We start from the raw sequence: 55,052 nt of genomic DNA, 5'->3' as shown, positions 1-55,052 counted from the left end.
GACATCCTAGGAACAAGCCCGTGCCGGTGATAGCCTCTCCACCTCGGCAAAGGACCGGACCTTTCATGCGACTGCTTCTCGTCGAGGACGACCACAGGACGGCCGACTATATCGTCAGGGGACTGACCGAGGCCGGCCATATCTGCGACCTCCTGCGCAATGGACATGACGCGCTGTTCGCGGCGACCCGGGGCAATTACGACGTGATCGTCGCCGACCGGATGATCCCCGGCCTCGACGGTCTGTCGATGATCAAGGCGGTGCGCGCCGCGGGCGTACGAACGCCCGCGATCTTTCTCACCTCCGTCGGCGGCATCGACGATCGCGTCGAGGGGCTGGAGGCCGGCGGCGACGACTATCTGGTCAAGCCCTTCGCCTTTTCCGAACTTCTCGCCCGCATCAACGCGCTTGGCCGGAGGCCGGCGGCGCAGGAGCAGAAAACCGTCCTGCGGGTCGCCGACCTCGAAATGGACCTGATCATGCGGCGGGTCACGAGGCAGGGCCAGCCGATCGACCTGCAGCCCAGGGAATTCAGCCTGCTGGAAGTGCTGATGCGCGGCGAAGGCCGCGTCATCACCCGCACCATGCTTCTGGAGCGCGTCTGGGATTTTCATTTCGATCCCAGGACCAGCGTCGTCGAGACCCATATCAGCCGGCTGCGGGCCAAGGTCGACAAGCCCTTCGAAACCCAGCTCATCCACACCGTCCGCAACACCGGCTACAGCCTGCACGCGGCGTCATGACCGGAACATGGTCCCGCCTGCTGCGCAGCACGCCGTTCCGGCTGGCCCTGACATTCGCCTTCCTGTTCGTGCTCGCCTTCGTCCTGTCAGGCGCCATCGTCTACCAGATGATGAGCGCCGATCTTGCCGAGCGGCTCGACGACACCATCAAGGAGACCTACGCGGTCGTCGCCGCGACCTATGCCGAGAACGATCTCAAGGAGCTCGTCGAGACCGTCGGCAGCCACTCCCTGCGCAGCCCTAGGAAGGAGCAACTGTTTTCGCTGACCGACGCGACGGGCAATCGCCTGGCCGGCAACTTCACCGCGGCAGGGCTTCCCGACGGCTTCTCGATGTTCGACGCCGAAATGCCCGGCGTACCGCCCGGCGCCGAGTACCGCGCCTATTCCGGCCCCGTCGGCGGCAACACCCTGACCGTAGCCTTCAGCCTTTCCGAGACGGAGGAGCTGGAGAGGATCGTGCTGATGAGCTTTGGCTGGGGAACCCTGATCATCACCGGGCTGGCGGTCGCCGGCGGCGCCCTGCTGGCCTCGCGGGTCCAGCGCCGTCTCGACGGCATCGCCGCCACCATGGTGGATGTCTCGCACGGACGGCTGGACACCCGCATTCCCCTGACCGGCAAGGGCGACGACATCGACATCGTCTCCAGCCAGGTCAATGCCGCGCTCGACCGCCTGTCGGCACTGGTCGAAGGCATGAAACAGGTCAGCGCCAACATCGCCCACGACCTGAAGACGCCGCTCAACCGGCTGCAGATGATCCTCGACACCGCATCGGAAAAGAACCTGTCGGGCCAGAAGATCGCGGCTGAACTGGCCGAGGCGCATGCCGAGAGCCTGCAGATCAACGAGACCTTCGATGCGCTGCTGCGCATCGCGCAGATCGAAGCCGGCGCCCGCCGGGCGCGGTTCACCGATGTCGATCTGGGCGAGGTGCTGCAGACCATCGCCGAGATCTATGCCGATGTTGCCGAGGACGACGGAAAGTCGCTGTCGTTGGCGCAACCACCGGAAACGACGGACCGGATCCATGGCGATCGCGAGCTGTTGACGCAGATGTTCGCCAATCTGGTCGAGAACGCGCTGCGCCATTGTCCATCGGGCACGACGATAAAGCTGTCGGCGGCGCGCCAGGACGAACGCGTCGTTGCCGGCGTCGCCGACAACGGTCCCGGCATTCCGGCCGACGAACATGAAAAAGTGTTTCAGCGGCTTTATCGGCTGGACCATAGCCGGTCGACATCGGGCAGCGGGCTGGGTCTCAGCCTTGTGCGAGCGATTGCCGATCTGCATGGCGCATCGATCACGCTGGGCGATGGGCAGCCCGGGCTTGCGGTGGCGGTGAGTTTTCCGCTGGCGACGGGTTAGAGGCCGATCTCCCCCCTTGAGGGGGAGATGTCGCCGAAGGCGACAGAGGGGGTCGCCTCGCGTGAAGCGCCAGCCTCCATCTGTCGCAAGGAGGTCGCATCCGGTCGGACCGACCCCCTCTGGCCTGCCGGCCATCTCCCCCTCGAGGGGGGAGACCAGCAGCTTCACCGATCAATCCGCGTCGACAGGATGATTGACGACAGGGTCCGCTCGACCCCATCCATGGCGCCGATCTGGTCGAGCAGCATGTCGAGGTCGCGGATCGATGGTGCGTCGACGATGACGATCATGTCGAAATTGCCGCTGACCGAATGCAGCGTCCGGACCGTCGTCAGGGCGCGCAGGCCGCGCACCACCTTGTCGGCGAGCTTGGGCGTCACGGTGAGCAGTACATGCGCCCGCACCAGCCCCTGCTCGTAGTCCGGCGCCAGCCGCACGCCGTAGCCTGATATGATGCCGCGCTGCTCCAGCCGTTCGATCCGGCTCTGCACGGTTGTCCGCGAGACGCCAAGCCGCCGCGCCAGCTCGGCGGTCGAGGCGCGCGCATTCTCGCGCAGCAGCGAAAGCAGGGTCTGTTCGGCATCGCTGAGCATTTCGACGATTCTTCTCGGCGGACTGACCAATCAATGGGTTCGTTTCGTACAAAACCACGCTTCCTTTCGACGGGCAAGCTGCGAATCTGTGCTCACAACCAGTGAGGGATTTGTCATGAAGAAAATTGTCGTTGTCGGCGCCGGCAAGATCGGCTCGACCATTGCCGAGATGCTCGCCGCCACGGGAGATTATCAGGTCACGCTCGTCGACCGCTCGGCAGCACAGCTCACTGCTGCCGAAGTGCCGACCACGGTTGCGACGCTTGAGCTCGACATCGAAGCATCCGGCACGCTTGAAGCCGCACTCGCCGGCAAATTCGCGGTGCTCAGCGCCGCTCCCTTCCATCTGACCACCCGCATCGCCGAAGCGGCGGCCAGTGCCGGCGTGCACTATCTCGACCTGACCGAGGACGTCGTCTCGACCCGCCGCGTCAAGGAACTGGCGGTTTCGGCCAGAAACGCCTTCATTCCGCAATGCGGCCTGGCGCCGGGCTTCATCTCGATCGTGGCCAACGATCTCGCCAGCCGTTTCGATTCGCTGGAGAGCGTGCGCATGCGCGTCGGCGCCCTGCCGCAATATCCCTCCAATGCGCTGAACTACAATCTGACCTGGAGCACCGACGGCGTCATCAACGAATATTGCGAGCCCTGCGAGGCGATCGTCGAAGGCGAGCTGGTCGAGGTGCCGCCACTGGAAGAGCGCGAGGAGTTCTCGCTCGACGGCGTCACCTACGAAGCGTTCAACACCTCCGGCGGCCTTGGCACGCTGGCCGAGACGCTGAAGGGCAGAGTGCGCACGCTGAACTACCGCACCATCCGCTATCCCGGCCACGCCGCGATCATGAAGGCGCTGCTCAACGATCTCGGCCTGCGCCACCGCCGTGACGTGCTGAAAGACATTTTCGAGAGCGCCCTGCCGGCGACGCTGCAGGACGTGGTCATCGTCTTCGTCACCGTCTCCGGCCGCAAGAACGGCCGCCTGCTGCAGGAGACCTACGCCAACAAGATCTACTCCAGGCGCATCGGCGACCAGGTGCGAAGCGCCATCCAGATCACCACGGCGTCCGGCATCTGCGCCGTGCTCGACATGCTGGCCGACGGCAGCCTGCCGGCGACGGGTTTCATCAAGCAGGAAGACATCGCGCTTGACGCGTTTCTGGCCAACCGTTTCGGGCGCGCCTATGCGCAGCACGAGATGGTGAGCCGGCTGGCGGGGTGATCAGCGTCTCTCTCTTGTGAGAGGCTGGCGGGACAGTGCCCCCCTCTGCCCTGCCGGGCATCTCCCCCTCAAGGGGGGAGATCGGCTGTCATCTTAGATTTCGCCAATTTTCAAAGTCTTGGAAGAGGCGGGTTGCCCGAAACTGCTGATCTCCCCCCTTGAGGGGGAGATGTCCGGCAGGACAGAGGGGGGCGAGTGTCCCGCCAGCATCACCGCCTTTGCACTATCACGAATCAAACGTGCAGCGCGTGCCCCAGCGCCTTGAGCGCCGCTTCCTGGAATCCCTCGCCTTGCGTCGGATGGGCATGGATGGTGCCGGCAATGTCCTCCAGCCTGGCGCCCATCTCCAGCGCCAGTCCAAAAGCCGCCGCCAGTTCCGAGACGCCCTGCCCGACCGCCTGGATGCCGAGCACCAGATGGTTGTCCGCGCGCGCGACGACCCGAACAAAACCGTCCTCGCCGAGCTTGGTCATCGCCCGGCCGTTGGCGGCGAACGGGAACGTGCCGATCTTGATCTCGCCGCCGAGCGCCTTGGCCTCTTCCGGCGACAAGCCTGCCGTCACCAGCTCGGGATCGGTGAAGCAGACGGCGGGAATCGAGCGCTTGTCCCAGCTGCGTTTGTGACCGGCGACGATCTCGGCGACCATCTCGCCCTGGGCCATCGCCCGGTGCGCCAGCATCGGCTCGCCGGTGACGTCGCCGATGGCGAAGATGCCGCGCATCGAGGTGCGGCACTGGTCGTCGATGCGGATGAATTTTCCTGCCCTGTCGAGGTCGATCTGCTCGAGCCCCCAGCCTTCGGTCACCGGCTTGCGGCCGACCGTGACCAGGATTTTTTCGGCGGCGACCTTGGCGCTTTTGCCATCCGAGGTCTCGACCAGCAGCGCGTCACCCTTGGTTGAAAGCCCCTTGGCCTTGGCGCCCAGCATCACCTCGACGCCGAGCGTGGCGAGCCGCTTGACCACCGGCCGGGTCAGCTCCGCGTCATACTGCGCCAGCACGCGCGGCAAGGCCTCGACCACGGTCACTTTGGCGCCCATTTTGGCGAAGGCCATGCCGAGTTCCAGCCCGATATAGCCGCCACCGACGACCGCGAGTTTTTGTGGAACCGCGCCGAGTGCCAGTGCCTCGGTTGACGAAATCACCGGACCGCCAAAGGGCAGGAACGGCAGTTCGACCGGCGCCGAGCCGGTGGCGATGACGATCGCCTCGGCGCGGATGACTTGGCTTCCTGTCTCGGTTTCGACCTCCACAGTCTTGCCGTCGCGAAAGCTCGCCCAGCCATGCACGGTCTTGACTCCTGCCTTCTTGAGCAGGCCGGCGACGCCGCTGTTGAGCCGGCTCACGATGCCGTCCTTCCAGGCGATCGTCTTCGCCAGGTCGAGCGTCGGTGCGGTGAGCGAGATGCCGAGCGGGCTCTTGCCGCCTTCCATGTGCGACACCTTCTCGAACTCCTCCGCCGCGTGGATCAGCGCCTTGGACGGGATGCAGCCCACATTGAGACAAGTGCCGCCCGGTTTGCCGGCTTCGACGATCACCGTGTCGACGCCGAGCTGTCCGGCACGGATAGCGCAGACGTAACCACCGGGACCGGCGCCGATGACCAGCAGCTTGCAGGAGATTTCTTTCATGTTGGCATCCTGGTTCACAATGGTGCTGGAAGGCAGATAATGTTGGGTCCTTCGCGCCGCCCTCGAAGCGCGTAATCTCCCCCCTCGAGGGGGAGATGTCGCCGAAGGCGACAGAGGGGGTCGCCGCGCGTAGAGCGCCGGCCTGCATCTGTCGCGCAAGGCGGTCGCGTCCAGTCGTACCAACCCCCTCTGGCCTGCCGGCCATCTCCCCCTCGAGGGGGGAGATTACGCCCTCCACTGCTTTCGCTGATTTTCAACATTGTAAGAAGAAAACCAGTCCTCCAAGGCAGAGGGGGCGCTGTCCCGCCGACATCTCGATTGTCCCGCCCCTCAATCCACAAAGATCAGCGCCGGCGTTTCCAGCAGCGTCTTGATCCGCTGGATGAACACCGCCGCATCCCACCCATCGATCACCCGATGGTCGAAGCTCGACGACAGGTTCATCATCTTACGCGGGATGAACTGGGTGCCGTCCCACACCGGCCGCACCATCATCTTGTTGACGCCGATGATCGCCACTTCGGGATGATTGATGACCGGTGTCGTCGCCACGCCACCCATGGCGCCGAGCGAGGTAATGGTGATGGTAGAACCGGACAGCTCGTCGCGTGTCGCGGTGCCGGACTTGGCCGCCTCGGCCAGCCTGATGATTTCTGCGCCGCACTCCCAGATATCGCGCGCCTCGGCATGTTTGACGACAGGCACCACCAGCCCCGACGGCGTCTGCGCGGCAATGCCGATATGGATGCCGCCATGCTGGTGGATGATGCCGGCCTCGTCGTCGAACAGCGAATTGAGATTGGGCTGGTCCGCGATCGCCTTGACCATGGCCCGCATCAGGAACGGCAGCAGCGTCAGCTTCGGCCGCTCCACGCCACCCCTACCCGGGCGCTTCTCCTTGTTGAGCGCGGCGCGCAATTCCTCCAGCGCGGTGACGTCGATCTCCTCGACATAAGTGATGTGCGGGATGCGCGATTTCGACAGCGACATCTTCTCGGCGATCTTGCGCCGCAAGCCGACCACCTTGATATCCTGGATCGCATCGTTGCGGGCGAGGCCGGATGTCCTGGCAACCTGCGGCCCGCGCGCCAGGAACGCTTCGATGTCCTCATGGCCGATGCGGCCGGCAGGGCCGGATCCCGCAACCTGCCTGAGATCGATGCCGGCTTCTTTTGCCCGCAGACGAACAGCCGGCGAAGCCAGCGGTCTTTCGCCCTCGGGACGCGGTGCACCGGAGATGGAAGGCTGCGCCGTGCTTTTCGGTGACGCTGCCGGTTTCGCCTTAGGCTCGTCGCTCTTTGGCGATGTCTTCACGACCGGCGCAGCAGCCTCGGGCTTGGGGGTCGGAAGTTTTGCCGGAGGCTCAGCGGACACCGCTTGCATTTCGCCGCCTTGCGGCTTGGCGTTGCCCTCGCCCGCCACCTTCAGCCGCACGATGGGCGAACCGATCGCCACCGTGTCGCCGATCTCGGCGCCCAGCCACAGGATCTCGCCGTCGACCGGCGACGGGATTTCGACTGTCGCCTTGTCGGTCATGACGGCGGCGAGCACCGTGTCCTCGCGCACCATGTCGCCGATCTTGACGTGCCACTCGACCAGCTCGGCCTCGGCGACACCTTCGCCGACATCGGGCAGCTTGATGATGTGTTCGCCCATCTCAGGCCCCCATGGTTTCAAGCAAGGCACGGCCGACACGGGCGGGGCCGGGGAAATAATCCCACTCCTGCGCATGCGGATAGGGTGTGTCCCAGCCGGCGACCCGCGCCACCGGCGCCTCCAGGTTGTAGAAGCAGTTTTCCTGCACCAGCGCCGACAGTTCGGCGCCGAAGCCGGACGTCAGCGTCGCCTCATGCACGATGACGCAGCGCCCGGTCTTTTTCACCGAAGCGACGATCGTGTCGAGGTCGAGCGGCAGCAGCGTCCTGAGATCGATGATCTCGGCATCGATGCCGGTTTCCTCGGCCGCGGCCTGCGCGACATAGACCATGGTGCCGTAGGCGAGCACCGTGATGGCGGAACCCGGCCGGCGGATCGCCGCCTTGCCGAGCGGCACAGTGTAGTGGCCGTCGGCGACCTCGCCGAGCTCATGTTTCGACCACGGCGTCACCGGCCGGTCGTGATGGCCGTCGAACGGACCATTGTAGAGCCGCTTCGGTTCGAGGAAGATCACCGGATCGGGGTCTTCGATCGCCGCGATCAAGAGCCCCTTGGCGTCGTGCGGGTTGGACGGCACCACGGTCTTCAGCCCCGACACATGGGTGAACAGCGCTTCCGGGCTCTGGCTGTGCGTCTGGCCGCCGAAGATGCCGCCGCCGGTCGGCATGCGCACCACGATCGGGCAGGTGAAATCGCCGTTCGAGCGATAGCGCAGCCGCGCCGCTTCCTGGGTCAGCTGGTCGTAGGCCGGATACATGTAGTCGGCAAACTGAATCTCCACGCACGGCTTCAGCCCATAGGCGGCCATGCCGATGGCCGAGCCGACAATGCCGGATTCGTTGATCGGCGCGTCGAAGCAGCGGCTCTTGCCGTATTTGGCCTGCAGGCCCTGCGTGCAGCGGAAGACGCCGCCGAAGAAGCCGACATCTTCGCCGAACACGACGACTTTGTCGTCGCGCCCCATCGATACATCCATGGCATCGCGAATGGCCTCGATCATGGTCCGTCTCGGCATGGCTCAGACTCCCGCCTGCTGGCGCTGGCGTCTGAGATGCGGCGGCATCTCGGCGTAGAGGCCCTCGAACATGTCGCGCGTCGACGGCTTGCCGCCGGCATGCAGCGTGCCGTGGCTTTCGGCTTCCTTCTGCGCCGCGATGACCGTGTCGAGGATTTCTGCCTCGGCCTGCGCGTGCCGCTCGTCCGACCAGACGCCAAGCTGAATGAGATGGTTCTTCAGCCGCACGATCGGGTCGCCGAGCGGCCAGGCGTCGGACTCGGTCTTTGGCCGGTAGGCCGAGGGATCGTCCGAGCTCGAATGCGCCCCGGCGCGGTAGGTGACATATTCGACGAGCGTCGGCCCGAGATTGCTGCGCGCACGCTCCGCCGCCCATTTGGCCACCGCATGGACGGCGAGATAGTCGTTGCCGTCGACGCGCAGCGACGGGATGCCGAAGCCGAGCCCCCTTGCCGCGAACGTGCCCGAGCCGCCGCGCGCAATGCCCTGAAAGGTCGAGATCGCCCACTGGTTGTTGACCACATTGAGCACGACCGGCGCCTTGTAGGTCGAGGCGAACACCAGCGCCGAGTGGAAATCGGATTCGGCCGTCGAGCCGTCGCCGATCCAGGCGGCTGCGATGCGCGAATCGTTCGATATCGCCGAGGCCATCGCCCAGCCGACCGCCTGGATGTACTGCGTCGCCAGATTGCCGGAGATCGAGAAGAAGCCGTGCTCCTTCGACGAATACATGACCGGCAATTGCCGGCCCTTCAGCGGATCCGCCTCGTTGGAATAGATCTGGTTCATCATCGTGACCATCGGATAGCCGTCGGCGATGAGCAGCCCTGCCTGGCGATAGGTCGGGAAATTCATGTCGCCCGGCGCCAGTGCCTTGCGGAAGGCGCAAGCCACCGCCTCTTCGCCCAGATGCTGCATGTAGAACGAGGTCTTGCCCTGCCGCTGCGCCATCTGCATGCGCGCATCGAAAGTCCGCAGCGTCATCATGTGGCGTAGGCCGGCCAGCAGCTCGTCGCTTGAAAGCAGTCCGGCCCAGGGACCGACGGCCTCGCCAGTGCGGTTCAGCACGCGGATGATCGAGAAGGCATGATCGCGGATGGTGCGCGGATCGACATCGATGTCAGGGCGCGGCACCGAGCCGGCCTTCGGAATTGGCACATTGGAAAAATCAGGCGTTCCGCCCGGCCGCACTTCCGGTTCCGGAACGTGGAAACGCAACATCCCAGCATCGGCCATGACCTTTGTCCTCCAATGTTGCCTGGTGCCGATATTTGCATATCTGCACCGCCAGGCCAGTGCGAATTCGTCGGGTAGCCTTCGGACGTCGGTTCCGGCCGCGCCGGCCGATCAAGCCTCCCGCGCACCAAGATGAAGATATGTCCGCGAAATTTCTTGTCGATGTTGGGCGAGGATGCGCAATTAGAGAGAAGGTTGAGCCGGGTTCGCTGGCAGATAAGGTGATTGGGGAAGCGCGAAGCGTAATCTCCCCCTTGAGGGGGAGATGTCGCCGAAGGCGACAGAGGGGGTCGCCGCGCATGGAGCGCCAACTTCTTCTTTCGGCGCATGAAATGTCGCATCCAGTCGAACCGACCCCCTTTGGCCTGCCGGCCATCTCCCCCTCGAGGGGGGAGATCACGCACACCCCGGTTCACCCCACGCCCGCATCATGCTAACCAACCCGGCATGGCACAGAAGAAAGCTTACGAGGTCGACAGCTGGCTCGCGAAGCCGGACCAGCGCATTTCGATCGTCCTGCTTTACGGCCCCGATCGCGGCCTCGTCTCCGAGCGGGCGAAGGCGTTTGCCGGCAAGACCGGCCTGCCGCTCGACGATCCCTTCTCGGTGGTCAGGCTCGAGGGTTCGGAGGTCGACCGTGACGAGGGCCGGCTGCTCGACGAGGCCCGCACCGTGCCGATGTTTTCCGACCGGCGGCTGCTGTGGGTGCGCAATGCCAGCGGCCAGAAGGCGCTGGCCGACGACATCAAGGCGCTGACGGCGGAGCCGGCGCGGGATGCGATCATTCTCATCGAGGCCGGTGATCTCAAGAAAGGCGTCGGCTTGCGCGCCATCGTCGAGGCGGCCGACAGTGCCATGGCGCTGCCTTGCTATGCCGATGAAGCGGGCGACATCGACGGCGTCATTGACGCCGAACTGAGCAAGGCCGGCATGTCGATGACCATGGAGGCGAGACAGGCGCTGCGCCGCAATCTCGGCGGCGACCGGCTGGCCTCCCGCGGCGAGATCGAGAAGCTCGTGCTCTATGCCCATGGCCAGAACGAGATCGGGCTGGAGGAGGTCAAAGCGATGTCGGGCGACGTCTCCGGCGCCTCTTTCGACGACGCGGTCGACGCGCTTCTCGAAGGCAAGATCGGCGACTTCGACACTGCCTTTACCCGCCATTGCCAGTCCGGCGGCCAGCCTTTCCTAGTGCTGTCCTCGGCAATGCGACAGCTGCAGCAGATCCAGATCATGCGCGGCCAGATGGAGTCCGGCAACCGCAACGCCGCCTCGGTCGTCGCCGCCGCCCGCCCGCCGGTGTTTTTCTCCAGGCGCAAGCTGGTCGAGAAAGCGCTGGAGCGCTGGAGCACCGACGCGCTCGGCCGCGCCCTGACCCGGCTGCAGACGGCGGTGCTGCAGACACGACGGCGGCCGGACCTTTCCGTGGCGCTGGCACGGCAGGCGCTGCTGGGGATTGCGGTGGAGAGTAGCCGGTTGGCGCAGCGCGCCTAATCTCCCCCCTCGAGGGGGAGATGTCGCCGAAGGCGACAGAGGGGGTCGTTGCGCGTGGAGCGCTGGCCTCCTCTTCGTTTTCACAAGGGCGCCGGCGCTTGGTGTGAGGCGACCCCCTCTGGCCTGCCGGCCATCTCCCCCTCAAGGAGGGAGATTAGCGGCGTCGCCGATTTCGCCAAAAACCCGGCCTGAAGATAATTCGCCGGCTAATTACCGTTCCTGCTTCAGCCGCCTGCACAACTCATCGAGCTGTTCCAGCGAGCGATAGGCTACCCGAAGCGTGCCGCCTCTGCCCTTGTGATCCACCGACACGATCATGCCGATCGTATCGGTCAACAGCTTTTCCAGCGCCAGCGTGTCGGCGTCCTTTTCGTCAGGACTTGGCGCCGGCTTGGCTTCCCTGGCGCTGCTGGTGCCGGCCGGCATCTGCGCCAGCGCTTCGGCCTGGCGCACCGAAAGTCCTTCTTCGACGATGCGCTTGGCAAGGCCCGCCGGATCTTCCGCTGTCACCAGCGTGCGGGCATGACCCGCCGACAGCGCGCCGTCGACCAGCATGTCGCGGATCACATCCGGCAGCTTCAGCAGCCTGAGCGTGTTGGCGACATGGCTGCGGCTCTTGCCGATCACCTGGCCGAGATCGGCCTGGGTGTAGCCGTGCTCGTCGATCAGCTGCTGATAACCAAGCGCCTCCTCGACCGCATTGAGATCGGTGCGCTGGACGTTCTCGATGATCGCCAGTTCGAGCGCGGTGCGATCGTTGACCTCGCGGATGATGACCGGGATCTCCGACAGCCCGGCGCGCTGCGCCGCTCGCCAGCGCCGCTCGCCGGCGATGATCTCGTAGCGGCCGGCTTGTGTCGACGAAGGCCTCGCCACCACCGGCTGGACGACGCCATGCTCGCGGATCGACTGGGCGAGATCGGTCAGTTCGGCGTCGCCGAAATGCCGGCGCGGATTCTTCGGATTGGGGGTCAGGAACTCGATCGGCACCTTGCCGTCGGCGCTCATGCCAGGTTTTTCCGGCGCTACTGGGCGATCGATCTCGCCGATCAGCGCCGCTAGCCCACGCCCCAGTCTTTTTCTCGAAAGGTCTTCGCTCATCTTTATTCCAGTTGGCTATTCCAGGTCGTTTCGGTATCGAATCGGCTCTTAACTATGCATCCGGCCTAATCAAGCGGCGCGTAACTTGCGCTCGCGGCGGATCACTTCCGACGCCAGTTGCAGATAGGCCTGGCTGCCCGAGCATTTCAAATCGTAGAGGATCGCCGGCTTGCCGTAGGACGGCGCCTCGGACACCCGCACATTGCGCGGGATGATGGTCTCGTAGACCTTGTCGCCCATATGCGCCCGCACATCCTGCACGACCTGGTTGGCGAGATTGTTGCGGCCGTCATACATGGTCAGCACGATGCCCTGGATGGTGAGATCCGGATTGATCGAGCGCCGCACCTGCTCGACCGTCTCCAGCAACTGGCTGAGGCCTTCGAGCGCGAAAAACTCGCATTGCAGCGGCACAAGAACGGAATCGGCCGCAGCCATTGAATTCAACGTCAAAAGGTTGAGCGATGGCGGGCAGTCGATCAGCACATAGCCAAAGGGTGCGCCGCGCTCGGTCGCAGCGCGCAGCGCGTTGCGCAGCTTGAGCACTCGGTCGGGCGCGGAGGCGATCTCCATTTCGATGCCGAGCAGATCGAGCGTCGACGGCACGATCGACAGGCCCGGCACGGCTGTGGGGATGGCCGCGGCCTCCAGCTCCAACTCGCCGGTCAACACGTCATAGGACGACACCGTCCGGTCCTTGCGGTCGATGCCCAGACCGGTGCTGGCATTTCCCTGCGGATCGAGATCGACGATCAGCACCTTTTCGCCGATCGCAGCCAGCGCGGTCGCCAGATTGATGGCGGTCGTCGTCTTGCCAACACCGCCCTTCTGGTTGGCTACGGTGATGATTCGGGGGCCATTCTTCATCATGGGTTTATGCCAGAAATTCATTTTGGGCGCCAAATCGCCTGTCAGTGACGGATCAGACAGGTCGCAGGTTGGACAATTCCAGGATGACGCCGCCAACGTCGGTTATACTTGGATGTTCTACCAGATCGAAGGACCATCGGTGAACGCTTTCTTGCACTTCGGTGCGGTAATCCCGGCCTTTGTGGAACAGGCCGCGCGCGCCCGAAATCAGCCAGGGCGCCGACAGCTCCAGCAAGGTCGAAAGCGGAGCCAGCGCCCGCGCCGTGACGATTTGCGGCGTCGAAACAAGCGCGTGGCTGTCATCTATGCGGCGCGCCACGACCCGCGCCGGCAGGCTGAACTGGCCGACGACGGTCTGCAGGAAGGACGCCTTTTTGCGATTGCTTTCAACCAGGTCGATGCTGGCGCCGTCGCGTTCGGCCAGCAGGAACGCCATCACAAGGCCTGGAAATCCACCGCCCGAGCCGAGATCCACCCAGCGTGTGGCAACGGGTTCTATGCGCCCGAGTTGGGCGCTATCCAGGATATGGCGCTGCCAGACATCGCCCGACGTCGATTGCGCCACCAGATTGATGCTGCGATTCCATTTCTGGAACATCTGCTCGAACGCCACCAGCCGATCGAATGTTTCACGTGAAACCGGGCCTGCCGCGTCCTGCAGGCTCCCTAGGGAAATACTACTCACGCAACATCCTTTTGTAGGCGCTGGGCGCTCTCTGCATGGCGGACATGCGCGACAATGATCGCCAGCGCCGCCGGCGTCATGCCTTCCATGCGCTGAGCATCGGCGATGGAGCGCGGCCGCCGCGCCTGCATTTTCTGCTTCAGCTCGTTCGACAGACCCGGCACTCCGGCGAAATCGACCGTCTCGGGGATCAGCCGGCTCTCCTCATGCCGGATCTGCGCCACGTCGGTCTTCTGGCGGTCGAGATAGACAGAATACTTCGCTTCCGTCTCGAGGCGCTCCGCGGTCTTGCCTTCGATCGCCGCAAAGCGCGGATCGACGCCAGCCAGCCAAGCGACATCGACGTCGGGATAGGACAGCAATTCATAGCCGGACCGGCGCACGCCATCCCGGTTGATGTCCAGCCCGTGCCGCGCCGCCTCATTCGGCGTCATGGCGAGCGACTTCGCCAAATCCCGCGCCTCATCCAGGCTTTGCATGACCTGCCCGTAGCGCTGCATGCGCTGTGCCGAGGCGATGCCCAGTTTCGCCGCCAGAGGCGTCAGCCGCTCATCCGCATTGTCGGCGCGTAGCGACAGCCGGAACTCGGCCCGTGACGTGAACATCCGGTAGGGCTCTGCGATGCCGCGGCTGGTCAAATCGTCGACCATCACGCCGATATACGCCTCGGTGCGGCTGAGCACGATTTGCTCGCTCCCCGCCGCCCGCCGCGCCGCATTGAGGCCTGCGAGCAGGCCTTGCCCGGCTGCTTCCTCATAGCCGGTCGTGCCGTTGATCTGCCCGGCGAGGAAGAGACCACCGATGCGCTTCGTCTCCAGCGTCTGATGCAGTTCGCGCGGATCGACATGATCATACTCGATGGCATAGCCGGGCTGCAGCATGATTGCGCGCTCCAGCCCCGGGATAGTTTTCAATATATCGAGCTGCACATCTTCGGGCAATGAGGTGGAAATCCCATTGGGATAGACGGTATCGTCATCCAGCCCTTCCGGCTCCAGAAAGATCTGGTGCCCGTCCCTATCTCCGAACTTGACGATCTTGTCCTCGATCGAGGGGCAATAACGCGGCCCAACGCCCTCGATCGAGCCGGAATACATGGCCGAGCGGCCGAGATTGGCGCGAATCAGCTCATGCGTGGCCGTCGTCGTGCGGGTGATGCCGCACTCGATCTGCGGCGTTTCGATGCGGTCGGTCATCAGCGAGAACGGCACCGGATCCGCATCCGCGGCCTGGCTTTCCAGCGTCGTCCAGTCGATGGTCCGGCCGTCGAGCCGTGGCGGCGTCCCGGTCTTCAGCCGTCCAAGCTTGAAGCCCGCGCGGTCCATCGTCGCCGAGAGCCCAAGGCTGGCCTGCTCGTTCATGCGGCCGGCGACAATCTTCTTCTCGCCAATATGAATGAGCCCGCGCAGAAAAGTCCCGGTCGTCAGCACGACCGCGCCACAGCCAAGCCGCCTGCCGTCGGCCAAGAGAACAGCCGTGATCCGCCCATCGGCGATCTCAAAATCCAGAACCTCGCCTTCAACCACGTCGAGATCGTTCTGCTGCCGAATCGCTTCCTGCATGGCAAGGCGATAAAGCTTCCGGTCGGCCTGCGTACGAGGGCCGCGCACGGCGGGACCTTTGCGGCGGTTGAGCAGGCGGAACTGAATGCCGGCCGCATCCGCCACGCGCCCCATCAGGCCATCCATGGCATCGATCTCGCGCACCAAATGGCCCTTGCCGAGCCCGCCGATCGCCGGATTGCAGGACATGACCCCGATCGTATCAAAGCGCAGCGTCACCAGCGCGGTCTTGGCACCAGCGCGCGCGGCAGCGCTGGCCGCCTCACAACCTGCGTGGCCGCCGCCCACCACAACCACATCATAGTGATTGGTCATCACAAACTTCCCAGACTCGAATGATTGAGGGACACATGTCCCCGCGAGGCTTGGCTGTCAAGAAAACTCCGCGAGTCGTTTCACGTGAAACAGCCTTGCACCGCCATCGCGTGTGTTTCACGTGAGTCATCGGGGCACCGATGTTTCACGTGAGTCGCACCTTGCCGCTGCTCGAAGGTCTTACCCAAGCGTTCGCAACGTTCGTCATCCTAGGGCAAAGCAGGAGCGAAGCGACGTCGCGGAGACCCTAGGATCCATGCCGTGATCTTGGCCAAAGAGTACAGCGGATCAGAATTCTGCACCGTGGCGCGCGCTCAGAAGTCGCGGCATGGATCCTCGGGTCTGCGCCCGCGTCGCTACGCTCCTTGCTCCGCCCGTGGATGACGAAGCAATGGGGCGTTCCGCAAACGGTCCATCAAAATCTCTGCATCGACAAACTGATTCATTTTACGAGAGCACATCGTTTCACGTGAGTCATTTCCCAATGCAGAACTGTGAGAAAATCACGTCCAGCATGTCCTCGACGTCGATGGCGCCGACAATACGGCCCAGGCGATCTGCTGCAAGCCGCAACTCCTCGGCGCGCAATTCCTGCCCGACAGTCCGGCCGTCCGTTGCTCGACGCAGGTGGCTATTCGCTGCGCCGAGCAATTCGACGTGGCGCAGTCGCGACGGCAGGACATCGCCGACGCTGCCGGCTGCATCCGCTGCCCGCCGGCCGATTTCCCCCAGCAGTTCCTCGACGCCCGTCCCGTTCTTCACCGAAATGACAAGGTCATAATCCTCCGTCGCGTCACTCGCCGCGCGGTCTTCCAGCAGATCGAGCTTGGTGCCGACGCGCAAGGTCGGCGCCACACTCGGCAGCTCGCCGACATCTCTTGGGTTCGCGATGTCCTGCAGCAAGAGCAAGAGATCGGCGCCATGCGCCTTGGCCCTAGCCTTCTCGATGCCGATAGCCTCGACCTTTCCCGGCGCATCGCGCAGCCCGGCCGTATCTGTAAGCCGGACCCGCAGCCCCTGGAGATCAAGTGTCACTTCAAGCAGATCCCGCGTTGTGCCGGGTTCATCCGTTACTATAGCGGCATCCCGCCGGGCCAGGGCATTGAACAGACTCGACTTACCGGCGTTGGGCGCACCAAGGATAACGACCTCGAAGCCGTCGCGAATGATCTCGGCAGCACGAAATCCGGCAACGTGCCGGTCGATTTCATCAATCATTGTCCGGACATCAGACCAAACCGTATCCGAAACGGAACCTGGGACATCGTCTTCATCGGCAAAATCGATCTCCGCCTCGATCATGGCGCGGGCGTGGATCAACCTGCGACGCCAGCCGAGATAGAGTTCGCTCTGAACGCCTTCGGCATTCTGAACGGCAAAGCGCCGCTGCGCCTCGGTTTCGGCGTTGACGAGATCCGCCAGGGCCTCCGTCTCGACCAGGTCGACCTTGCCGTTGAGAAAGGCGCGGCGCGTGAATTCGCCCGGTTCCGCGTGCCTGACGCCGTCAAAGCCCGCGATCGTCTCCAGCATTTTCGCCACAACGGCACGACCGCCATGAACATGGAATTCCGCGACGTCCTCGCCGGTGAAACTAGCCGGACCGGGAAAGAAAACGACCAAGCCGGTATCCAGTACAGCTCGGCCGGGCGCTGTGAATCTGCGCAAGACCGCGACGCGGTCTTTAACCATACCCCCGGCAATCGTTTCGATAACGAATCGAGTCTGTGGGCCGGAAATACGGATGACGGCGACGCCGGCCGGCAGCCGGCCGCTCGATAGCGCCACGATGGAATCGCCTGAAATCATTTGCCCGCTCTACCGAACCGCCCTAGCTTTACGCCCATCAGCCAATCGCACCCGAGTTTGCCCAGTGACGCTGCCCGCGCAAAACCTGCTTGCTAAAGAAGCCAGCCCCTATTTGCAGCAGCACAGCGGCAATCCCGTGCACTGGCGCGCCTGGTCGCCGGCTTCGCTTGAGGAGGCGAAGGCGCTGGACAGGCCGATCCTGCTCTCGGTCGGCTATGCCGCCTGCCACTGGTGCCATGTCATGGCGCATGAAAGCTTCGAGGACGATGGTGTCGCCGCCGTCATGAACCGTCTGTTCGTCAATATCAAGGTCGACCGCGAGGAGCGCCCCGACATCGACCAGATCTATATGGCGGCGCTCTCCGCAATGGGCGAGCAAGGCGGCTGGCCGCTGACCATGTTCCTGACGCCGGACGGCAAGCCGTTCTGGGGCGGCACCTACTTTCCGCGCGAGCCACGCTACGGCCGCCCCGGTTTCATCCAGGTGATGGAGGCGGTGGACAAGGCCTGGCGCGAGAAGCGGGCGAGCCTCAACCAGAGCGCCGACGGCCTGACCACACATGTCGAGGCACGGCTCGCCGGCTCGCACGCGAAAACAGGGCTCGATCGCGACACGCTGGCTGAGCTTGCCAAGGGCATAGACGGCATGATCGACCGCGATCTGGGCGGCTTGCGTGGCGCGCCGAAATTTCCCAATGCGCCGTTCATGCAAACGCTGTGGCTGTCCTGGCTGCGCGACGGCAACGCCAGCCATCGCGACGACGTTCTCAACAGCCTCGAACAGATGGTCAGCGGCGGCATCTACGACCATGTCGGCGGCGGGCTCAGCCGTTACTCGACCGATGCCGAATGGCTGGTGCCGCATTTCGAAAAGATGCTCTACGACAATGCCCAGCTGATCCGCTTCTGCAACTGGGCCCATGCCGCAAGCGGCAACGAGTTGTTCCGGGTCCGAATCGAAGAGACGATCGGCTGGCTGCTGCGCGAGATGCGCGTTGACGGCGGCGCCTTTGCCGCCAGTCTCGATGCCGACAGCGACGGCGAGGAAGGGCTGTTCTACACCTGGAGCCGAGAAGAGGTCGAAGCTGCCATCGGGGAAGATTCCACCTTGTTTTTCAAATACTTCACCCTCTCCAGCCCGCATAGCTGGGAAGGCAAGCCGGTCGTCCACCAAACCCTGTCCCAGCAATCGCACTATGTGATCGATCGCGCAGAGCTCGGCCCGCTCAAGGCGAAACTCCTCACCGTGCGGGAACAGCGTGTCAGGCCCGGTCTTGACGCAAAGACCCTCACCGACTGGAACGGCCAGATGATCGCAGCACTTGCCGAGGCCGGTCGGTCATTGGCGCGGCCTGACTGGATCGATGCGGCGGCAAAGGCCTTTGCCCACATCAGCACCGCCGGCCGCGACGGCCGTCTGCCGCATTCGATGCTCGGCGCCAGAAAACTATTCCCTGCGTTGTCCAGCGACTATGCCGCCATGGCCAACGCAGCGATCTCGCTGTTCGAGGCCACTGGGAATTGGAGCTATGTCGACCAGGCCGGCCAGTTTATTGAGCAGCTCGACCATTGGCACGCCGATACCGAAAAGACAGGTTACTACCTGACCGCCTCGGACAGCACCGACGTGCCGATCCGCATCCGCGGCGATGTCGACGAGGCCATTCCGTCCGCCACCGGTCAGATCATCGAGGCACTGGTCCGGCTGGCCTCCGTCACCGGCAATCTCGACCTGCAGGAAAGGGCCTGGCAAGTTGCTGAGCACGCCGCCGGCCGCGCGGCGCACCAGGCCTATGGCCAGGCCGGCATCGTCAACGCCTGCGCGCTGGCGATCGAGCCACTCAAGCTGGTCATCGTCGATGCGCTTGACGATCCAAAGCTCGTTCCGGTTGCGAATCGAAACCCAGATCCATGCCGCGTCGATATCGTCGTGCCGATCGGTACGGATGCGAATCGACCCTTGCTGCCTGGGGGAATCCTGCCGCCGACCAACGAGGCGGGTGCATGGTTGTGTACTGGGCAGGTGTGTCTGCCGGTGGTGACGGATGCTGAAGAGCTGGAACGATTGTTGCGAGGGCTATAAGGGCAACGCACTGCTCGATCAGCCCAAAATTGCGGCGCTGGCGCCGCCCCTCATTGCCCTGCCGGGCATTTCTCCCCGTATAGGGACGGGGAGAAAGACGCCGTCATGGACGGTTTCGCCAATTTTCAACGCAGCATAACGAGCGCCGAGGGTGCGGCCATCTCCCTTCTCCCCGTCACTATACGGGGAGAAGGTGCCGGCAGGCGGATGAGGGGCAGCGCAAGCAGTTGCCCGTTGGCCCTCGCCAGTCCTCTTACGTGTTCATCGAATCGAAGAAATCCGCATTGGTCTTGGTCTGCTTCAGCTTGTCGATCAGGAACTCGATTGCGTCGGTGGTTCCCATCGGCGCCAGGATGCGGCGCAGCACGAAGATCTTCTGCAGATCCTGCTTGGAAACCAGCAGGTCTTCCTTGCGGGTGCCGGACTTCAAGATGTCCATGGCCGGATAGATGCGCTTGTCGGCCACCTTGCGGTCGAGCTGGATTTCGCAGTTGCCGGTGCCCTTGAACTCTTCGAAGATGACTTCGTCCATGCGGCTGCCGGTATCGATAAGCGCGGTGGCGATGATGGTCAGCGAACCGCCTTCCTCGATGTTGCGGGCGGCGCCGAAGAAGCGCTTCGGCCGCTGCAGCGCGTTGGCGTCGACACCGCCGGTCAGCACCTTGCCGGATGACGGCACGACGGTGTTGTAGGCGCGGCCGAGGCGGGTGATCGAATCGAGCAGGATGACGACGTCGCGGCCATGCTCGACCAGGCGCTTGGCCTTCTCGATGACCATTTCGGCGACCTGCACGTGGCGCACCGCCGGCTCGTCGAAGGTCGAGGAGATCACCTCGCCCTTCACCGAGCGCTGCATGTCGGTCACTTCTTCCGGCCGCTCGTCGATCAGCAGCACGATCAGATAGCATTCCGGATGGTTGGCGGTGATCGAGTGGGCGATGTTCTGCATCAGAACCGTCTTGCCGGTACGCGGCTGCGCGTTGATCAGAGCGCGCTGCCCCTTGCCGATCGGCGCGACCAGGTCGATCACACGCGGCGAGATGTCCTTGGTGGTCGCATTCTCGATCTCCATCTTCAGCCGCTTGGTCGGATAGAGCGGCGTCAGATTGTCGAAGTGGATCTTGTGACGGATCTTTTCGGGATCGTCGAAATTGATGGTGTTGACCTTGAGCAGCGCGAAATAGCGCTCGCCCTCTTTCGGGCTGCGGATCGGCCCTTCGACTGTATCGCCGGTCTTCAGCGAAAAGCGCCGGATCTGCGACGGCGAAATATAGATGTCGTCGGGACCTGGCAGATAATTGGCGTTGGCGGAGCGCAGGAAGCCGAAACCATCCTGCAGCACCTCGACCACGCCATCACCGATGATCTCGATCTCCTGGGCGGCCAGCTTCTTCAGGATCGCAAACATCAGCTCCTGCTTGCGCATGACGCTGGCGTTTTCGACCTCGAGCGATTCGGCATAGGCGATCAGCTCTGGCGGTTTCTTGTTCTTGAACTCGGCGAGTTTCATTTCTTGCATAGACGGACCTTGAATAGATGGAGTCTGGGTAGGCTTTGGGAAAATATCGGCGGGATGCGACAAATGCCGGGCGCGGCCGAAAACAACGAGGGGCGGCGCATGACGGGAAGGAAGACCCGTCTTTTATCGTCGGTCGGGTGAAAGAGCAAGCTGCGTTTTTAACAGCGGCAATTACAAGTCACAGTCGACTGGGAAGCGGTCAATCGGAGATGTCGGCGCCGCCCCTCATTGTCCTGCCGGACATTTCCGGCCACGCTGATGATTGGCGAAACCATCGATGACAGCGCCCCTCTCCCCGTCCCTATACGGGGAGAGGATGCCGGCAGGCAGGTGAGGGGCAGCGCCAACGCTTGAAGGCATCAGTCGAACCATCAGAACGGCTTGACCACCACCAGGATGACGATTGCGATCATCAGCAATGTGGGGATCTCGTTGACCATCCGCCAGTGCCTGGCCGGTTTTTCATTGCGGTCCTCGGCGAATTTGCGCACCGCGCCCGCGAGATAGCCATGCATGGCGGACAGCAAAAGCACCGCACCGATCTTGGCATGCAGCCAGCCGCCCTGGAAACCAAAACCCTTCCAGGCGAGCCACAGGCCGAACACCCAGGTGACGATCATCGCCGGGTTGATGATGCCGCGCAGCAGGCGCCGCTCCATCACCTTGAAGGTCTCCGATTGCACCGAGCCCTTCTCGGCATCGGCATGATAGACCAGCAGCCGCGGCAGATAGAGCATGCCCGCCATCCATGAGATGACGGCGAGGATATGGATCGCCTTTGCCCAGAGATAGAAGCTGTCGGGTGCCGCGAAATACAAAAGCGCGGTGAGAACGACCAGCACCGCGATACCTGACATCATCCGCATCATCGCCTGACCGGTGCTGTTCGTGTTTTTCATCTCAGCCATCAGCGTGTCGCGCTCCGCACCTGTTTCACCATCGCCTCGACATGGGCGATCGGCGTTTCCGGCGTGATGCCGTGACCGAGATTGAAGATCAGCGGCCCGTCTCCCAGCGCTCCCAGGATCGCCTCGACGCCGTCGGATAGCGCCTTGCCGCCAGCCACGAGCCGCAAGGGATCGAGATTGCCCTGAACCGCACCCGAGCGCTGCAATTCCTTCGCCGCGATCAGGGGTACCGTCCAGTCGATCCCTAGCGCCGTCACGCCGGTCTTCTGTCGATATGTCCGGTAGCGCGAACCGGCACCCTTGGGAAAACCGATGATCGGAACATCGGGATGAACCGCCCGCACCCGGCCAACGATCTCGGCCATCGGCTGAACGCAGAACAGGTCGAAACTCTCATCGTCCAGCACGCCGGACCAGGAATCGAATATCTGCACCACATCCGCACCCGCCTCGATCTGGCGGATGAGATAGGCGGCCGAATGTTCGGCAAGCACCTTCAGCAATCGTTGAAAGGCCACCGGTTCGCGATAGGCAAAAAGCCGCGCCGGCGCCTGGTCGGGCGTGCCATGACCGGCGATCATGTAGGTCGCCACCGTCCACGGCGCGCCGCAGAAGCCGATCAGGGTTGTCTCTTCGGGGAGTTTGGCCCGCAACCGGCGAACCGTCTCGTAGACCGGTTCGAGATTCACGTGAAACACCTTGCCTTCCAGAGCCAAAATCTCCGGCGAGGTGATCGGCGTCAGCAGCGGCCCCCTGCCCTCTTCGAAGCGGACGTCACGGCCAAGCGCATGCGGAACGACAAGGATATCGGAAAACAGGATCGAGGCATCGAAGCCGAAGCGCTCGATCGGCTGCAAGGTCACTTCGACGGCAAGGTCGGGATCATAGCAGAGGTCCAGGAACGAGCCCGCGCGTCTGCGTGTCTCCCGATACTCCGGCAGATAGCGTCCGGCCTGACGCATCATCCAGAGCGGAGGCGGAAAATGAGCCTTGCCCTTCAGGACATCCAGCATGATCCGGTTCTGGGGCATCGGGCGCTCGCTTCTCCCAGCCTCTTCTATAATCAAAGATTCTTATATCTAAGATTCTTCTGATTCTAAGAGTCTGTTGGTTCTGGTGGTTGTCACCTGTCCCGCTTTGCCCCGGAAAACACCAGCCAACATATTGTCGCGTGCTTCTTTTTCCCGGATGTAAGGTTCTGGGGATAGCTCGGAATCGGTCAATCGAGTCAAAGTGTTAGGCACAGTGGTGAAAAGCAGGTCCTGTGGACGGCCCGTAGTCGAAAAAAGCCGTCCCCAAACTTGTCCCCAGTCACCCGACGAAGCTGACAGCGCATCGAATTGTGGACAAACTGCCATCTGATACAGTCGCCTCCGGCAGGCCAGTCTTTTCATCCCGCTTTATCCACAGAAGCCCACAGCCCCAGGTGACCCCCTGTGAACAAACCCCAGAGCTTCTTCCACCTGCACCTGATTTCGGACGCGACCGGCGAAACGCTGCTCGCCGCCGGCCGGGCGGCTTCGGCGCAGTACAAGGACGCGCGCGCCATCGAGCATATCTATCCGCTGATCCGCACCGAAAAGCAGGTGGCGAAGGTGTTCGAGGACATCGAGGAGGAACCGGGCATCATCCTCTATACGGTCGTCGACCAGAAGCTGGCGCGCGGCATCGACGAGCGCTGCGCGGCCATGGGCCTGCCCTGTGTATCGGTGCTGGAGCCGGTGCTGACCGTGTTCCAGTCCTATCTCGGCACCCCGGCCGGCCGCCGCGTCGGCGCCCAGCATGTCCTCGACGCCGAGTATTTCCGCCGCATCGACGCGCTCAATTTCACCATGGACCATGATGACGGCCAGTTGCCGCTCAACATGGACGATGCCGATGTGGTGCTGATCGGCATTTCTCGCACGTCGAAGACGCCGACCAGCATCTATCTCGCCAACCGCGGCATCAAGACCGCCAACATCCCAATCGTGCTCGGCGTGCCGGTGCCGGAAAGCCTGGTTGCCGCCAGCAAGCCGCTCATCGTCGGGCTGATCGCCACCGCCGAACGCATCTCGCATGTCCGGCAAAACCGCATCCTCGGCAACAGCGGCTCGTATGAGGCATCGGATTATGTCGACCGCGCCGCAATCGGCGAAGAGCTCGCCTATGCCCGCAAGATCTGCACGCGCCACGGCTGGCCGATGATCGACGTCAGCCGCCGCTCGATCGAGGAAACGGCGGCGGCGATCGTTGCCCTGCGGGGGAAGAATAGATAGATGAGCGAGGAGTGCGTTTTCCGAGTCTTCCCTGGCGGAAATTCAGCGCCGCCCCTCACCTGCCTGCCGGCATCCTCTCCCCGTATAGTGACGGGGAGAGGGCGCTGTCATTGATGGTTTCGCCAATCGCGACTGTGGCTGAAAACAGCGCCAGCGCTGAAGCTGCCCCTTTCTCCCCGTCTCTATACGGGGAGAAATGTCCGGCAGGACAATGAGGGGCAGCGCCAACCTTACAGGACTAGAGCTAATCAAACTCCAACCGCGCCTGTGTCTGCGCCCGAGTGCAAAATGACCGAAAAACTCATCCTCGCTTCCGGCAGTCCGTTCCGAAAGGCGATGCTGGTCAATGCCGGCGTCGACGTCGAGGCGGTGCCGGCCGATGTCGACGAGCGCGCGCTCGAGGGGCCGTTGCAGGATAGCGGTGTCTCGCCCGAGGATGTTGCCCTGGTGCTGGCCGAGGCCAAGGCAAGCGACGTCAGCGAGCGCAGGCCGGGCGCGCTGGTGCTGGGCTGCGACCAGACGCTGTCCCTTGGCGACGAGGTGTTCCACAAGCCGGCCGATAGGGAAGGCGCACGCCGTCATCTGCTGGCGCTGTCGGGCAGGACCCATCAGCTCAACAGCGCCGCGGTGCTGGTCCGCGACGGCGAGGTCTTGTGGCGGCATGTCGGCATCGCCTCGATGACCATGCGCAAGCTCGAACCGGCCTTCATCGGCCGCCACCTCGCCCGCGTCGGCGCCAAGGCGCTGGGGAGCGTCGGCGCTTATCAGATCGAAGGCGAAGGCATTCAATTGTTCGAGAAAATCGAAGGCGACCATTTCACGATTGTCGGCTTGCCGCTTCTGCCGCTGCTTGCCGAACTGCGCACGCTGGGAGCGATCGATGGCTGAGGCGTCAAAGAAGGCTTTCGTCACCGGCCATCCGGTCAAGCATTCGCGCTCGCCGAAGATCCATGGCCACTGGCTGGCCAAACATGGCATCGACGGAAGCTACCAGGCCATCGATGTCGCGCCGCAGGATTTTGCCGAGTTCGTGAAAACGTTGCAGGCAAACGATTACCGCGGCGGCAACATCACCATCCCGCACAAGGAAGCGGCCTTCGCATTGGCCGAACGCCGCGACGAGGCGGCGCAAGAAATCGGCGCCGTCAACACGCTGTGGTTCGCGGACGGCGTCCTGTGGGCCGGCAACACCGACGGTCACGGCTTTGCCGCCAACCTCGACGATCATGCACCGGGCTGGGCAAGCAAGGGTCCGGCGGTGGTGCTCGGCGCCGGCGGCGCGTCGCGCGCCGTCATCCATGCGCTGAAGCAGCGCGGCGTTGCCGACATCCGCATCGTCAACCGCACTGTGGCCCGGGCTATAGAGTTGCGCGATCGTTTCGGCGCCGGCGTGTCGGCGCATGGCATGGCGGCGACCGATGAACTGCTCGGCGATGCCGGCCTGCTGGTCAACACCACGGCGCTCGGCATGCATGGCAATGAAGGCCTGTCGGCCGATCCCGCCCGGCTGCCCGACCATGCCATCGTCACTGACATCGTCTATGTGCCGCTGGAGACGCCGCTGCTCGCGGCCGCCCGCGCGCGAAATCTGAAGGCGGTCGACGGCCTCGGCATGCTGCTGCATCAGGCCGTGCCAGGCTTCGAGCGCTGGTTCGGCGTCAGGCCGCGGGTGACGGCCGAACTCCGGGCGCTAATCGTCGCCGATCTGGTGCCGAAGCCATGATCGTGCTCGGCCTCACCGGCTCCATCGGCATGGGCAAGTCGACTACGGCCAGGATGTTCGCTGACGCCGGCGTGCCGGTCCATGATTCCGACGAGACGGTGCATCGCCTCTATGCCGGCAAGGCAGCCCCCCTGGTCGAGGCCGCCTTTCCCGGCACCACATCTGCCGGGGTGGTCGACCGGGCAAAGCTTGGCGCGCGCGTGCTCGGCGCCGACGCCGCGCTGAAGCAGCTTGAAGCCATCATCCATCCGCTGGTGCGCGCCGACGCCGATGCCTTTCTGGCCAGGCATCGTAGATCAGGCGCGCCGATCGCCGTCCTCGACATTCCCCTGCTGTTCGAAACCGGCGGCCGCAACCGCGTCGACAAGGTCGTTGTCGTCACTGCGCCGGCCGAGACCCAGCGCGCCCGCGTGCTGGCGCGGCCTGGCATGACGGAGGAAAAGCTGGCGTCGATCCTGGCCAAGCAGGTGCCGGATGCGGAAAAGCGGCGTCAGGCCGATTTCATCGTCGACACCGGCCAGGGGCTGGACGCCGCGCGCGCGGCGGTCAATGCGATCATCAGGCAGCTGATAGGAGCCGGCAAACCAGGCCGCTGACACTGGCTGATGTCGTCGCCGCCCCTCATCTACCTGCCGGCATCTTCTCCCCGTATAGTGACGGGGAGAAGGACGCTGTCGCAAAGGATTTCGCCAATCTCCAAGGTTTCGGAAAGGGAGCCGAGGTTGCGGCCAGCCCCTTCTCCCCGTCACTATACGGGGAGAAGTGCCCGGCAGGGCGATGAGGGGCAGCGCAAACCTGTGGCGATTGTCCTAGGCAACGCCGTTTCTCATTGCCATTTTGTTCCGTTGTATGAATCTGCTCCCTTGGAGCGGAGCGACTGATTCGATGCGTGAGATCATCTTCGACACGGAAACCACCGGCCTCGATTCGCGCGACGACCGCGTCATCGAGCTTGGCGGCGTCGAGCTGGTCAACCGCTTTCCGACCGGCAGGACCTTCCACCACTACATCAACCCGCAAGGCCGCGCGATCCACGCCGAGGCACAGGCCGTGCACGGCATCAGCGCGGCGGACCTCGCGGGCAAGCCAACCTTTGCCGAGATTGTGCAGGAGTGGCTGGACTTCACCGACGGCGCCAAGCTGGTCGCCCACAACGCCACTTTCGATGTCGGCTTCCTCAACGTCGAATTCGGCCGGCTTGGTCACCCGGTCATAGACAATGGTCTCGTCGTCGACACGCTGGCGCTGGCGCGCCGCAAGCACCCGATGGGCCCCAATTCGCTCGATGCGCTCTGCCGGCGCTACGGCATCGACAACACCAAGCGCACCAAGCACGGCGCCCTGCTCGATTCCGAATTGCTGGCCGAGGTCTATATCGAGCTGATCGGCGGCAAGCAGGCGGCCCTCATCCTCGACAGCGCCACCGCGCCGGCGCAAGGCGAGAATGTCCGCCAGATCGAAATCATCATCAGCCAGCGCCCGGCACCCCTGCCGCTGCGTGTCACCGAAGCCGAACGCGCCGCGCACACCGGCATGGTCGGGACGCTTGGCGAAAAGGCGCTGTGGCTGAAGGTTGCGGTTGGCTGAGCAACTACTGACCGAAACCCTCGCGTCTTCCTCATCCTAGGGCGGAGCAGGAGCGAAGCGACGTTGCGGAGACCCTAGGATCCATGCCGTGACAGTGGTGCAGTGCTCCGGCGGTGCAAGAAACCGAACGCCTACCACCCCGTCCCGCGAAACAGCTCGAACCATTCCGGATTGGTCTTTTCGATCAATTCGATCTTCCATTGGCGCGGCCAGCGTTTCAGCGACTTCTCGCGCTGGATGGCATCGGTGATATCGAAAAATTCTTCGTACCAGACCAGCCGCTGAACACCGTAGCGGCTGGTGAAGCGCGAGCCCTCACCGGATTTGTGCTCCGGCATGCGGCGACCGAGATCGTTGGTGACACCGATATAGATGGTGCCGGCCTTCTGGCTCGCAGTCATGTAGACATAGCCGGTCATCGTTTTAGCGTAGCGAGCATAGGCGCGGGGGCAAGCGCCATTCTGATCCGTTGCATTCTAAGGCACACGTCACGGCATGGAATCCTAGGGTCTGCGCTGCGTCGCTTCGCTCCTTGCTTCGCCCTAGGATGACGAAGACGGGAGGGCTAGGCCATTCGAAGGGCGCCGGTGCCTCTGCTATCTCTCCAGCACCTCAAACAGAAAACCCGGCACAAGGCCGGGTTCTCAGAAACAACAACGATGGCAGCCGAGCTCAGCTCACCTTGACCTTGGACGCCTCGTCCTCGGCCAGCTTCTGCTGGAACATCTGTGCGAAGTCGATGGGGTCGAGCATCAGCGGCGGGAAGCCGCCATTGCGGGTTGCCTCGGCGATGATCTGGCGGGCGAACGGGAACAAAAGGCGCGGGCATTCGATGAACAGGATCGGCAGCATGTGCTCCTGCGGAAAGCCTGCGATGGCGAACACGCCGCCATAGACCAGCTCGACATTGAACAGCACTTCCTGGTCGAAGGACGCCTTGGCGTTCAGCGTCAGATTGACGTCGAACTGCTTGTCGGAGAGCGGGTTGGCGTTGACGTTGACGTTGATGGCGATGCCCGGCGCCTTGTCGCGGCCGCGCAGCGAATTGGGCGCGCCGGGGCTTTCGAAGGACAGGTCCTTCACATATTGCGCCAGAACGTTGAGCGACGGCTGCGCCGCATTGCCGTTTCCGTTGGCTGCGCCGACCGGCGCGTCATCTTTGCTGGCCATAAGCCTTGTCCTCTTGCCTGGGCAGCGTCGCTGACCGAATTGAAATCGGGCGTTCGCTACCATGGCAGGGATGACAAGACAAGGTTTGCCGCCTTGCGGTAGTGGGTAGCGTCACATTCGATTTTCAGTTTCAATCACATGGCGTCAAACTGCTATTCTGCGCGTCGAGGGTCCAGATGATCACACCCAAAAATTTGACGGCCAAGCTGCGGTCGGTACCGCAAGCCAAGTCTATTTTCGACAAGATGGCTGAGTTGCCCCTTTGGGATGCCGCATACCTTCTCCTGAGGTCCGAATTTTTGCTCAATATGATTGAGTTCGATGCCGGACTTCGCAACGCGCCTTTCGTCGAAGATACTGCCGTGCCGCCTAAGCCGCTTATCGGCCCGCGCCGTACCATATTGAGATTCAATCCGCATGAAATGATGGTCCTTCGACTGAAGGCCGCCCACCCCGCCGCAACCGACGCCTGCCTCCTGGAAGCCATCGAGGCAGCCCGCGAGTTGCAAAGCCAAAAAGCATGGAAACTGATGATGGACGCCGATTTCTCTAGGGCGCGCTCAGCGACTACGTTGCAAGAGGAATGGCCCGGTTTCGAACAGAAGACCTACGAGTTGGCCTATCATGATTTCCGAGTGGCGAACCGATGATAGGTAGGGGTCTGCCGTCTTGGACGGCGCCCTAATCGTCCTTCAGGCGGCGCCACGGCGAGTTGTGATCCGGTCCGCGCTTCAGATCGTCTTCGCGCGAATAGTCGCCGTCTTCGAGGTCGATGACCCTGTCGCGCCGGCCACGAAAACCGCCGGTCGAGAAATCGGTGGCGACGACAATGCGGCCCTTGAACCGGCTCCAGGCAAAATCGCGCAATGGCGGCAGGAACAGCAGCAGGCCGATGATGTCTGATATGAAGCCGGGGATGATCAGGAGGATCGCCGCAACCACGATCATGGCGCCGTGCGCAAGATGGCGGCTGGGGTTCTGGCCGGCGGCCATCTCGGTGCGGATGCGGGCCATCACACCAAAGCCCTGGTATCGGAGCAAAAGCACGCCGGCGATGCTCGAGGCCAGCACGAGGCCGACCGTTGCCAGCGCGCCGACCTCGCGGCCGACGATGACGAAACCGGCGATTTCCAGCAGCGGAAGCGCGAGGAGAAAGAAGGGAAGCAGCGAAATGCGCAAGTCTTGCCAACCTTTTTCGATTGTTATGATCGTTTCGATTGTTTTGGCCGCCAGCGAGCAATCGCCGCTGGCACTGAGGCTGTTAGATAGGTATGCCTGCCTTTGATTTGAATGATTGCGCCTTGCGTTCTATATGCTTTGAATGTTGAACGCTATGCGACCGTGGCCATTGGGCCTGACGGTCCGGCCACAGGGCAGGGATTGATTGGCGGAAGATATGGGATTCTTCGACTTCGGCACGATTTTCTTCCTGATTGCGGCGGTGGTCATCTTTTTCCAGCTGCGCAATGTGCTGGGCCGCCGCACCGGCAGCGAACGGCCGCCCTTCGATCCCTATTCGGCGGCTCGCACCGGCGACAAGGATGCCGCCCAGAAATCCGAAAACGTCGTCTCGCTGCCGCGCAAGCGCGCGCCAGGCGAGCCGGCTCCCGACACCTATGCCGCGATCGACGCTTTCGCCAAGCCCGACACCGACCTCAACAAGGGCCTGCGCACGATCAAGGACAATGATCCGTCCTTCGAGCCGAAGGGTTTCGTCGACGGCGCCAAGATGGCTTACGAGATGATCGTCATGGCCTATGCCGACGGCGATCGCAAAACGCTGAAGAACCTGTTGTCGCGCGAGGTCTATGACGGTTTTGTCGCCGCCATCGGCGAGCGCGAGGCCAAGGCGGAAAAGATCCAGTCCTCCTTCGTCGGCATCGACAAGGCCGACATCGTCTCGGCCGAGATGAAGGGCGGCGAGGCGCATGTCACGCTGCGCATCATCAGCGAGTTGATTTCGGCGACCCGCGACAAGGCAGGCGCGGTCATCGACGGCGACCCGGAAACCGTCGCCGAGGTCAAGGATGTCTGGACCTTCGCCCGCGACACGCGCTCGCGCGATCCGAACTGGAAGCTCGTCGCCACCGAGGAAGAAGACTAGTTCGGAAACACGCGGCGAGGCTCCGGTGTCGCTATCGCCTCTTTTTGTCGAGAAAGCCTTTGGCGACCTGCCCGGCTGGGACGATGACGACCATCTGGCGGCCTTCGCCGCCTTTCGCCGCTCGGCCTTCCATGTGCTGACCAAACCCTATCGCAGCGGTGCGCTCGGCGTCGGCTTCCAAGCTTTTGCCGATGCCTACGCGGAGGCGCGGACCGTTTCGCCGGCGAATCGGTCGCCGGTTTTGGCCCGCGAGGAAGCCCGCGCCTTCTTCGAGCGCCATTTTTTCCCGGCGCTTATCCCTGCCGAAAATGCCGGCGCCGGGCTCGTCACCGGTTTCTATGAACCGCAAGTCGAGGCGTCACCGGTGCGCACGGACCGATTTTCGGTGCCGTTGCTGTCGCGCCCGGCCGATCTCGTCGATATCGACGACGCAAACCCGCCGCCCGGCCTGGATCCCTACCTCGCTTTCGCGCGCCAGACGCCGAACGGGCCGGTCGAGTATCCCGACCGCGGCGAGATCGAGCGCGGCGCGCTCGACGGCAAGGGCCTGGAAATCGCCTGGCTGGCCGACAAGGTCGATGCCTTCTTCATTCACGTGCAAGGTGCCGCACGCCTCGCCATGACCGACGGCCGGCTTGTCCGCGTCACCTATGCCGCCAAATCCGGCCAGCGCTTCACCGGGCCCGGCAAGATCCTGAGCGAGATTGGCGAGATCCCGCTGGCGGAGGTGACGATGCAGTCGATCCGCGCCTGGTTCAAGGCGCATCCGGACCGCGTCGACGAGATCCTGCGTCAGAACCGCTCCTACATCTTCTTTCGCGAGGCCGATGTCGAGGACGCAACCCTTGGCCCGATCGCCGCCGCCAAGGTGCCGCTGACGCCGGGCCGCTCGATCGCCGTCGACCGCCTGCTGCATACATTCGGCACGCCCTTTTACATCGACGCGCCGACGCTCACTGCTTTCGACGCAAAACCGTTCCGCCGCCTGATGATCGCGCAGGACACCGGCTCGGCCATCACCGGGCCGGCGCGGGGCGACCTGTTCGCCGGATCGGGCGATGCCGCGGGCGAGATCGCCGGCGTGATCCGCAATGCCGCGGATTTTTATGCGCTGGTGCCGCGCGCGCTCGTTGCGGGTGCGGTCCGATGACCCGGCGCCCGGACAAGCTCAGCGAGGATGACCGGGTTCTGTGGAACCTGGTGGCGCGCACGGCCAAGCCGCTGAAGGGCAAATTTGCCGTCGACATCCCCGACATTGCCGCCGAGGCTAGGCCAAATCAGCCGCAGCCGGCCCAGCCTGCTGCCAACGCCGCAGGGACCGCAAAGCCGAAGGCTCAGCATGTCACGCACCGCCTCGACGAGCCGACGCTGGACAAATTATCGAAAGGCCGGCTGCCGATCGAGGGCCGTGTCGACCTGCACGGCATGACCCAGGACGAGGCTTATTCGCTGCTGTTTTCGTTCCTGCACCGGGCGCATGCCGGTGGCGTCCGCTATGTCCTGGTCATCACCGGCAAGGGCTCGTCCTCCGGCGGCGATGGGGTGTTGCGGCGCGCCGTGCCGGCCTGGCTGTCGACGCCCGCCTTCCGGCCGCTGGTCTCCAGCCACGACCATGCCGCCCGAAACCATGGCGGTTCGGGTGCGCTCTATATCCGCCTGCGGCGGGCGCGCCTGTGAGGAGTTCTATCATGAGGGCGGGGACATGACCCCGTTCGGAGAGAAGCTGCGCACGCTTAGGAGCGAACGCGGTGTCCGCCAGAAGGACATGGCGGCGGCGATCGGCGTCAGCGCCGCTTATCTGTCGGCGCTCGAACATGGCAGGCGCGGTGCCCCGACCTGGACGCTGATCCAGAAGATCATCGGCTATTTCAACATCATCTGGGACGACGCCGAGGAACTGGCGCAGCTGGCCGAGGCCTCGCACCCGCGTGTAAAACTCGACACGTCTGGTCTTTCCCCCGCCGCCACCGAGCTTGCCAATCTGCTGGCGGAAAACATCGAGAAACTCGACGAAGCGGAGCTTCGCCGCATCACCGCATCGATCCGCGCGGCGTTGAACCAGCGGCCGTAGTCCGACGATCCGAGCGTGATGCAAGTTCGCCTGCCTCAGCAGGAAACTGCCCGCCGGCGGACCGCCAGCGGGCACAGTGGTGAGATCATTTCTTGCCGGCCGTGCCGCCATTTCCGCCCCGGCCGTGATCGCCATTGCCGCCATGGCCATTGTTTCCACCCCCCAGGCAGCCCGACGCCCCGGCATCACCGCAACAGCGGCCGGCCCAGAGGTCGTTGAGGTTGGTTTTGGAACAGCTGGTGGTCTGATCGGCCATGGCGGATCCGGCCATGCTCGACACCGCGAGAGCGGCAAGAAGGGTGTTTCGCAGAAAAGCAGTCATCTGAAGTCTCCATGGTTGGTTTCGGTTCACGGCTGTGTGTCGCTGGCCGAAGCGAAATGGTTCACGGAGAAATGCGAAAATTCATTGGGGGGGCGGTCGCGGTGGGAAATATTGGCAGACGTCGCGCTGCCCCTCATCCGCCTGCCGGCACCTTCTCCCCGTATAGTGACGGGGAGAAGGGTGCAGCCGCGCGGTTGGCGCTTACGACGTTGATGATTGGCGAAAGCGACGATGAAGGCGTCTTTCTCCCCGTCCCTATACGGGGAGAAATGTCCGGCAGGACAATGAGGGGCGGCGGCGACCTATGATGTGAAAGCAGCTAAAGCGCGCCACAAGAACGCGACGTGCCGGGATGGGCGTACCAAAACCTACTGCACCGCGCCGACCAGAACTTGCTGGCCACCGCGGATCGAGACCCAGCGGCCGGTGTTGTCGATCGCCTGCCGCTTGAGGAAGCGGTAACCGGTCGCGTCCCATGGTTTGACCTTGTCGGTCAGATTGTCGAGCACATAGTCGCCCTCGTCGGTGCGCACCGTCAGCACGGCGTGGCCCTCGCCGTCGGGCTTGCGCACGACGGTGATCAGCAGATCGGCAAGCGATATGCTCATGCGTGAAAGCTGGCGCCGCTTTTCCAGCACATAGTCCTCGCAATCGCCGACGCCCTTGTCGGGATAGGCCCAGACCTCGTCCTTGCCGTAGATGTCCATGTCGCTCATCGGCTTGACGGCGGCATTGACCCTGGCCGTGACATTGAGGAGCTTGCGCATCAGCCCGTCGCTCATCGGAGCCGGCGCCAGATTGGTCGGGCGGATCGAGCACTCGCCCGGATGCAGCTTGCAGAAATCATAGTGGCCGATCGGCTGCGAGGTGAGACCCCCGGTCGCCATCGCTCCACCCGCCAAAGCCGGTGCCACCCAGCCCGCCGTCACTGCCAGCCCGGCCGCCACATACACGCGCAGCCGTTGCGCCATCGATGAGGAAATCATTGTCCCCGCTCACCCTTTGTTATTAACGAAAGGTTAAGGGGGATTTACAGTCCGTGTCAATTACGACGACGGTCGGATTGTCGGCATGGTTACCCGAGGGGCTGGACAGCGGCACTTGTGCAACAGAATCGGCCAGCCAGCCGGCTTTTACCGGTCAATCTCACGGTTTGTCGCCGTTAAGCTTGGTTCTATGCAGGTCATCGTCCAAAAATCCGCAATTTGGGCGACTTGCATTATCTCTTGGCGGCGCGGACCAGCTTCGGTTTCACCGCGACACGCTCCTGGCGGCCATAGCTGGTGATGAAGTCGACGATGCGCGGCACGATTTCGGAACGGAAGCGCGAACCGTTGAACACGCCGTAATGGCCAACCGCCGGCTGCATGTAGTGGGCATGCCGCTCAGCCGGGATATTGGGGCACAGATCATGCGCCGCCTTGGTCTGGCCAAGGCCCGATATGTCGTCGTTCTCGCCTTCGACCGTGAACAGCGCGACGTTGCGGATCGCCGACGGATCGATCCTGGTGCCGCGATGCGTCATCTCGCCCTTGGGCAAGGCCTGGCGAACGAAGACGGTGTCGACGGTCTGCAGATAAAACTCCGCCGTCAGGTCCATGACAGCCAGATACTCGTCGTAGAAATCGCGGTGCTTCTCGGCATTGTCGCCATCATGCTTCACCAGATGCATGAAGAAGTCCTTGTGGGCGATGATGTGGCGGTCGAGGTTCATGCTCATGAAGCCGGACAACTGCAGGAAACCGGGATAGACCTCGCGGCCGAAGCCCGGCACCGGCCAGGGCGCATGCATCACGACATTGTCGCGGAACCAGTCGATGCCCTTTTCCTGCGCCAGCAGATTGACCGCGGTCGGATTGCTGCGGGTGTCGATCGGGCCGCCCATCAAGGTCATGGTCGAGGGCACGAAGGGGTCGCCCTTCGTTTCCATCAGCGCCACGGCGGCCAGCACCGGCACCGAAGGCTGGCACACCGCCATCACATGCGTGTCCGGCCCCAGCGTGTGCAGCATGTCGATGACGTAGTCGATGTAGTCGTCGAGATCGAATTGGCCGTCGGCAAGCGGCACCATGCGGGCATCGACCCAGTCGGTGATGTGCACGTCGGCATAGGGCAGCATCGCTTCCACCGTGCCGCGCAGCAGCGTCGCATAATGGCCCGACATCGGCGCCACGATCAGAAGCTTCGGATCGGGCTTGCGCCCGGCGGGCACGGCACGCTCGAAGCGGACGAGATTGCAGAACGGCTTCGACCAGACGGTCTTCTCGGTGACCTCGACGCTCTTCCAGTCGACCACGGTCTTGCTCAGGCCGAAGGCCGGCTTGCCGTAGCGGCGCGTGGTGCGCTCGAACAGTTCGGCCGTCGCTGCGATCGAACGGCCCCATTGCGTGTGGGAAAACGGATTGAGCGGATTGGAATAGAACATCCGCACCGCGTCGGCATAGAGGCGCGCGGGCTGCAAGGCGGCGTGGTTCATTTCATAGAGCTGGTAGAACATCGAGAACCCCGCTGCTGCCTGCGACCGAAGGGACGACGAGCAGACGCCGAGCCCTAGATGTCTCGCGGGGAAGTTAACAACTAATTGCTGCGATGCAATACGTCACGCTGCGTGACCAATGCTTCTTTGGTTCAAGGCCATGGAAATCGGGGCCGAACGGCGCCAGCCGGCTCAGTGTGCGGCTGCGAAATGTGTAGGCAATGTGTCCGGCCCTTTTGCCGGACACCCGACCATGATCCCGAAAAGTGGATTCCGGTTTTCGCTTTGCGACCCCCCGGTTCTGCAGGGAGGTCATGGTCCAAGAAAAGGCCACTCTAGACGCGCGCCATGCACACGGAAGTGTGGCCGGAGCCGATGAAGCCGAGCTGGCCGGCGGCACCCTTCGACAGGTCGAGCACGCGTCCCTTGATGAACGGACCGCGATCGTTGATGCGCACGACGACGCTGCGGCCGTTGTTCTTGTTGGTCACCTTGAGCTTGGTGCCGAAAGGCAAGGTGCGATGCGCGGCGGTCAGCGCCGACGGGTTCATGCGCTCGCCCGAGGCGGTCTTGGAGTGCAGGGCATACCACGAGGCGCGGCCGCACTGGGCGGCGGCGGTCGCCGAAGAAGCGCCGACCATCAGGCCAGCAGCGATCGTTACCGCGACAAGCGCGGTCTGTTTTGGGTTCTTCATATTTGGGGGATGGCTCCGTTTTTGACAGACCCCAGCCGTTAGGTGCCAAATAAGGCGCGAAATGCGGCAGTGATCTGGCGGTTCCGTGGCAATGGCACACGTTTGGAGTCGCTGGGTAACAGTCTGTCAGGGATTTTCGGCACGCGATGGTCAATCAATGATGATCTTTGTGCTGCGGTCAGACGTCCGTTTGACAAGATCGAACATTAATATCCAAGTAGAGCCCGGCATGGTCGGGCCACTTCCTTCGGCTCTTTTATCGCGGCCCCGATGCTCCAACCAATCGACTTCGAAAGCGAGATCCGGCAATGAGGCTGACCAAAAATCTTCTGGCGTTGATTGCCCTTGCCATCGGCGCGCTGTGGTCGCTGCAAGGCATCGGCATCGTCACCATGGTCGTCGGGCTGGCGGGGCTGGTGTGGGCAAACCGTTGATGGGTGTGAGCTGTAGAACGAGAGGCGGCGATCCTTGGCGCCCCCCTCTGTCCTGCCGGACATCTCCCCCTCAAGTGGGGAGATCGGCCGTCATCACTGCTTTCGCCAATCTCCATCATTGAAAAAGGGCAGCGAGGCCGAAGCTGCTAATCTCCCCACTTGAGGGGGAGATGCCCGGCAGGGCAGAGGGGGGCACTGGCCCGCCCACATCTCGAAGTCTGCCCCCGACAACCCTACCCGAACAGCCGATCCAGAATCTTGCCTTCCAGCCGCGCAAGCTCCACCGAACCGCGCCGGCGCGGCCGTTCCACGGGCACATCCAGATCAAGCGCGATCCGGCCTTCGCTGATCACCACGACCCGATCGGCCAGCGCCACTGCCTCGGCGACATCATGCGTGACCAGCACGGCGGTGAACTTCTGCGCGAGCCAGATGCGTTCCAGAAGCTGCTGCATCTCGATGCGGGTCAGGGCGTCGAGTGCGCCGAGCGGCTCGTCGAGAGCCAGGATCTGCGGGTGGCCGACCAGCGCGCGGGCCAGCGCCACGCGCTGCTTCTGACCTCCCGACAGCACCGAAGGCCATTCGTCGGCCCGGTCGGCAAGCCCGACCTCGCCGAGAATGTCGAGCGCGCGTTGCCTTGCCTCCGCGCCGGAAGCAATCCCGGTCAGCCCGACCTCGACGTTTTTCACCACGCTGGCCCAGGGCAGGAGCCGTGGTTCCTGGAACATGAAGCGCGTGCGGCTGTGTCCTTCCTCTTCGACGCCGAATGTCAGCGATCCCGATGTCGGCCGGTCGAGCCCGGCCAGAAGCCGCAAAAGCGTGCTCTTGCCGCAGCCGCTCTTGCCGATGACGGCAAGGAACTGCCCGGCCGGCACGTCCAGGTCGATGCCGTCGAGCACGGTCTTGTCGCCGAAGCGCTTGCCGGCTTGCCTGAAGGCAAAGGCCCGCTGCCCTTCGACGGAGCCGATCGGCCGCACCGGCGTGGCGACGAAGGAACGGGCTGCGGTCAGGCTGGCGGCGGTCATGGGCAATCTCTCATCCGTTCTGGAAGGCCGGATGCCAGCCGAGCGACAGCCGCTCGAGCAGGCGGGCGAGGCTGTCGGCGAGCTTGCCGAGCAGCGCGTAGATCAGGATCGACAGCACGACGACATCGATCAGCAGGAATTCGCGCGCCTGCATGGCCATATAGCCGAGGCCGGAGCTGGCCGAAATGGTTTCGGCGACGATCAGCGTCAGCCACATGATGCCCAGGGCATAGCGCAGGCCGACGAAGATCGCCGGCAGCGCACCGGGCAGGATGACGCGGAAGAACAGGGCGCGCCGATCCATGCCGTAGACGCGGCCCATCTCGACCAGATGCGGGTCGACGCTCTGGATGCCGAGCAGCGTGTTGACATAGATCGGAAAGAACACGCCGAGCGCCACCAGGAACAGTTTGGCTTCCTCGTCGATGCCGAACCACAGGATGACCAGCGGGATCAGCGCCAGGTGCGGGATGTTGCGGATCATCTGCAGCGTCGTGTCGGTCAGGCCGCGGCTGAGCGTCGACAGCCCGTTGGCAAGGCCAAGCGCAAAGCCGATCGAGCCGCCGATGGCGAAGCCGGCAAGGGCGCGCGCGGTCGAAACGCCGATGTTGCGGACCAGTTCGCCCGACAGCGTCAGCCGCCAGAAGGCCTCGGCGACCGCACTCGGCGCCGGCAGCACGTTGGCGGGCATGACGCCCGCCCGGCTGGCAATCTCCCAGCCGGCAATAACCAGCGCCGGCAGCAGCCAGCCGATGGCATTGCTATGCAGGCGCGTGGCAAAGCTCATGACGAAGCCTGCAGGCGGTTGGCGCCATGGAAGCCGACCGAGAATTCGTTGGCGATGTTCTCATGCGCCCGCTGCCGCCTGGTGCCGAGCCCGAGTTTCGGGAACAGAAGCTCGGCGACGCGGTACGCTTCCTCGAGATGCGGATAGCCCGAGCCGATGATGGTATCGATGCCGATCGCCTGGTATTCGCGGATGCGCTCGGTGATCTGTTCCGGCGTGCCGACCAGTGCCGTGCCGGCGCCGCCGCGCACCAGCCCGACACCGGCCCACAGATTGGGCGAGACGACCAGCCTGTCACGGCGTCCGCCATGCAATTGCGCCATGCGGCGCTGGCCGACCGAATCCATCTGGTTGAGGAAGCGCGCCTGCGCATTTTCGATCTGGGCGTCGGTGACATGGCTGATCAGCCGGTCGGCGGCGCGCCAGGCTTCGTCCTCGGTCTCACGGACGATGAAATGCAGCCTGATGCCGAAACGCAGTTTTCTGCCGCGCAGTGCCGCTTTTGCGCGCGCCGCAGCCAGCTTCTCGGCAACCTGCGCCGGCGGCTCGCCCCAGGTCAGATACATGTCGACGAGGTCGGCGGCGAGGTCCTGGCCTGCGTCCGACGACCCACCGAAATAGAGCGGCGGCCGCTCCTGGTGCGGCAGAAGGTCGAGGCGGCCATTCTCGACGCGGTAATATTTGCCGTCGAAATTGACGCGCTCGCCGGACACCAGGCCGCGCCAGATGGTCAGGAACTCATGCGCCTGGGCATAGCGCTCGTCATGCGGCAGGAAGACGCCGTCGCCGGCGAGCTCGGTCGGATTGCCGCCGACCACGACATTGAGCAGCAGGCGGCCATTGCTCAAGCGATCTAGGGCGGCGGTCTGGCGCGCGGCGAAAGTCGGCAGCGTGACCCCCGGCCGCAGCGCAACGAGAAACTTCAGCTTTTCGGTCAGCGTCGCGAGACCTGTCGCGGTGATCCAGGAATCCTCGCAGTTCTGACCCGTGGGCAGCAGCACGCCGGGAAAGCCGAGCCGGTCGACCGCTTGCGCGATCTCCTTGAAGTAGCCGAATTCGGGCGGTCGCTGCTGCTCCTCGGAACCGAGATAAGAACCGTCGCCATGCGTCGGGATGAACCAGAAGAAATCGAGCGGTGCGGTGCTGGCAGGCGCGGTCATGTCTGGCACAGTCACGGGCGGATCTCCTGTAGATATGGTTGCAAACGCAAATGGCGCCGGGCGTACTCACCCGGCGCCGTCAGGGGACAAGTTAGTTGCCGGGTGCCGTCCACACCGCGTCGGAGATGCGGACCGCTTTCGGGATCAGCCCGAGCTTGTAGAAGCGGTCGGCGGTGGCCTGCTGGCCGGCGATGATCTCGTCGGTGATCGGAAAGATGCCGAACTTGGTGCGGTTGGCGGCGATGATCTGCGCGTCGAGCGGCACACCGGTCACCTCATGCAGCGCCGCGGCCACCTTGTCGCGGTTCTGGTCGGCCCATTTCGCCGCCTCGCCAAGCGCCGATATCGTCGTTGTGATGGTTTCGGGGTGCGCCTTGGCGAAATCCTTGTTGGCGAGGAAATAGGTGTTGACCTTGAGCACCTCGCTGGAGCGGGCCAGCACACGCGGCTGGTAGCGGGTTTCGGCGATGGCGAAGAACGGATCCCAAACGCTCCAGGCATCGATCTGGTCGCTGGCGAAGGCTGCGGCCGCATCCGCCGGGCTGAGATAGACCGGCGTGATCTGGTCGAAGGCAATGCCAGCCTTTTCCAGCGCCGCGACGAGCAGATTATGCGCGCTGGTGCCCTTGCCGACACCGACGCGCTTGCCCTTGAGATCGGCGACGGACTGGATCGGCGACGCCGGCTTGACGAAGATCGCCTCGCCCTCGCCATTCGACGGCAGCGCTGCCGCATAGACGATGTTGGCGCCGGCCGACTGGCCGAAGATCGGCGGTGCGTCGCCGGTCCAGCCGACATCGATGGCGCCGACATTGAGCGCCTCCACGAGCGGCGGACCGGCGGTGAACTCGACCCATTTGACCGTCACGCCCTTGTCTTCAAGGGCCTTTTCGATCACCTGCTGCTGCCTGGCGATCACCGGCAGGCCGGTCTTCTGATAGCCGATGCTGAGCTGCTTCAGCTCCTGCGCTGTGGCGCCGGATGACACGGCAACCGTCGCCGCCAGCAGGCCGATGCCGAAAACACGTCTCGTTAGATTGAACATTGATCCCTCTCCTTCGCTGCGGATCGGCGCCGGAAATGGCCTCGCCGGTCGGAAGATGGATCAGGCTAGTAGTTCTATAAATTTAGTAGAGGAATGATTTTGCGAGTTGAGGCATCGATGTGGAATTGTCTTCTACGGCAACCCAGAATTCGTCATCCTAGGGCGGAGCAAGGAGCGAAGCGACGCGGCGCAGACCCTAGGATCCATGCCGTGACATTGGCTTTAGGATGCAACGGATCAGAATGGCGCTTGCACGCCCACCAACGCGGGCTACCCTTCAACCATGACCGGCTACGTCTACATGACCGCGAGCCAGAAGCGCGGCACGATCTATATTGGTGTCACCAATGACCTCGGCCGCCGCATGCCGGAGCACAAATCCGGTGAGGGCTCGCGATTCACCAGTCGCTACGGCGTGCAACGCCTTGTCTGGTACGAGGAGTATTTCGACATCACCATCCAGCGCGAGAAGTCACTGAAGCGCTGGCCACGTCAATGGAAGATCGAGTTGATCGAAAAAGCCAATCCAGAGTGGTTCGAGCTCTTTCGTGGAACCGGCTGGTAGGCGCTCGGTTTCTTTCACCGCCGGAGCATGGCATCACCGTCGCGGCATGGATCCTAGGGTTGCGCTGCGTCGCTTCGCTCCTTGCTCCGCCCTAGGATGACGAAACCAGGGTTAGGCCGTCTTCGTGACATGAATCGTGCGCCCACCCCCTCATTGCGACCAATACTGCCAGGCCCAGTAAAAACTCTCGTCGCGTGGCGGCAGGCGGTCGCGCTCGGCGTCCCAGCGGACCGGCGTTGGCGATTTCGGTTGCTGTTCTGGCGGCTGGCTTTCCCTGGTCCAGGCGAGAAGCCAGTTACCGGCTTGGGCGAACAGCACGGCGGTGGAATGGGTCATCGTCATTCTCCTGCTCCTCTGGACTTCGATCATTCGCGTCCCGCCCACGGGACGAGCACGCGCTCGATCCTGCGGATGGTGAATTCGAGCACGAAGGCGATGGCCGCGATCACCAGTATGCCCATCACCACCACGTCGGTGACGAGGAACTGGGCGGCCGACTGGATCATGAAGCCAAGTCCGCGCGTCGCCGCCACCAGTTCGGCCGCCACCAGCGTCGACCAGCCGGCGCCGAGCGCGATGCGCAGACCGGTCAGGATCGACGGCAGCGCACTGGGCAGGATGACGTGGCGGACCACTTGCTGCTGAGTAGCGCCCAGCGAGCGCGCCGCGTTGATGCGCTCCTGCGAGACGCCGCGAACGCCGGACGCGGTCGACAGCGCCACCGGCGCCAGCATGGAAATAGTGATCACCAGGATCTTCGACGGTTCGCCGATGCCGAACCAGATGATGACCAGCGGCAAGTAGGCAAGCGGCGGGATAGGCCGCAGGAACTCCAGCAGCGGATCGAAGATACCGCGTCCGATCGTGCTGATGCCGATGGCGAGCCCAACCGGCACGCCAATGGCAAGGGCGGCGACCAGCGCGGTGAATACTCGCCACAGGCTGGCGACGGCATGCTGCAGCAGCGTCGCATCGACGAAGCCGTCACGGGCGACGGTGATGAACTTGTTCCACACCGCGATCGGCGAGGGCAGGAACACCGGTGACACCAGTTGCAGGCGGGCCGACAGCGCCCACAGCGCCAGCACCACCAGGATGGTAACAGCGCTGACCGTGCGGGCCGAAACGCCTTTGCGCTTGGGGCTGGGTCGCGACCACGGCACCGACAGGCCGTCGGCCTCGTCGATCTTGTGTCCCGGGCGCTCCGTGTAGGAAGTAACGGTCATGCCGCCTCTCCTTCGAAGATCGCGTCGGTCAATTCGCTACGCGCCACCGCAAAAGCCGGATCGGCCTTGATGGTGCGGATGGCTTCGCCCGATGCGTAGCGCCTGGAGAAGCCGGGTTCAAAAGTCCGCACCACGCGGCCCGGACCGGGCGCCAGCACGAGGATGCGGGTGGCCAGCACCAGCGCCTCCTCGATGCCATGCGTCACCATCAGCACGCCGACCTCGCTTGCCGTCCATAAATCGAGCAGCGTCGTCTGCATGCGTTCGCGCGTCAGCGCATCGAGCGCGCCGAGCGGTTCGTCGAGCAGCAGGAATTCCGGTTCGGCGGCGAGCGCCCGGGCCAGGCCGACACGCTGGCGCATGCCGCCGGAAAGCTCCCAGATGTGCTTGTCGCCGGCGTCGGTGAGCTTCACCAGCGCCAGCAACTCATCGGCGCGCCGCGCCCGCTCGGCTGGGCTGACACCGCGCAGCCTGAGCGCGAAGGCGACGTTTTCGCGCGCGGTCAGCCATGGGAACAGCGCATCGTTCTGGAACACCACCGCCCGGTCCGAGCCAGGTGCTGTGATCGGCTTGCCGTTGATGGAGGCGCGCCCGCGTGCCGGCGCGACAAGGCCGGCGGCGACGTTGAGCAGCGAGGTCTTGCCGCAGCCGGACCGGCCCACCAGCACGACGAAGTCGCCCTTGGCGACATCGATCGACACCAGCTCGACGGCGGGCGCCGCCTGGCCGTCATAATGGATCGAGACCTTGTCCAGTACGAGATGGGGGTCCAGTACGAGATGGGGGTCGAGCACGAGATGCGGCATGGATGCCTCGCAATTTCGTTGAAATCCGACGGCCCCGGCGCTCGTCAGCGGTTCCGGGGCAGTCAGCACGCGGCGTCAGGGAAGAAGCGCGCGGGCCGGGTTCAGAGCAATTCCAGGAAAAGTGTGAAGCGGTTTTCCGTCCGGAATTGCGTTAAGCGAGTACTAGTTCGAGGCAAGCGCCTGGGTGACGTATTTCGACGCCACGTATTTCGAATAGTCCGGCAGCACGGCGTCGATCTTGCCTTGCTCCTTGAGGAAGGCGGATGTCGCTTCCACCGCCTTGACCGTGCCGCCGCCGAGGAATTTGTCGGAGGCCTGCTCTTCCAGCGTCGGGAAGACATAGCCCTTGAGCAGCTGCGGCACTTCTTCCAGCTTGGCGCCGGTGAGCTTGGCGATCGCCGCCGCCTGCGGCGACGACACCGACCACGCGTCGGGCTTGGCGAGGAACTCGGCATAGGCGGCGCCCGTCACCTTGACGAAGTCGCGCACCGCTTCCGGGTTCTTTTCGGCGAAGTCGGTGCGCACGATCCAGGCGTCGAAGGTTGGCGCGCCCCAGGCGGCGACCTGCGAGGAATCCACCACCACCTTGCCCGTCGTCTTGATCTGGCCGAGCGCCGGATCCCAGACATAAGCCGCGTCGATGTCGCCACGCGAGAATGCGGCGGCGATTTCCGGTGGCCTGAGATTGAGGATCTCGACCGACTTCGGATCCACGCCCTCATGCTTCAACGCGGCGAGCAGGCTGTAATGCGTCGTCGAGACGAACGGCACGGCGACCTTCTTGCCGGCGAGGTCGGCGACTTTCTCGATGCCGGCGCCGTTGCGCGCCACCAGCTCCTCGGATTCGCCGATCAGGCCGACTATAAAGATGGTCTGGATCGGCAATTCGCGGCTAGCCGCCGCCGCCAGCGGGCTCGAGCCGACATAGCCGATATCGACCGAGCCGGAAGCGACCGCGGCGATGACATCGGCGCCGGAATCGAATTTGCGCCAGTCGATTACTGCCTTCGTCTCCTTTTCATAGGCGCCGTCGGCCTGCGGCACTTTCGAAGGCTCGACCACCGTTTGATAGCCGATGGTGATTTTGAGGTCGTCGGCATGGGCCGGGCCGAGGAAGGCCGCGCCGGCAAGTGCCGCCGACGAGAGGAGTACAATGCGTCGCGAAATGGTGGACATGGAGGGCTCCTGAAAAGAGAAAAATCGGAATGCCCCATGATAGTCCGCTAATTCTATTAGGTTTGTAGAGTTAAATCCTTCCAACCGAGGCGGGCTTGTTAGAAAAAAGCTGTCGGTGACGGAGCACCCGAGCGCATATGGCGGCTGCAACCGCCATCATCGCCCCGATGACAAATCGCATACGAACAAGAATGGCGCTCCGCGAGCCTCCCGACTTCGTCATCCTATGGTCTGCGCGACGGAGCTTCGCTCCTGCTCCGCCCGTGGATGACGAAGTTAGGTACGCTTCGGTACTCAACTCTGTGCCGTTCACGCACGAATGATAGGTTCTTACCCAAGCCAATATCAGGCAAATCCATACCTCAAACAGCGACCGATTTAGAAAACCTATCCCGCGTGTTCGAGGGTAAGTATAGTAATCTTATCGACATTGAGACTGGAGGCGACGATGAGCAGTCACCATATTGCGATGATCGCGCCCTCAGAGTCGTGCGCTTTTGTGTCCCTGTGGGCACAAAGGCTGGCCAAAATGGCCGACGCGGCTTGAAAACGAAGCAAAATCAGCAGTTCTCGGCTTGTACATCATGTCACTAGAATTTATGTGTCATGCGGGCTTGGACGCGGCGGCAACGCCCGCCAGGCGTTTTGCAACCGATGGTTCCATGCCGTCGCATGCCAGAGAAATTTTAATCTCATGCTCACCAAAAAAGGTAAGTACGGCCTCAAGGCGCTTGTCCACCTCGCGCGCTTGCCGGCCGGACAGCTCGCCTTCGTCAACGACGTCGCCACCGGCAACAACATCCCGAAGAAGTTTCTCGACGCCATCCTGGGCGAGTTGCGCAATGCCGGCTTCGTCCAGAGCCGCAAGGGCAAGGATGGCGGCTATCGCTTGGCACGCCCCGCCGATGAGATCAAGGTCGGCCATGTCGTGCGCGTCCTCGACGGTCCGCTGGCGCCGATCCCCTGCGCCAGCCGCACCCAGTACCAGCGCTGTGAAGATTGCAACGAGGCGACATGCCAAGTCCGACATCTGATGCTCGAGGTCCGGCAGGCGATCGCCGAGGTGCTCGATCAGCGCAGCCTCGCCGAAATGCGCGATATCTCTCTCGACGACCCGCCGGTTGCGAGGGACATCGGCGATCTGCCGGTCGCGGTGAAGGTCCAGGCCTGACACTGGCGTTGCGCAGAGCGAAGGCACGCCTATGACCGGGCGCGCCAACTCCATCATCATTGTCGGCGGCGGCGCCAGCGGCGTCGTGCTGGCCGCACATCTCCTGAAGTCGCCCAATCCCGACCTGCGCGTCACGCTGATCGAAAGGCGCCCGCATTTCGGCCAGGGCATCGCCTATTCGACGCTGCTGTCGGCGCATGTCTTGAATGTCAGTGCCGCCGGCATGAGCGCCTATGCCGACGATCCCGGCAATTTCTGGCGCTGGCTGCAGGAGCGCGGCCTGGCAACGGCCGAGCAGGCGCCCTTCTATGCGCCGCGCAGCATCTATGCCCGTTACCTCGGCGAGTTGCTCGACGAGCTGCAGGCGCGCGAAAAGCAGACCGGGCGGCTTCGGTTGATCCGCGAGGAAAGCCTCTCGATCACGCCCACCGCATCCGGTGTCGAAGTGGCGCTGGCCAACGGCACCAGCGTCGTTGCGCATCTCGCCGTGCTGGCCACCGGCCACGACGAGGAGCCGGCGCAAGGCCATGCCATCAGGATGGGATCGGAAGCCGATACAGCACTTCCGACCGACGCCGGCGTCATGGTGCTGGGCACCGGCCTGAGCATGGTCGATGCCTTCCTGGCGCTGGAACAGCGCGGCCATCGCGGCGACATCATAGCTGTGTCGCGGCGCGGCCTGTTGCCCTCGCCGCATCGCAAGGGCAATCCGATCAAGCTCGACGTCGCCGACATTCCGCTCGGCACCCAGCTTTCCTATTTCGTCGGCTGGTTCCGCGACCTGATCAAGGAAAACCAGAAGGCCGGCATCGACTGGCGCGACGTCGTCGACGGCCTGCGGCCGTTCAACCAGAAGATCTGGCAGAACTGGCCGGCTTCCGCCAAGCGCCGCTTCGTCGAGCACACCAAGGCCTGGTGGGACATCCATCGCCATCGCATGGCGCCCGAGGTCTACGCCCGTGTCACCGAAGCCGTGCAATCCGGCCGCATTCGCCTGGTCGCCGGCCGCGTAGTCGACATCGCGCGCAACGGCGAATTCACCGTCCAGGTCCAGTCGCGCCACACGCAGCGTCTCGAGACCTTCGAGGTCGCCCGCATCTACGATTGCTCTGGTATCGTCAGGGACATCTCGACCTCGTCGAACAGCGTCGTGCGCTCGCTGGTCGACCGCGGTCTGGCACGGCCGGATCCGCTGCGCATCGGCCTCGATGTATCGGCCAAATGCGAGATCATCGCCGGCGACGGAACCATCTCGGCCAAGATCCTCGCCGTCGGCCCGCTGACGCGCGGCACCTTCTTCGAGATCGACGCCATTCCCGATATCCGCGTGCAATGTGCGAGGCTGAGCAAGCAACTGCTCGGCTGAGAGCTCCGCGCAAATCCCAACGCCGTCGTCATCCTAGGGCGGAGCAGGAGCGAAGCGACGTCGCGGAGACCCTAGGATCCATGCCGCGACCTGCGAGCTTTGCGGCGGTGCAAACCTGTCGATGCAGCCGGATGCTTCCAAATTAATTCTGCACCGCTGCATTCTTCGATCAATGTCACGTTATGGATCCTAGGGTCTACACTCCGCTTCGCGTCGCTTCGCCCTAGGATGACGAACGCGCAGAGGGTTCGCCTGACTTCGAAGCGACTCTCGCCAACGCAAACCCGGAATTTCATTCCGCATCTGGCCGGTTGATTGGCACGATCTATCTTCTTTCCGACTGCAAAGGGCTGGAAAAGAGGATACGCTGCCGCCCTGCCTAGAGGCGGTCGCTTGGTCATGGAGCATCGATATGAGCGAGCATGAGATCGCCGCAGCCGACGAATTATCCCGCCTGCGTCCGCCCTACAAATCGGTGCTCGACCTGATCGGCCAGACGCCGGTTGTCGAGCTGACCAAATTCGATACCGGCAAATGCCGGCTGTTCATCAAGCTTGAAAGCCAGAACCCGGGCGGCTCGATCAAGGACCGTATCGCGCTGTCGATGATCGCCGCGGCTGAAAAGCAGGGCAAGCTCCGGCGCGGCGGCACCATTGTCGAGGCGACCGCTGGCAATACCGGCCTCGGCCTTGCCCAGGTCGGCATCCCCAAGGGCTACCGCATCGTGCTGGTCGTGCCCGACAAGATGTCGCGCGAAAAGATCCAGCATCTGCGCGCGCTCGGCGCCGAGGTGCGCATGACGCGCTCCGATGTCGGCAAGGGCCATGCCGAATATTACCAGGACATGGCCGAGAAGATCGCGGCGGAAACGCCCGGCGCCTTCTATGCCAACCAGTTCGCCAATCCGGCCAATCCGCTGGCGCATGAAACCACCACCGGCCCGGAGATCTTTTCGCAGCTCGACGGTGACGTCGATGCGGTGGTCGTCGGCGTCGGCTCCGGCGGTACGCTGACCGGGCTTGGCCGCTACTTCGCCAAAGTGTCGCCGAAGACCGAAATGGTGCTTGCCGATCCGGTCGGCTCGGTGCTGGCGCCGCTGATCAAGACCGGCAAGATGGAAGAGGCCGGCAGCTGGACCGTCGAAGGCATCGGCGAGGATTTCGTGCCGCCCAATGCCGATCTGTCGCTGGTGAAAAAGGCCTATTCCATCCCCGACAAGCAGAGCATGCTGGCCGTGCGCGACCTCTTGTCGAAGGAAGGTATCCTCGCCGGCTCATCCTCGGGCACGCTTTTGTCCGCTGCGCTGCGCTATTGCCGCGAGCAGACGGTGCCCAAACGCGTCGTCACCTTCGTCTGCGACAGCGGCAACAAATACCTGTCGAAAGTGTTCGACGATTTCTGGCTGGCGGAGCAGGGTCTGGCCGAGCACGAACAGCATGGCGATTTGCGCGACCTGGTGATGCGCTCGCACCGCACCGGCGACACCGTCTATGTCGGCCCGGACGAAAGCCTGCTCAACGCCTATGGCCGCATGCGCCGTTCCGATGTCTCGCAGCTGCCGGTGCTCGACAATGGCAAGCTCGTCGGCATCGTCGACGAAAGCGACATCCTGGCCAAGGTCGACGGCCCCTATGACGGCCGCTGGGAGCGCTTCAACGGCCCGGTGCGCACGGCGATGACCTCCAATCTGCACACGCTGCAGGCCAGCCAGACGCTGGATGCGCTGCTGCCGGTCTTCGACCGCAACGAGGTAGCCATCATCTTCGACGGCGACGAGTTCGTTGGCCTGATTACCCGCATCGACCTGATCAACCATCTGAGGCGCGCACGATGACCGCTGAAACACTACCACCGGGCAAGAACCGTCTGGCTTTCTCGACGCGTACCATCCATGGCGGCCAGAGCCACGACCCGCTGACCGGCGCGGTGATGGTGCCGATCTACGCCACCTCGACCTTTGCCCAGCAATCGCCCGGCGTGCACAAGGGCTTTGAATATGCCCGCAGCCAGAACCCGACGCGCTTTGCCTTCGAGCGCGCCGTGGCCGATCTCGAAAGCGGCTCCGCCGCCTTTGCCTTTGCGTCCGGCCTGGCGGCGATCGCCACCGTGCTCGAACTGCTCGATTCCGGCACGCATATCGTCGCCACCGACGACATCTATGGCGGCTCGTTCCGGCTGATGGAGCGGGTGCGCAAACGCTCGGCCAATCTGCAGGTCTCGTTCGTCGACTTCACCGACCTCGCCGCCGTCGAGGCGGCGATCCGGCCCGAGACAAAAATGCTGTGGGTCGAGACGCCGACCAACCCGCTGCTGCGCATCGTCGACCTCGAAGGCGTCGCCGCACTCGCCAGGCGCAAGGGCATTTTGTCGGTCGCCGACAACACGTTCTGCAGCCCTTATATCCAGCGGCCGCTGGAGCTCGGCATCGACATCGTCGTGCATTCGACCACCAAATATCTCAACGGCCATTCCGATATGGTCGGCGGCGTCGCCGTGGTCGGCGACAACAAGGATCTCTCCGCCCAGCTGAAATTCCTGCAGAACGCCATCGGTGCCATCTCGGGCCCGTTCGACAGCTTTCTGGCGCTGCGCGGGCTGAAGACGCTGGCGCTCAGGATGGAGCGTCATTCCGCCAACGGGCTGAAGATCGCGCAGTGGCTGGAAGCGCGCCGCGACGTGCGCCGCGTCATCTATCCCGGCCTCGCCAGCCACCCGCAGCACGCCGTTGCCGTCCAGCAGATGCACGCCTTCGGCGGCATGATCACAGCCGTGCTCGACCGCGACCTAGCCGGCACCAAAAAGTTCCTCGAACGCACGCAGCTGTTCACGCTGGCCGAAAGCCTCGGCGGCGTGGAGAGCCTGATCGAGCATCCGGCACTGATGACGCATGGCTCCATTCCGGCCGAGAAACGGGCCGAGATCGGTATATCGGATTCGCTGGTAAGATTGTCGGCGGGGATCGAGGATGGAGATGATCTGATCGCGGATTTGGAGCAGGCGCTGGGGGGATAGACCCTCAAATCGCCAAAATCGGCGCCGCCCCTCATTGCCCTGCCGGGCATTTCTCCCCGTATAGCGACGGGGAGAAAGACGCTAACCGCGGCCGCCGGTGATTGGCGTAAGCGCCGATAACAGCGCCCCTCGCCCCGTTTACGGGGAGAGGATGCCGGCAGGCAGGTGAGGGGCGGCGCTCAAGCATCAGGCCAATTGACGTCGCACCCCATCTGCCCGAAGTCTAGCGCCCATGGCCACACACGCCCCACCCAAACCCACCGACACCCCTCTCACCTTCGCGGTGCTGGTCTTCCCCGGCTTTCCGATGATGGCGTTCAGCTCGGTCATCGAGCCGCTGCGTGCCGCCAATGTCCTGGCGAAGCGGCAATGCTATCGCTGGATCATCGTCGGCGGCACGAAAGGCGCAGTCGAGGCCTCGAACGGCGTCGTCATCCAGCCGGGTTTTTACGCCGAGGACGCGCCGAAAGTCGACCGCATCGTCGTCTGTTCGGGCGGCGATGCCGATCACCTCGTTGCCGAGGACGCGGCAAGCTGGATCCGCAAGAGCCTGCGCAACGGCGCCCATATCGGCGCGGTGGCGGATGCGGCGTTCTTCCTTGCCCGCGCCGGCCTGCTCGACGGCCATGCCTGCACCTTGCACTGGACCAGCCAGGCCGCGTTCACCGAAGCCTTCCCCAACATCGAGCTCAGGCGCGACCTCTATGTCATCGACCGCAAGCGCTTCACCTCGGCCGGCGGCGTCGGCAGCCTCGACATGATGCTGGAGATCATCACCCGCGACTATGGCGCCGAGCTCGCCGCCGGCGTCGCCGAATGGTTCGTGCACAGCCAGCTGCGTTCCAGCATCGACCGCAAGATGATGCCGCTGCGGCTGCGCACCGGCGTCCGCAACGAGCTGGTGCTGTCGGCCATCGCCATCATGGAGGACGCGGTCGAAGAGCGGCTCGGCATGGCCGAGCTGACCGCAAAGCTCGGCGTCTCATCCGACAAGCTCGAGCGCTCCTTCCGCTCCGAACTCGCCATCTCGCCCAATGGCTACTACCGGAGGCTGAGACTGAAGCGTGCCGCTGACCTGCTGGCGCATTCGACGCTCGCCGTGCGCGACGTGGCGCTGGCCTGCGGCTTCGCCTCGATGTCGAGCTTTGCCCGGGCGTTTCGCGAGGAGCATGGGCATCCGCCGAAGCTGGCGAGACGGCATTAGGGCGCTTGCTGACGGGTGAGACGTTGGCGGGACAGCGCCCCCCTCTGTCCTGCCGGACATCTCCCCCTCAAGGGGGGAGATCGGACTGCATCTCTGCTTTCGCTAATCTCAGATGTTGAAGAAAAGAACGGCGGCATCGAAACTGCCAATCTCCCCCCTTGAGGGGGAGATGCCCGGCAGGGCAGAGGGGGGCGCGAAGGATCGCGACGTAACCGATTAGCCAGCGGCATCCCGCACAACAGCTGCGGTTTCCCGCACAATCCTCCCGCCCCGCCTGCGCCATGCTCCGACCTCGCAACCCAGCCAAGGCCGTACCCCATGAGCATCGTCGTATTCGACCCCGACAGCACGCAGGACGTGGACTTCAAGGACCGCATGCGCCACCCGGCCGCGGCCGATCCGGCCGGCGGCATGTGGCTGTCGGACACCGAGCCGTCCTTCATCGATGCCGATGCCCTGCGCAAGGGCCGGCTGGCCAAGCTGCGCGGCTGGATGCGTGAGGCCGGTTATGGCGGCGTCGTGTTGTTCGACCCCTACAACCAGCGCTATGCCACCGGCTCGCGCAACATGTTCGGCTATTTCCTGCGCAACTCGACCCGCTATTTCTTCATCCCGACCGAAGGGCCGATCGTGCTGTTCGAATACCCGCAGAGCTATCATGTCTCGATGGTGCTCGACACGATCGACGAGGCGCGTCCTTCCAAGCTGGTCTGGTCGTCGGTCTCCGGCCGTGACGACGAGACCGCCGGGCCGTTCGCCGACGAGATCGCCGAGCTTCTGAAGCAGCATGGTGGCGGCTCGATGAAGCTCGGGCTCGACCGCTGCAGCCATCTGCAGGCGCTCGCCCTGGAAAAGCGCGGCTGCGAGGTCCGCGATTGCCAGGGCGAGATCCTGGCGGTGCGCGCGGTCAAGACGCCGGAGGAAGTCAAATGCCTGCAGGTGTCGATGGCCGGCGCCGAGGCCGCCGTCTATGCGGTGCGCGAGGCGATCAAGCCCGGCGTCTCCGAAAACGACCTGTTCGCCATCATGTATGGTGAGGTCATCCGCCAGGGCGGCGAGTTCATCGAGACGCGGCTGCTGACATCGGGCCAGCGTACCAATCCGTGGTTCAACGAGGCCAGCGGCCGCAAGATCCGGCCCGGCGAACTCTTGGCGCTCGATACCGACACGATCGGCTGCTACGGCTATTATTCGGATTTCTCGCGCACCTTCCGCTGCGGGCCGGGCAAGCCGACGCCTTACCAGAAGTCGCTCTACCGCATGGCGCACGACCAGGTTCAGCACAACATTTCGATCGTCAAACCCGGCATGGCGTTCCGCGAGATTGCCGAGAAGGCGTGGAAAATCCCGGACCGTTTCGTCGACCAGCGCTACACCTCGGTCATGCACGGCGTCGGCATGCATGGCGAAACGCCGTTCATCGCGCATGCCATGGATTACGAGACCTATGGCCGTGACGGCCATATCGTGCCAGGCATGGTGGTGAGCGTGGAAAGCTATATCGGCGAGAAAGGCGGCCGCGAGGGCGTCAAGCTGGAGGACGAGATCCTGATCACCGAGACTGGTACAGAGCTTCTGTCGCGCTTCCCCTATGAGGACGAGTTTCTGGAGACGCAGGTTTGAGGGTCTTTGCGCGCTCCTTCGCTGCTGTCGCAGCCTTCCATCGCTTCGTCATCCTAGGGCGGAGCAAGGAGCGCAGCGACGCGGCGCAGACCCCTGGAGCTGCTTTGCAGCCCAAGGGATCCATGCCGCGACCTCTATGCACCGCAACGGTACAAGTTCTGCACCGCTGCACCATTCGATCAACATCACGGCATGGATCCTCGGGTCTCCGCGACGGAGCTTCGCTCCTGCTCCGCCCGTGGATGACGAAGGTGGGGAGGCGCCGGCCAATCACCGCTGCTTGCGCCAGCTCGCTAAACAGAGCGGTGTCGCCCGCCCACAACCAAGGCGCATCGGCATGAAAACCCCCATCGCCATCGAACCCGGCACCGTGGCCGCGATCTTCATCGACCTGCAGGAAGAGCACCGGCAGGACAAGCGCTACCTCGTCGACGGCTATGACACGATCCTCGCCAACGTCCAGCGCCTGCAAGCGGCGGCGCGGGGCAACCATGTGCCGCTCTATCACTGGGCTTACATCGTCGATCTCGACAAGCAGGACCGCCCCTTTCATCCGCTGGGTGAAGACGGCAAGTCGGCTTTTTCCGACAAGAGGGATCCGCTGACCGAGATCTGCCGTGAGGTGGCGCCGATCAAGGGCGAGGCGCTGCTGATCAAGGCCGAGGCCAGCGCCTTCCGCACCGGGCCGGCGGCGCGTGACATCAAGTCTTCGGGCATCGAATGGCTGGTTGTCGCAGGCGTCTGGACCGAGGCCTGCATCGACGCGTCGGTCAAGGATGCGGTGGCCAAAGGCTTTCGCGTGCTGCTGGTCAAGGACGCCTGCGGCAGCGGCAGCGCGGCCATGCACCAGACCGGCATCCTCAACCTCGCCAACCGGCTCTATGGCGGCGCCGTCAGCGATACCGATGGCGCCTGCCGGCTGCTGGCCGGCGAGACCGTCACCGCCTGGCAGGTCGAAGGCTCGGTGCCGCTGCGCTTCTCCTTCGACAACGCGGCCGCGCTTTACGCCGATCTATGACGCGCGGCCCATACGAAACACGGCTCGACCCGGCCCTTTGGGCCTATATCGACGCCGTCAACGCCTGGTATCCGCCCGAAATCCTCGGCCTGCCGATCGACAAGCAGCGCGCCGTCTATGACCGTATGAGCCGCGCCTTCCACCAGGGCCGCCCACCCGGCGTCAAGGCCGGCGATGGCCTGATCGCCGCCGCCGGCCGCGACATCCCGGTCCGCCGTTACCGGCTTGCCGGCAATGCCGCCAAGGCGATGGTGATCTACTACCACGGCGGCGGCTTCATCCTCGGCGGCCTCGAAAGCCATGACGACATCTGCGCCGAGCTCTGCGCCGGCACCGGTTTCGACGTGCTGTCGGTCGACTACCGGCTGGCCCCTGAGCACGTCCACCCCGCCGCCTTCGACGATGCCGTCGCCGCCTTCGAATGGGCAGCGGCCACATCAGGCCTGCCGCTGGTGCTGTGCGGCGAAAGCGCCGGCGGCAATCTCGCCGCTGGTGTGACGCAGGCGACGCGCCGCCATATCAGAGCTGCGGTCGGGCAAGTGCTGATCTATCCCGAACTCGGCGGTGACGAGCGCGCCGGCTCCTATATCGAGCACGCCCACGCGCCGCTGCTGTCGGTGGCCGACATCGCCTTCTACCGCGACGTCCGCTCGGCCAGGCGGCAATCGCTGGACGATCCGACCTTCTCGCCGCTGCGCGACACCGATTTCTCCGGCCTGCCGCCGACGGTGATCGTCACGGCGCAATGCGACCCGCTGTCGTCGGATGGCGAGACCTACCGCGACCGCATTGTGGCCGCCGGCGGCAAGGCCTGGTGGCACGAGGAGCCGAGGCTGGTGCACAGCTTCCTGCGCGCCCGAACGTCGGTGCCGGCAGCGGCGGCGGCGTTTGCGCGGATTGTTGGTGTGGTCGGCGCGCTGGGCCGAGGTGAGTGGCCGACGGTGGAACGCTAATCTCCCCCCTTGAGGGGGAGATGTCGCCGAAGGCGACAGAGGGGGTCGTCGCGCGTAGAGCGCTAGCATCATCTTTTTTAAAGTAGGAGGTCGCGTCCCGTCGTGCCGACCCCCTCTGGCCTGCCGGCCATCTCCCCCTCAAGGAGGGAGATTGGCGCCGCTGTCCGAACCGGATAGATAGGTAACAGAATGGACCGATAGCATGGGTGACAGTTTTCTTGTCCGCCGGGAGGACCGGCGATGGTTTGGCGAGAGACTGGCATCATGGATGA

At 63.8% G+C, this 55,052-nt stretch carries 53 protein-coding genes; 25 read left to right on the top strand and 28 right to left on the bottom strand.

The window, feature by feature from the left end:
• Positions 1 to 65: 65 nt before the first annotated feature.
• Both NP945_RS24130 and NP945_RS24125 read left to right on the top strand, forming a co-directional pair.
• Entirely contained in the window at positions 66 to 743 is a 678-nt protein-coding gene (locus NP945_RS24130) for a winged helix-turn-helix domain-containing protein (RefSeq protein WP_256747728.1), read from the top strand.
• On the top strand, positions 740 to 2,110 hold the full coding sequence (locus NP945_RS24125) for a HAMP domain-containing sensor histidine kinase (protein ID WP_256747727.1): 1,371 nt from the start codon (positions 740 to 742) through the stop codon (positions 2,108 to 2,110). The genes NP945_RS24130 and NP945_RS24125 overlap by 4 nt, the downstream gene beginning before the upstream one ends.
• 164 nt (positions 2,111 to 2,274) lie before the next feature.
• On the opposite strand, the gene NP945_RS24120 is transcribed toward NP945_RS24125, so the two are convergent.
• Positions 2,275 to 2,703 carry an Lrp/AsnC family transcriptional regulator gene (locus NP945_RS24120; protein ID WP_256747726.1) on the bottom strand — a complete coding sequence of 143 codons (429 nt, stop codon included), beginning with the start codon at positions 2,701 to 2,703 and terminating at the stop codon, positions 2,275 to 2,277.
• 115 nt (positions 2,704 to 2,818) lie between these two features.
• On the opposite strand from NP945_RS24120, the gene NP945_RS24115 reads away from it, so the two are divergent.
• Positions 2,819 to 3,922 (top strand): saccharopine dehydrogenase family protein, encoded by a 1,104-nt coding sequence (locus tag NP945_RS24115; RefSeq protein ID WP_256747725.1) that lies wholly within the window; start codon positions 2,819 to 2,821, stop codon positions 3,920 to 3,922.
• Positions 3,923 to 4,155: 233 nt separating this feature from the next.
• Here NP945_RS24115 and lpdA read toward each other — a convergent pair whose 3' ends face one another.
• The 4 genes from lpdA to NP945_RS24095 all read right to left on the bottom strand — a co-directional run bounded on the left by lpdA (position 4,156) and on the right by NP945_RS24095 (position 9,460).
• Positions 4,156 to 5,553, bottom strand: a complete 1,398-nt coding sequence (gene lpdA, locus NP945_RS24110; protein WP_256747724.1) for a dihydrolipoyl dehydrogenase — start codon at positions 5,551 to 5,553, stop codon at positions 4,156 to 4,158.
• A gap of 330 nt (positions 5,554 to 5,883) precedes the next feature.
• Positions 5,884 to 7,209, bottom strand: coding sequence for a dihydrolipoamide acetyltransferase family protein (locus NP945_RS24105; protein WP_256747723.1), 1,326 nt, complete (start codon positions 7,207 to 7,209; stop codon positions 5,884 to 5,886).
• A 1-nt stretch (position 7,210) separates the two neighbouring features.
• A complete protein-coding gene (locus NP945_RS24100) occupies positions 7,211 to 8,224 on the bottom strand; it encodes an alpha-ketoacid dehydrogenase subunit beta (RefSeq protein WP_256747722.1) in 1,014 nt (337 codons plus the stop codon).
• 3 nt (positions 8,225 to 8,227) lie between these two features.
• Positions 8,228 to 9,460 carry a 3-methyl-2-oxobutanoate dehydrogenase (2-methylpropanoyl-transferring) subunit alpha gene (locus NP945_RS24095; protein ID WP_127329240.1) on the bottom strand — a complete coding sequence of 411 codons (1,233 nt, stop codon included), beginning with the start codon at positions 9,458 to 9,460 and terminating at the stop codon, positions 8,228 to 8,230.
• 447 nt (positions 9,461 to 9,907) lie between these two features.
• Between NP945_RS24095 and holA the strand changes: the two genes are divergently transcribed.
• Positions 9,908 to 10,954 carry a DNA polymerase III subunit delta gene (gene holA, locus NP945_RS24090; protein WP_256747721.1) on the top strand — a complete coding sequence of 349 codons (1,047 nt, stop codon included), beginning with the start codon at positions 9,908 to 9,910 and terminating at the stop codon, positions 10,952 to 10,954.
• 210 nt (positions 10,955 to 11,164) lie between these two features.
• Here the strand turns inward: holA and NP945_RS24085 are convergent, their stop codons facing one another.
• The 5 genes from NP945_RS24085 to mnmE form a co-directional block, all read right to left on the bottom strand.
• On the bottom strand, positions 11,165 to 12,055 hold the full coding sequence (locus tag NP945_RS24085) for a ParB/RepB/Spo0J family partition protein (protein ID WP_256747720.1): 891 nt from the start codon (positions 12,053 to 12,055) through the stop codon (positions 11,165 to 11,167).
• A 69-nt stretch (positions 12,056 to 12,124) separates the two neighbouring features.
• Positions 12,125 to 12,925, bottom strand: a complete 801-nt coding sequence (locus NP945_RS24080; RefSeq protein WP_081738757.1) for a ParA family protein — start codon at positions 12,923 to 12,925, stop codon at positions 12,125 to 12,127.
• Positions 12,926 to 12,977: 52 nt separating this feature from the next.
• Complete coding sequence (rsmG, locus tag NP945_RS24075; protein WP_256747719.1) at positions 12,978 to 13,610, bottom strand: 16S rRNA (guanine(527)-N(7))-methyltransferase RsmG; 633 nt, start codon at positions 13,608 to 13,610, stop codon at positions 12,978 to 12,980.
• Positions 13,607 to 15,487, bottom strand: a complete 1,881-nt coding sequence (gene mnmG, locus NP945_RS24070; RefSeq protein ID WP_256747718.1) for a tRNA uridine-5-carboxymethylaminomethyl(34) synthesis enzyme MnmG — start codon at positions 15,485 to 15,487, stop codon at positions 13,607 to 13,609. Before mnmG ends, rsmG begins: the two co-directional genes overlap by 4 nt.
• A 474-nt stretch (positions 15,488 to 15,961) precedes the next feature.
• Complete coding sequence (gene mnmE, locus NP945_RS24065) at positions 15,962 to 17,293, bottom strand: tRNA uridine-5-carboxymethylaminomethyl(34) synthesis GTPase MnmE (RefSeq protein ID WP_256747717.1); 1,332 nt, start codon at positions 17,291 to 17,293, stop codon at positions 15,962 to 15,964.
• Positions 17,294 to 17,357: 64 nt separating this feature from the next.
• On the opposite strand from mnmE, the gene NP945_RS24060 reads away from it, so the two are divergent.
• The gene (locus tag NP945_RS24060) at positions 17,358 to 19,376 is read left to right on the top strand and encodes a thioredoxin domain-containing protein (protein WP_256747716.1); all 2,019 of its coding nucleotides are present in this window, start codon (positions 17,358 to 17,360) and stop codon (positions 19,374 to 19,376) included.
• 253 nt (positions 19,377 to 19,629) lie between these two features.
• Here NP945_RS24060 and rho read toward each other — a convergent pair whose 3' ends face one another.
• From rho to hemE, 3 genes are all read right to left on the bottom strand, one after another.
• Positions 19,630 to 20,895, bottom strand: coding sequence for a transcription termination factor Rho (rho, locus tag NP945_RS24055; RefSeq protein WP_127268017.1), 1,266 nt, complete (start codon positions 20,893 to 20,895; stop codon positions 19,630 to 19,632).
• Between the two features lie 371 nt (positions 20,896 to 21,266).
• Entirely contained in the window at positions 21,267 to 21,803 is a 537-nt protein-coding gene (gene hemJ, locus NP945_RS24050) for a protoporphyrinogen oxidase HemJ (RefSeq protein WP_127268018.1), read from the bottom strand.
• Entirely contained in the window at positions 21,803 to 22,834 is a 1,032-nt protein-coding gene (gene hemE / locus NP945_RS24045) for a uroporphyrinogen decarboxylase (protein WP_256747715.1), read from the bottom strand. Before hemE ends, hemJ begins: the two co-directional genes overlap by 1 nt.
• A gap of 405 nt (positions 22,835 to 23,239) precedes the next feature.
• Between hemE and NP945_RS24040 the strand changes: the two genes are divergently transcribed.
• The 5 genes from NP945_RS24040 to dnaQ all read left to right on the top strand — a co-directional run bounded on the left by NP945_RS24040 (position 23,240) and on the right by dnaQ (position 27,371).
• Positions 23,240 to 24,061: a pyruvate, water dikinase regulatory protein gene (locus NP945_RS24040; RefSeq protein ID WP_127320737.1), complete on the top strand. Its 822-nt coding sequence runs from the start codon at positions 23,240 to 23,242 to the stop codon at positions 24,059 to 24,061.
• A 288-nt stretch (positions 24,062 to 24,349) separates the two neighbouring features.
• Entirely contained in the window at positions 24,350 to 24,949 is a 600-nt protein-coding gene (locus NP945_RS24035; RefSeq protein ID WP_256747714.1) for a Maf-like protein, read from the top strand.
• Complete coding sequence (locus tag NP945_RS24030; RefSeq protein WP_256747713.1) at positions 24,942 to 25,784, top strand: shikimate dehydrogenase; 843 nt, start codon at positions 24,942 to 24,944, stop codon at positions 25,782 to 25,784. The genes NP945_RS24035 and NP945_RS24030 overlap by 8 nt, the downstream gene beginning before the upstream one ends.
• Positions 25,781 to 26,380 (top strand): dephospho-CoA kinase, encoded by a 600-nt coding sequence (gene coaE, locus NP945_RS24025; protein ID WP_256747712.1) that lies wholly within the window; start codon positions 25,781 to 25,783, stop codon positions 26,378 to 26,380. Before NP945_RS24030 ends, coaE begins: the two co-directional genes overlap by 4 nt.
• A 289-nt stretch (positions 26,381 to 26,669) precedes the next feature.
• Complete coding sequence (dnaQ, locus tag NP945_RS24020; protein ID WP_256747711.1) at positions 26,670 to 27,371, top strand: DNA polymerase III subunit epsilon; 702 nt, start codon at positions 26,670 to 26,672, stop codon at positions 27,369 to 27,371.
• 131 nt (positions 27,372 to 27,502) lie between these two features.
• Here dnaQ and NP945_RS24015 read toward each other — a convergent pair whose 3' ends face one another.
• Together NP945_RS24015 and secB are read right to left on the bottom strand one after the other, a co-directional pair.
• The gene (locus NP945_RS24015) at positions 27,503 to 27,790 is read right to left on the bottom strand and encodes a GIY-YIG nuclease family protein (protein WP_256747710.1); all 288 of its coding nucleotides are present in this window, start codon (positions 27,788 to 27,790) and stop codon (positions 27,503 to 27,505) included.
• A 253-nt stretch (positions 27,791 to 28,043) separates the two neighbouring features.
• A complete protein-coding gene (secB, locus tag NP945_RS24010; RefSeq protein ID WP_023813420.1) occupies positions 28,044 to 28,541 on the bottom strand; it encodes a protein-export chaperone SecB in 498 nt (165 codons plus the stop codon).
• A gap of 176 nt (positions 28,542 to 28,717) precedes the next feature.
• Between secB and NP945_RS24005 the strand changes: the two genes are divergently transcribed.
• Complete coding sequence (locus tag NP945_RS24005; protein ID WP_127331952.1) at positions 28,718 to 29,191, top strand: hypothetical protein; 474 nt, start codon at positions 28,718 to 28,720, stop codon at positions 29,189 to 29,191.
• A 31-nt stretch (positions 29,192 to 29,222) separates the two neighbouring features.
• Here NP945_RS24005 and NP945_RS24000 read toward each other — a convergent pair whose 3' ends face one another.
• Entirely contained in the window at positions 29,223 to 29,720 is a 498-nt protein-coding gene (locus tag NP945_RS24000) for an FxsA family protein (RefSeq protein WP_127271639.1), read from the bottom strand.
• A gap of 217 nt (positions 29,721 to 29,937) precedes the next feature.
• On the opposite strand from NP945_RS24000, the gene NP945_RS23995 reads away from it, so the two are divergent.
• Genes NP945_RS23995 through NP945_RS23980 form a run of 4 tightly spaced genes read left to right on the top strand, consistent with a single transcriptional unit; the run spans position 29,938 to position 32,716 of the window.
• Positions 29,938 to 30,645, top strand: a complete 708-nt coding sequence (locus tag NP945_RS23995) for a Tim44/TimA family putative adaptor protein (protein ID WP_127268043.1) — start codon at positions 29,938 to 29,940, stop codon at positions 30,643 to 30,645.
• A 25-nt stretch (positions 30,646 to 30,670) separates the two neighbouring features.
• Positions 30,671 to 31,795, top strand: coding sequence for a murein transglycosylase A (locus NP945_RS23990; RefSeq protein WP_256747709.1), 1,125 nt, complete (start codon positions 30,671 to 30,673; stop codon positions 31,793 to 31,795).
• Positions 31,792 to 32,322, top strand: coding sequence for a Smr/MutS family protein (locus tag NP945_RS23985; RefSeq protein WP_256747708.1), 531 nt, complete (start codon positions 31,792 to 31,794; stop codon positions 32,320 to 32,322). The genes NP945_RS23990 and NP945_RS23985 overlap by 4 nt, the downstream gene beginning before the upstream one ends.
• 25 nt (positions 32,323 to 32,347) lie before the next feature.
• On the top strand, positions 32,348 to 32,716 hold the full coding sequence (locus NP945_RS23980) for a helix-turn-helix domain-containing protein (protein ID WP_256747707.1): 369 nt from the start codon (positions 32,348 to 32,350) through the stop codon (positions 32,714 to 32,716).
• Between the two features lie 85 nt (positions 32,717 to 32,801).
• Here the strand turns inward: NP945_RS23980 and NP945_RS23975 are convergent, their stop codons facing one another.
• The 4 genes from NP945_RS23975 to NP945_RS23960 form a co-directional block, all read right to left on the bottom strand.
• Positions 32,802 to 33,038, bottom strand: a complete 237-nt coding sequence (locus tag NP945_RS23975) for a hypothetical protein (RefSeq protein ID WP_128308821.1) — start codon at positions 33,036 to 33,038, stop codon at positions 32,802 to 32,804.
• Between the two features lie 368 nt (positions 33,039 to 33,406).
• Positions 33,407 to 34,024, bottom strand: a complete 618-nt coding sequence (locus NP945_RS23970) for a transglutaminase-like cysteine peptidase (protein WP_027040328.1) — start codon at positions 34,022 to 34,024, stop codon at positions 33,407 to 33,409.
• Positions 34,025 to 34,257: 233 nt separating this feature from the next.
• Positions 34,258 to 35,535 carry a polyhydroxyalkanoate depolymerase gene (locus tag NP945_RS23965; RefSeq protein WP_127268048.1) on the bottom strand — a complete coding sequence of 426 codons (1,278 nt, stop codon included), beginning with the start codon at positions 35,533 to 35,535 and terminating at the stop codon, positions 34,258 to 34,260.
• A 314-nt stretch (positions 35,536 to 35,849) separates the two neighbouring features.
• Positions 35,850 to 36,209, bottom strand: a complete 360-nt coding sequence (locus NP945_RS23960; protein ID WP_127268049.1) for a septal ring lytic transglycosylase RlpA family protein — start codon at positions 36,207 to 36,209, stop codon at positions 35,850 to 35,852.
• A gap of 308 nt (positions 36,210 to 36,517) precedes the next feature.
• On the opposite strand from NP945_RS23960, the gene NP945_RS23955 reads away from it, so the two are divergent.
• Positions 36,518 to 36,643 (top strand): hypothetical protein, encoded by a 126-nt coding sequence (locus NP945_RS23955; protein ID WP_256747706.1) that lies wholly within the window; start codon positions 36,518 to 36,520, stop codon positions 36,641 to 36,643.
• Between the two features lie 233 nt (positions 36,644 to 36,876).
• Here NP945_RS23955 and NP945_RS23950 read toward each other — a convergent pair whose 3' ends face one another.
• The 4 genes from NP945_RS23950 to NP945_RS23935 all read right to left on the bottom strand — a co-directional run bounded on the left by NP945_RS23950 (position 36,877) and on the right by NP945_RS23935 (position 40,660).
• Positions 36,877 to 37,668, bottom strand: coding sequence for an ATP-binding cassette domain-containing protein (locus NP945_RS23950; RefSeq protein ID WP_128364338.1), 792 nt, complete (start codon positions 37,666 to 37,668; stop codon positions 36,877 to 36,879).
• A 10-nt stretch (positions 37,669 to 37,678) separates the two neighbouring features.
• Complete coding sequence (locus tag NP945_RS23945) at positions 37,679 to 38,455, bottom strand: ABC transporter permease subunit (RefSeq protein ID WP_256747705.1); 777 nt, start codon at positions 38,453 to 38,455, stop codon at positions 37,679 to 37,681.
• The gene (gene ssuD / locus NP945_RS23940) at positions 38,452 to 39,615 is read right to left on the bottom strand and encodes an FMNH2-dependent alkanesulfonate monooxygenase (RefSeq protein WP_164749061.1); all 1,164 of its coding nucleotides are present in this window, start codon (positions 39,613 to 39,615) and stop codon (positions 38,452 to 38,454) included. Before ssuD ends, NP945_RS23945 begins: the two co-directional genes overlap by 4 nt.
• Positions 39,616 to 39,706: 91 nt before the next feature.
• Positions 39,707 to 40,660: a sulfonate ABC transporter substrate-binding protein gene (locus tag NP945_RS23935; RefSeq protein WP_256747704.1), complete on the bottom strand. Its 954-nt coding sequence runs from the start codon at positions 40,658 to 40,660 to the stop codon at positions 39,707 to 39,709.
• A 283-nt stretch (positions 40,661 to 40,943) separates the two neighbouring features.
• On the opposite strand from NP945_RS23935, the gene NP945_RS23930 reads away from it, so the two are divergent.
• On the top strand, positions 40,944 to 41,225 hold the full coding sequence (locus tag NP945_RS23930; protein ID WP_128308775.1) for a GIY-YIG nuclease family protein: 282 nt from the start codon (positions 40,944 to 40,946) through the stop codon (positions 41,223 to 41,225).
• A 150-nt stretch (positions 41,226 to 41,375) separates the two neighbouring features.
• Here NP945_RS23930 and NP945_RS23925 read toward each other — a convergent pair whose 3' ends face one another.
• The 4 genes from NP945_RS23925 to tauA form a co-directional block, all read right to left on the bottom strand.
• Positions 41,376 to 41,561 (bottom strand): hypothetical protein, encoded by a 186-nt coding sequence (locus NP945_RS23925; protein WP_127269227.1) that lies wholly within the window; start codon positions 41,559 to 41,561, stop codon positions 41,376 to 41,378.
• Positions 41,562 to 41,590: 29 nt separating this feature from the next.
• Entirely contained in the window at positions 41,591 to 42,451 is an 861-nt protein-coding gene (locus NP945_RS23920) for an ABC transporter permease subunit (protein WP_256747703.1), read from the bottom strand.
• Positions 42,448 to 43,257, bottom strand: a complete 810-nt coding sequence (locus tag NP945_RS23915; protein WP_256747702.1) for a taurine ABC transporter ATP-binding protein — start codon at positions 43,255 to 43,257, stop codon at positions 42,448 to 42,450. The genes NP945_RS23920 and NP945_RS23915 overlap by 4 nt, the downstream gene beginning before the upstream one ends.
• 162 nt (positions 43,258 to 43,419) lie before the next feature.
• Positions 43,420 to 44,433 (bottom strand): taurine ABC transporter substrate-binding protein, encoded by a 1,014-nt coding sequence (gene tauA / locus NP945_RS23910; protein ID WP_256747701.1) that lies wholly within the window; start codon positions 44,431 to 44,433, stop codon positions 43,420 to 43,422.
• A gap of 694 nt (positions 44,434 to 45,127) precedes the next feature.
• Here tauA and NP945_RS23905 point away from each other — a divergent pair.
• From NP945_RS23905 to NP945_RS23870, 8 genes are all read left to right on the top strand, one after another.
• Positions 45,128 to 45,604, top strand: a complete 477-nt coding sequence (locus tag NP945_RS23905; RefSeq protein WP_127382947.1) for an Rrf2 family transcriptional regulator — start codon at positions 45,128 to 45,130, stop codon at positions 45,602 to 45,604.
• A gap of 31 nt (positions 45,605 to 45,635) precedes the next feature.
• On the top strand, positions 45,636 to 46,970 hold the full coding sequence (locus NP945_RS23900) for an FAD/NAD(P)-binding protein (RefSeq protein ID WP_127808551.1): 1,335 nt from the start codon (positions 45,636 to 45,638) through the stop codon (positions 46,968 to 46,970).
• Positions 46,971 to 47,382: 412 nt separating this feature from the next.
• Positions 47,383 to 48,804 carry a pyridoxal-phosphate dependent enzyme gene (locus NP945_RS23895; RefSeq protein ID WP_127269717.1) on the top strand — a complete coding sequence of 474 codons (1,422 nt, stop codon included), beginning with the start codon at positions 47,383 to 47,385 and terminating at the stop codon, positions 48,802 to 48,804.
• The gene (locus tag NP945_RS23890) at positions 48,801 to 49,982 is read left to right on the top strand and encodes a PLP-dependent aspartate aminotransferase family protein (RefSeq protein WP_256747700.1); all 1,182 of its coding nucleotides are present in this window, start codon (positions 48,801 to 48,803) and stop codon (positions 49,980 to 49,982) included. Before NP945_RS23895 ends, NP945_RS23890 begins: the two co-directional genes overlap by 4 nt.
• A gap of 232 nt (positions 49,983 to 50,214) precedes the next feature.
• Positions 50,215 to 51,186 carry a GlxA family transcriptional regulator gene (locus NP945_RS23885; RefSeq protein ID WP_256747699.1) on the top strand — a complete coding sequence of 324 codons (972 nt, stop codon included), beginning with the start codon at positions 50,215 to 50,217 and terminating at the stop codon, positions 51,184 to 51,186.
• A gap of 318 nt (positions 51,187 to 51,504) precedes the next feature.
• Positions 51,505 to 52,809 carry a Xaa-Pro peptidase family protein gene (locus NP945_RS23880; RefSeq protein WP_256747698.1) on the top strand — a complete coding sequence of 435 codons (1,305 nt, stop codon included), beginning with the start codon at positions 51,505 to 51,507 and terminating at the stop codon, positions 52,807 to 52,809.
• A gap of 337 nt (positions 52,810 to 53,146) precedes the next feature.
• A complete protein-coding gene (locus tag NP945_RS23875; RefSeq protein WP_256747697.1) occupies positions 53,147 to 53,827 on the top strand; it encodes an isochorismatase family protein in 681 nt (226 codons plus the stop codon).
• A complete protein-coding gene (locus tag NP945_RS23870; RefSeq protein WP_256747696.1) occupies positions 53,824 to 54,780 on the top strand; it encodes an alpha/beta hydrolase in 957 nt (318 codons plus the stop codon). Before NP945_RS23875 ends, NP945_RS23870 begins: the two co-directional genes overlap by 4 nt.
• Positions 54,781 to 55,052 lie beyond the last annotated feature (272 nt).

Origin of the sequence: Mesorhizobium sp. LMG17149 (assembly GCF_024518695.1) — a bacterium.
Classification (GTDB): domain Bacteria; phylum Pseudomonadota; class Alphaproteobacteria; order Rhizobiales; family Rhizobiaceae; genus Mesorhizobium.
Note: the sequence above shows the minus strand (reverse complement) of the source record. Positions and strands in the feature narration are given on the sequence as shown.

Excerpts from the sequence above, each read along its gene's own strand:
- NP945_RS24130 (WP_256747728.1), top strand. The coding sequence starts at position 66 with ATGCGACTGCTTCTCGTCGAGGACGACCACAGGACGGCCGACTATATC.
- NP945_RS24125 (WP_256747727.1), top strand. The coding sequence starts at position 740 with ATGACCGGAACATGGTCCCGCCTGCTGCGCAGCACGCCGTTCCGGCTG.
- NP945_RS24120 (WP_256747726.1), bottom strand. The coding sequence starts at position 2,703 with ATGCTCAGCGATGCCGAACAGACCCTGCTTTCGCTGCTGCGCGAGAAT.
- NP945_RS24115 (WP_256747725.1), top strand. The coding sequence starts at position 2,819 with ATGAAGAAAATTGTCGTTGTCGGCGCCGGCAAGATCGGCTCGACCATT.
- lpdA (WP_256747724.1), bottom strand. The coding sequence starts at position 5,553 with ATGAAAGAAATCTCCTGCAAGCTGCTGGTCATCGGCGCCGGTCCCGGT.
- NP945_RS24105 (WP_256747723.1), bottom strand. The coding sequence starts at position 7,209 with ATGGGCGAACACATCATCAAGCTGCCCGATGTCGGCGAAGGTGTCGCC.
- NP945_RS24100 (WP_256747722.1), bottom strand. The coding sequence starts at position 8,224 with ATGCCGAGACGGACCATGATCGAGGCCATTCGCGATGCCATGGATGTA.
- NP945_RS24095 (WP_127329240.1), bottom strand. The coding sequence starts at position 9,460 with ATGGCCGATGCTGGGATGTTGCGTTTCCACGTTCCGGAACCGGAAGTG.
- holA (WP_256747721.1), top strand. The coding sequence starts at position 9,908 with ATGGCACAGAAGAAAGCTTACGAGGTCGACAGCTGGCTCGCGAAGCCG.
- NP945_RS24085 (WP_256747720.1), bottom strand. The coding sequence starts at position 12,055 with ATGAGCGAAGACCTTTCGAGAAAAAGACTGGGGCGTGGGCTAGCGGCG.
- NP945_RS24080 (WP_081738757.1), bottom strand. The coding sequence starts at position 12,925 with ATGATGAAGAATGGCCCCCGAATCATCACCGTAGCCAACCAGAAGGGC.
- mnmG (WP_256747718.1), bottom strand. The coding sequence starts at position 15,487 with ATGACCAATCACTATGATGTGGTTGTGGTGGGCGGCGGCCACGCAGGT.
- mnmE (WP_256747717.1), bottom strand. The coding sequence starts at position 17,293 with ATGATTTCAGGCGATTCCATCGTGGCGCTATCGAGCGGCCGGCTGCCG.
- rho (WP_127268017.1), bottom strand. The coding sequence starts at position 20,895 with ATGCAAGAAATGAAACTCGCCGAGTTCAAGAACAAGAAACCGCCAGAG.
- hemJ (WP_127268018.1), bottom strand. The coding sequence starts at position 21,803 with ATGGCTGAGATGAAAAACACGAACAGCACCGGTCAGGCGATGATGCGG.
- hemE (WP_256747715.1), bottom strand. The coding sequence starts at position 22,834 with ATGCCCCAGAACCGGATCATGCTGGATGTCCTGAAGGGCAAGGCTCAT.
- NP945_RS24035 (WP_256747714.1), top strand. The coding sequence starts at position 24,350 with ATGACCGAAAAACTCATCCTCGCTTCCGGCAGTCCGTTCCGAAAGGCG.
- NP945_RS24030 (WP_256747713.1), top strand. The coding sequence starts at position 24,942 with ATGGCTGAGGCGTCAAAGAAGGCTTTCGTCACCGGCCATCCGGTCAAG.
- coaE (WP_256747712.1), top strand. The coding sequence starts at position 25,781 with ATGATCGTGCTCGGCCTCACCGGCTCCATCGGCATGGGCAAGTCGACT.
- dnaQ (WP_256747711.1), top strand. The coding sequence starts at position 26,670 with ATGCGTGAGATCATCTTCGACACGGAAACCACCGGCCTCGATTCGCGC.
- NP945_RS24015 (WP_256747710.1), bottom strand. The coding sequence starts at position 27,790 with ATGACCGGCTATGTCTACATGACTGCGAGCCAGAAGGCCGGCACCATC.
- secB (WP_023813420.1), bottom strand. The coding sequence starts at position 28,541 with ATGGCCAGCAAAGATGACGCGCCGGTCGGCGCAGCCAACGGAAACGGC.
- NP945_RS24005 (WP_127331952.1), top strand. The coding sequence starts at position 28,718 with ATGATCACACCCAAAAATTTGACGGCCAAGCTGCGGTCGGTACCGCAA.
- NP945_RS23995 (WP_127268043.1), top strand. The coding sequence starts at position 29,938 with ATGGGATTCTTCGACTTCGGCACGATTTTCTTCCTGATTGCGGCGGTG.
- NP945_RS23985 (WP_256747708.1), top strand. The coding sequence starts at position 31,792 with ATGACCCGGCGCCCGGACAAGCTCAGCGAGGATGACCGGGTTCTGTGG.
- NP945_RS23980 (WP_256747707.1), top strand. The coding sequence starts at position 32,348 with ATGACCCCGTTCGGAGAGAAGCTGCGCACGCTTAGGAGCGAACGCGGT.
- NP945_RS23975 (WP_128308821.1), bottom strand. The coding sequence starts at position 33,038 with ATGACTGCTTTTCTGCGAAACACCCTTCTTGCCGCTCTCGCGGTGTCG.
- NP945_RS23970 (WP_027040328.1), bottom strand. The coding sequence starts at position 34,024 with ATGATTTCCTCATCGATGGCGCAACGGCTGCGCGTGTATGTGGCGGCC.
- NP945_RS23965 (WP_127268048.1), bottom strand. The coding sequence starts at position 35,535 with ATGTTCTACCAGCTCTATGAAATGAACCACGCCGCCTTGCAGCCCGCG.
- NP945_RS23960 (WP_127268049.1), bottom strand. The coding sequence starts at position 36,209 with ATGAAGAACCCAAAACAGACCGCGCTTGTCGCGGTAACGATCGCTGCT.
- NP945_RS23955 (WP_256747706.1), top strand. The coding sequence starts at position 36,518 with ATGAGGCTGACCAAAAATCTTCTGGCGTTGATTGCCCTTGCCATCGGC.
- NP945_RS23950 (WP_128364338.1), bottom strand. The coding sequence starts at position 37,668 with ATGACCGCCGCCAGCCTGACCGCAGCCCGTTCCTTCGTCGCCACGCCG.
- NP945_RS23945 (WP_256747705.1), bottom strand. The coding sequence starts at position 38,455 with ATGAGCTTTGCCACGCGCCTGCATAGCAATGCCATCGGCTGGCTGCTG.
- ssuD (WP_164749061.1), bottom strand. The coding sequence starts at position 39,615 with ATGACCGCGCCTGCCAGCACCGCACCGCTCGATTTCTTCTGGTTCATC.
- NP945_RS23935 (WP_256747704.1), bottom strand. The coding sequence starts at position 40,660 with ATGTTCAATCTAACGAGACGTGTTTTCGGCATCGGCCTGCTGGCGGCG.
- NP945_RS23930 (WP_128308775.1), top strand. The coding sequence starts at position 40,944 with ATGACCGGCTACGTCTACATGACCGCGAGCCAGAAGCGCGGCACGATC.
- NP945_RS23925 (WP_127269227.1), bottom strand. The coding sequence starts at position 41,561 with ATGACCCATTCCACCGCCGTGCTGTTCGCCCAAGCCGGTAACTGGCTT.
- NP945_RS23920 (WP_256747703.1), bottom strand. The coding sequence starts at position 42,451 with ATGACCGTTACTTCCTACACGGAGCGCCCGGGACACAAGATCGACGAG.
- NP945_RS23915 (WP_256747702.1), bottom strand. The coding sequence starts at position 43,257 with ATGCCGCATCTCGTGCTCGACCCCCATCTCGTACTGGACCCCCATCTC.
- tauA (WP_256747701.1), bottom strand. The coding sequence starts at position 44,433 with ATGTCCACCATTTCGCGACGCATTGTACTCCTCTCGTCGGCGGCACTT.
- NP945_RS23905 (WP_127382947.1), top strand. The coding sequence starts at position 45,128 with ATGCTCACCAAAAAAGGTAAGTACGGCCTCAAGGCGCTTGTCCACCTC.
- NP945_RS23900 (WP_127808551.1), top strand. The coding sequence starts at position 45,636 with ATGACCGGGCGCGCCAACTCCATCATCATTGTCGGCGGCGGCGCCAGC.
- NP945_RS23895 (WP_127269717.1), top strand. The coding sequence starts at position 47,383 with ATGAGCGAGCATGAGATCGCCGCAGCCGACGAATTATCCCGCCTGCGT.
- NP945_RS23890 (WP_256747700.1), top strand. The coding sequence starts at position 48,801 with ATGACCGCTGAAACACTACCACCGGGCAAGAACCGTCTGGCTTTCTCG.
- NP945_RS23885 (WP_256747699.1), top strand. The coding sequence starts at position 50,215 with ATGGCCACACACGCCCCACCCAAACCCACCGACACCCCTCTCACCTTC.
- NP945_RS23880 (WP_256747698.1), top strand. The coding sequence starts at position 51,505 with ATGAGCATCGTCGTATTCGACCCCGACAGCACGCAGGACGTGGACTTC.
- NP945_RS23875 (WP_256747697.1), top strand. The coding sequence starts at position 53,147 with ATGAAAACCCCCATCGCCATCGAACCCGGCACCGTGGCCGCGATCTTC.
- NP945_RS23870 (WP_256747696.1), top strand. The coding sequence starts at position 53,824 with ATGACGCGCGGCCCATACGAAACACGGCTCGACCCGGCCCTTTGGGCC.